Below are 56128 nucleotides of genomic sequence, written 5' to 3' on the forward strand. Positions count from 1 at the left end.
ACTTCAGTCATCTCCTCAGGAGTCACACCACCTCAACAACACCCACCAGCAAACGGACACGCCACTCACGAGTGAAGATGACCAAGCCCTACTAGCACCCGTCCGGCGGACGCCGACGGTCCGTTATGTGCCTTGTGTGCGACGGGAGTCGAAGTGATTTCGATTACAAGTCGTTTGTCTTGCGCTCGACGCGGGCAGCTCTCTCGATCTTGCCACTGTGGCGGAAATGTGAAGATCGAACGGGGGGAATGTGCGCGCATGTCCCCCTAGTCTCGGCACTCAGAAGAAATCTGTCATGTCACTTTGAACACGCAACGGCGCGCCTCCGTAAGGGATGTCGAGCGACCGGTCGGGGGAACCCCCGGACATCGGAGGTGGGCGTGCGCAAGGATTCCGTCGTGGCCAATGAACGTGGATCGAGGGCCCGACATCGCATGTCCCAGCCCTCGGAACCTGATGAGGAGCTCATGCGTGCTCTGTACAGAGAGCACGCCGGACCCCTTCTCGCGTATGTGCTCAGGCTGGTCGCCGGAGACCGGCAACGCGCCGAGGACGTCGTGCAGGAGACGCTGATCCGTGCCTGGAAGAACGCCGGACAGCTCAATCGAGCAACCGGATCTGTACGCCCCTGGCTGGTGACGGTCGCCCGGCGCATCGTCATCGACGGCCACCGAAGCCGGCAGGCCCGGCCGCAGGAGGTCGATCCGTCGCCGCTGGAGGTCATCCCCGCGGAGGACGAGATCGACAAGGCGCTGTGGTTGATGACGCTGTCGGACGCGCTCGACGACCTGACCCCCGCGCACCGGGAGGTCCTCGTGGAGACGTACTTCAAGGGGCGTACCGTCAATGAGGCGGCTGAGACGCTGGGGATACCCAGTGGCACCGTGCGCTCACGGGTGTTCTATGCCCTGAGGTCGATGAAGCTCGCACTGGAGGAGCGGGGGGTGACGGCGTGATGAGTGTTTACGGGGGAAACCAGGGATTCGGCACAGGTGGTTCGGGTATGTCTGGAGCCATGCAGGGATCTCCGGTGCCGAACGAGCACGAGACCGTCGGCGCCTACGCCCTCGGCATCCTCGACGACGCCGAGGCATCCGCCTTCGAGATGCACCTCGCGACCTGCGAGTGGTGCGCCCAGCAGCTCGACGAACTCGCGGGCATGGAACCGATGCTGGCCGCTCTCGCGGACCTGCCCGGTACCGGCACCCCGGCCATCGGTGAGTCGCTGTCCGCCCGGCCCAGCCCACGGCTGGTGAACAGCCTCGTCGACGAGGTCTCCGAGCGCCGCGCCCAGAAGCGCAGGCGTGGCTTCTATCTGGTGGCCGCGGCTGCCGCGCTGATCATCGGCGGGCCGCTGGTCGCGGTCGGAGCCACCGGCGAGGACTCCGGGGGCAACGTTTCTGCGCACACCACCGCCAGCCCCGCCAAGGAAGCCTTCGACGCCATCTCCGACAAGGTGACGGCCACCGACTCCTCGACGGACGTCAGTGCGACGGTCGCCGTGGAGAAGAAGGCCTGGGGCACCCACGCGGTCCTCCAGCTGACGAACGTCAAGGGGCCCGAGAAGTGCTCCCTGATCGCCGTCGGCAAGAACGGCGAGCGCGAGACGGTCACCTCGTGGGCCGTCCCCACCTGGGGCTACGGCCTTCCGACCGCCAAGACCGAAGAGGCCAAGAACCCTCTGTACGTCCACGGAGGCGCCGCCTTCACCCCGAACGAGATCGACCATTTCGAGGTCATGACGTTCGACGGAAAGCGACTCGTCGAGGTCGACGTGTAGCTCCCGTAGCTACACCGGGTCCCCTTCGCGTACGGTTGACGGCTGCCCAGCACGTCAGAAGGGGGCCCGGTGGCCGCTCAGGCTCAGCAGGAAACCGCGGTCGACCCGGATCACGACTCAGTTCGTGACCGGGAGATCAGCGTCGAACAGGAACATCTCGACCGGGTCTACCGGCGCCTTGAGGAGAAGATCGACGAGGCAGAGTTCCTCATGAACGACGCAGCCCAGCGGGGCCAGGTCGGCACGCCAGGCGCCCTCGCCGAGCGCGACGCGCAGGTCTTCCGGGCAGGCATCCATCTCAACCGGCTCAACAACGAGTTCGAGGACTTCCTCTTCGGACGGATCGACCTCCTGCTCGGCAAGGACGGCAAGAAGGGCCCCGACGGCGCCTACACCGCCGTCGAACCCGCCGAAGGGGCCGTACGCCCCGACAGCACCGCCGACATCGCCGAGACCCTGCACATCGGGCGCATCGGGGTCCTGGACTCCGACTACGCCCCGCTGGTCATCGACTGGCGCGCCCCGGCCGCCGCCCCGTTCTACCGCTCCACCCCCGTCGACCCGGGCCGCGTGGTGCGAAGAAGGGTCATCCGCTCCAAGGGCCGCCGTGTCCTCGGTGTCGAGGACGACCTGATGCGCCCCGAGCTCAAGGCCTTCCTCGACGGCCGTGAACTCCCCGCGATCGGCGACGGCGCCCTGATGGCCGCGCTCGGCCAGGCCCGCAGCCACACCATGCGCGACATCGTCGCCTCCATCCAGGCCGAACAGGACCTGGTCATCCGCGCCCCCGCCGCCTCGGTCACCTACGTCGAGGGCGGCCCCGGCACCGGCAAGACGGCCGTCGCCCTGCACCGCGCCGCCTACCTCCTCTACCAGGACCGCCGCCGCTACTCCGGCGGCATCCTCATCGTCTCCCCGACCCCGCTGCTCGTCGCCTACACCGAGGGCGTCCTGCCCTCCCTCGGCGAGGAGGGCCAGGTCGCCATCCGCGCCATCGGCTCCCTGGTCGACGGCGCCGAGGCCACCCTCTACGACAGCCCGTCCACGGCCCGCGCCAAGGGCTCGTACCGCATGCTCAGAGTCCTGCGCCGGGCCGCCCGGGGCGCCCTGGAACAGGGCCGGGCCCCCGCCGGTCCGGGCGCCTCCCGCCGGTCCGGCCCCGCCTCCGGGCAGCTCGCCTTCGGGGACGACGGCGCCGACGCTCCGCGCGGGCCCTCCGGTCCGCCCGCCCGGCTGCGGGTCGTCGCGTTCGGGCGGCGCCTGGAACTGGAGGCGCCGGAGCTGGACCGGATCCGCCGCGCCGCGCTCGGCGGCACCGCGCCGGTGAACCTGCTGCGCCCGCGCGCCCGCAAGCTCCTGCTGGACGCGCTGTGGGACAAGTCCGGCGGCGCCACCCGGCACAGCGACCCGGAGCTCGCGGCCGAACTGCGCTCCAGCTTCGACGAGGACGTCACCACCGAGGACAGCTTCATCGGCTTCCTCGACGCGTGGTGGCCCGAGCTGACCCCGAGGACCGTCCTCGCGGCGATGTCCGACGAACGGCGCCTGGGCCGCTGGGCCCGCCGCGTCCTGAACCCCGGCGAGGTCCGCCGCGTCGCCCGCTCGCTCCAGCGCGACGGGCTCACCGTGCACGACATCGCCATGCTGGACGAGCTCCAGGCGATCCTCGGCACCCCGGCCCGCCCCCGCAAGAAGCGCGACCTGGACCCGCTGGACCAGCTCAGCGGCCTGGAGGAGCTGATGCCGGTGCGCGAGGAGTCCCAGCGCGAACGCGCCGAACGGCTCGCCCAGGAACGCACCGAGTACGCGCACGTCATCGTCGACGAGGCCCAGGACCTCACCCCGATGCAGTGGCGCATGGTCGGCCGCCGCGGCCGGCACGCCACCTGGACGGTCGTCGGCGATCCGGCCCAGTCCTCCTGGTCCGACCCCGACGAGGCCGCCGAGGCCCGCGACGAGGCCCTCGGCACCCGCCCCCGCCGCCGCTTCGAACTCACGGTGAACTACCGCAACCCGGCCGAGATCGCGGAGCTCGCCGCCAAGGTCCTGGCCCTGGCCATGCCCGGCTCGACGTCCCCGTCCGCGGTCCGCTCCACCGGCGTACGGCCCCGCTTCGCGGTGGTGCGCCAGGGCCTCGCGCAGACCGTCCGCGCCGAGGCCGCCCGGCTCCTGGACCAGGTCGACGGCACCGTCGGCGTCGTCGTCGCCATGAACCGCCGCGAGGAGGCCCGCCGCTGGCTCGACGGCCTCGGCGACCGCGTGGTCGCGCTCGGCAGCCTGGAGGCCAAGGGCCTGGAGTACGACGCGACGGTCGTCGTCTCCCCGGCCGAGATCGCCGACGAGTCCCCGGCCGGCCTGCGGGTGCTGTACGTGGCGCTCACCCGGGCCACGCAGCAGCTCACGGTGGTGTCGGGGGAGCGGGACCAGCCGGACGGGGAAGGCGTCCCTGACCTGCTCCGGGATTGAAACTCGATGTTTGATCCAGGAACCTTCGGGACGGGAATGGCCTGACGGGATCCGTTTGTTAGCCTGGGTGTGACACCGGCCCGATCCAAGCCCCCGGGCCCAACCTTCGTCCCTCAGAGGGACCACTTGCCGCGAGGCGAGCATGGCGGGTCGGTGTCACTGAACGAACGAGAGGCCCACGTCCATGTGACGTGGGCCTCTTTCGTCATGAACAAAACGTTCGCAATCAGGGGCCGCTAACGCCTACTCATCAGTAGGTGCGACGATCGGACGGCATACCAGCGTCACACGTACGTGAGTGAAAGCAGAGGAAGTCGGCCATGGCAACGGCGCCCAGCGTCTCCTACTCGATGACGGTCCGGCTGGAGGTCCCCGCCAGCGGAACCGCGGTCTCCCAGCTCACCACGGCCGTGGAGTCCTCCGGCGGCTCGGTCACCGGTCTCGACGTCACCGCGTCCGGGCACGAGAAGCTCCGGATCGACGTCACCATCGCGGCCACCTCGACCGGCCACGCCGACGAGATCGTCGAGGAGCTGCGCGGCATCGAGGGCGTCACCCTCGGCAAGGTCTCCGACCGTACGTTCCTGATGCACCTCGGCGGCAAGATCGAGATGGCGTCGAAGCACCCGATCCGCAACCGTGACGACCTGTCCATGATCTACACGCCGGGCGTGGCCCGCGTGTGCATGGCGATCGCCGAGAACCCCGAGGACGCGCGCCGCCTCACCATCAAGCGCAACTCCGTTGCGGTCGTGACGGACGGTTCGGCCGTGCTGGGCCTGGGCAACATCGGCCCCAAGGCCGCGCTGCCGGTCATGGAGGGCAAGGCGGCCCTGTTCAAGCGGTTCGCCGGCATCGACGCCTGGCCGCTGTGCCTGGACACCCAGGACACCGACCAGATCGTCGAGATCGTCAAGGCGATCGCCCCCGGGTTCGCGGGCATCAACCTGGAGGACATCTCCGCCCCCCGCTGCTTCGAGATCGAGGCGCGGCTGCGCGAGGCCCTGGACATCCCGGTCTTCCACGACGACCAGCACGGCACCGCCATCGTCGTGCTCGCCGCCCTGAAGAACGCGCTGCGCGTCGCGGGCAAGGAGATCGAGAACATCCGCGTCGTCATGTCCGGTGCGGGCGCGGCCGGCACGGCGATCCTGAAGCTGCTCCTCGCGGCGGGCGTGAAGAACGCCGTCGTCGCCGACATCCACGGTGTCGTCCACGCGGGCCGCGCGGACCTGGTGGACGCCGCCGCGGACTCGCCGCTGCGCTGGATCGCCGACAACACCAACCCCGAGGCCCTGACCGGCACGTTGAAGGAAGCCGTTCGCGGTGCCGACGTGTTCATCGGTGTCTCCGCCCCGAACGTGCTGGACGGCACGGATGTGGCGGCCATGGCCGAGGGAGCGATCGTGTTCGCGCTCGCGAACCCGGATCCCGAGGTCGACCCGGCGGTGGCCCGTGAGACGGCGGCCGTCGTGGCCACCGGCCGTTCGGACTTCCCCAACCAGATCAACAACGTGCTGGTCTTCCCGGGTGTCTTCCGCGGTCTGCTGGACGCCCAGTCCCGCACGGTGAACACCGAGATGATGCTGGCCGCCGCGACCGCGCTGGCCGACGTGGTGAGCCAGGACGAGCTCAACCCGAACTACATCATCCCGAGCGTCTTCAACGACAAGGTCGCCGGCGCCGTCGCGGGCGCGGTGCGCGACGCGGCGAAGGCGGCGGCGTCCGTCTAGGACGGATCCGGCGCGGGTGCGGGGCCGCTGTGAGGATCACCACGGCAAGGCCTTGCACCGGCGCGTCGCGGAACCCCGGGCCGCGGAACGACGTTTATCGTGTCGGCCAGGCTCGGGGCCGCTCTTCGTGTGACACCCAAGGGTGTTCTCATGACTCCAGCGGGTGCCGGATTGGCTTTCCCGCAGCAGGTAGGGGCAGGATGCGTCTCTGGGCGCGAGCGCATCGGCTTCGCTGTGCCTCGTGCGGCCTGGCCGCGAGGCACACCCCAACGGCAAGAAGAACACGGGAGTAAGAACATGAACCGCAGTGAGCTGGTGGCCGCGCTGGCCGACCGTGCCGAGGTGACTCGCAAGGACGCCGACGCCGTTCTGGCCGCGTTCGCCGAGACCGTTGGCGAGATCGTCGCCAAGGGCGACGAGAAGGTCACCATCCCCGGCTTCCTGACCTTCGAGCGCACCCACCGTGCCGCTCGCACCGCCCGCAACCCGCAGACCGGCGACCCGATCCAGATCCCGGCCGGCTACAGCGTGAAGGTTTCGGCGGGCAGCAAGCTCAAGGAAGCCGCCAAGGGCAAGTGACCTTGCCGTCTACCCCTCACGGGAGCGTGCGGGGGGCGTAGACAACGCGAAGGGGCGGTCACCCGATTTCGGGTGACCGCCCCTTCGCCGTGCGCACGAGCGACTGTTCGCCTTCGCCGTGCGCACGAGCGATCGTCAGCCGTGCGTACGAGCGATCGTCAGCCGAGGGCCTTGCCCGGGAGTTCGACCTTCGCGCCGAGTTCCACGAGCTTCTCCATGAAGTTCTCGTAGCCGCGGTTGATGAGGTCGATGCCGTGGACGCGGGACGTGCCCTGGGCGGCGAGGGCCGCGATCAGGTACGAGAAGCCGCCGCGCAGGTCGGGGATGACCAGGTCGGCGCCCTGGAGCCGGGTGGGGCCCGAGACGACCGCGCTGTGCAGGAAGTTGCGCTGGCCGAAGCGGCAGTCGGAGCCGCCCAGGCACTCGCGGTAGAGCTGGATGTGAGCGCCCATCTGGTTGAGCGCGGAGGTGAACCCGAGCCGGGACTCGTACACCGTCTCGTGGATGATCGACAGGCCCGTCGCCTGGGTGAGGGCGACGACCAGCGGCTGCTGCCAGTCCGTCTGGAAGCCCGGGTGCACGTCCGTTTCGAGCGCGATGGACTTCAACTGGCCGCCGGGGTGCCAGAACCGGATGCCCTCGTCGTCGATCTCGAAGGCGCCGCCGACCTTGCGGTAGGTGTTCAGGAACGTCATCATCGAGCGCTGCTGGGCGCCGCGGACGTAGATGTTGCCCTCGGTGGCGAGCGCGGCGGACGCCCAGGAGGCGGCCTCCAGCCGGTCCGGGAGCGCCGCGTGGTTGTAGCCGCCGAGCGAGTCCACGCCGGTGACGCGGATCGTGCGGTCGGTGTCCATCGCGATGATGGCGCCCATCTTCTGCAGGACGCAGATGAGGTCCTCGATCTCGGGCTCCACCGCGGCGTTGGAGAGCTCGGTGACGCCCTCGGCCAGGACGGCCGTCAGCAGCACCTGCTCGGTCGCGCCGACGGACGGGTAGGGCAGCCGGATCTTCGTGCCGCGCAGGCGCCGCGGCGCCTCCAGGAACTGACCGTCGGCCCGCTTCTCGATGGTGGCGCCGAACTGCCGCAGCACCTCGAAGTGGAAGTCGATCGGCCGGCCGCCGATGTCGCAGCCGCCGAGGCCGGGGATGAAGGCGTGCCCGAGGCGGTGCAGCAGCGGGCCGCACAGCAGGATCGGGATACGGCTCGATCCCGCGTGGGCATCGATGTCAGCGACGTTGGCGCTCTCCACGTGCGTGGGGTCCATGACCAGCTCGCCCGGCTCCTCACCCGGACGGACCGTGACGCCGTGCAGTTGCAGCAGACCGCGTACGACCCGCACGTCACGGATGTCCGGAACGTTGCGCAGTCGACTCGGCCCGCTGCCCAGCAGGGCGGCGACCATGGCCTTCGGTACGAGGTTCTTCGCACCGCGGACCCGGATCTCGCCCTCCAGCGGGGTGCCGCCGTGGACAAGCAGTACGTCGTCAGAGCCGTTGACGGTCATGTATCTCGCGTTCCGATTGGTGGGGCAGGGGGCCAGAAGGGAAAGGGTAATCGCCGTCCACCCCCCTTCCGTAAGCCCAAGTGCCGCCCAGCCACGTCATAGCTGTGTCACAACACGAACCGTCGGCGACCGGGCACATGGGGTCACCGTGGCCGCCGTGCGCCGTTCGTGCCCCATTCAGCTCTGAGCTGCATTCACCGGCGTAGCGGCATTGGCTCCCCGCGCGAAGGGAAGATGCGGGATCATGTCAGGCATGACCGAGGTGTCCTCGCTCACAGGGCGGTTGCTCGTGGCAACGCCCGCCCTGGCGGACCCGAACTTCGACCGTGCGGTGGTGCTCCTTCTCGACCACGACGAGGAGGGCTCCCTCGGTGTCGTCCTCAACCGGCCCACCCCGGTGGACGTCGGAGACATCCTGGAGGGCTGGGCGGATCTGGCCGGGGAGCCCGGTGTCGTGTTCCAGGGCGGTCCCGTCTCGCTGGACTCCGCGCTCGGCGTCGCCGTCATCCCGGGCGGCACCGGGGGCGGGAGCGCCCCGCTGGGGTGGCGGCGGGTGCACGGCGCGATCGGGCTGGTGGACCTGGAGGCCCCGCCGGAGCTGCTCGCCTCGGCGCTCGGCTCGCTGCGGATCTTCGCCGGGTACGCGGGCTGGGGACCGGGCCAGCTGGAGGACGAGCTGGTGGACGGCGCCTGGTACGTCGTGGAGTCCGAACCGGGCGACGTCTCCTCCCCGGAACCGGAGCGGCTGTGGCGCGAGGTCCTGCGGCGTCAGCGCAACGAACTGGCGATGGTGGCCACGTATCCGGACGACCCTTCGCTCAACTGATGCGTGTGACCTTCAGTACCCTTGGCGTCCATGAGCACTCTTGAGCCCGAGCGCGGGACTGGTACCGGGACCCTCGTAGAGCCGACGCCACAGGTGTCCCACGGCGACGGCGACCACGAGCGCTTCGCCCACTACGTCCAGAAGGACAAGATCATGGCCAGCGCCCTCGACGGGACCCCCGTCGTGGCGCTCTGCGGCAAGGTGTGGGTGCCCGGCCGCGACCCGAAGAAGTACCCCGTGTGTCCCATGTGCAAGGAGATCTACGAGTCCATGGGCGCCGGCGGCGACAAGGGCAAGGGCGGCGACAAGAACTGACTCGCTCCCCGGGCTGAAGCCCGGGGATTCCGGCCTTCCCCGCCCGGTTGCCGTGCCGCTGCGCGGCACGGTTTCCGGTCGGGAGCCCGTGGCTTCCTGTTTCTTCGCGCTGTGCCGGGACGAGTCCTGGTCCTGCCGGCGCTCCGCGGGCTGACACCGGCGGTCCGGCGGCCGTCTCGATGCCGGTCGCGACGGTACGGTCCCGGTCGTGGACGGAAAGCCGTCGGCTCCGTCGTCGCCGCATTCGAGTCCGGCGAGCCCCGGCCGTGGACGCTTTCGCCCTCCCTGGATTCCTTCCGAAGGGTGTTCGAGCAACAGGATTTTGGTCGGTATTTCGTCAACGGCCTTGCGGTGGCGGGCCGTGTGGTGATCGCCTCCGCGCCCATCGCGTTTCTTGCCGCGACCGCCGTCACACGATTCCGGTTCCGCTTCCGGAGAACCCTGCCGATCATGTTCCTGACGGCCCGGACGGGGGAGTCCGTGAAAGCGGTGCCGGAGGCGCTGGAGGAGGCCGCGTACATCGTCGGGGGGAGCCGGTCGCGATTCCCGCGGCAGCTCCTTTTCCCGCTCGTGTTCCCGGCCTCGCGGCCACGAGCGTGTTCTCCTCCATCCCCGCCAGGAACGGCTTCCTCTTCGCCAAGTCGTTCCTCATCGGCGACACTTCCCAGTCGACGCCGCCCATGGCGCCGCAGGTCTTCTTCAAGCCGGACGAACCCGACCGGGGCGGGGTCATGGCGGCCTCCACGGTGATGACCGTCCCGGTACCGGTGTTCTTCGTACTCGTGCAGCGACGTCCGGTCTCCGGCCCGGGCGGAGCGGTAAAGGACTGACGTGACGGAATTGATTCCCGCGCCCCGCGACCTCGTGACGGGCACCGGCGCGGTACGGCTGACGGAGCGTTCGCGGATCCACGCGGGCCGCGGTACGGAGGGTGTCGGCCGCTGGCTGCGCACCGCCCTGTGGCCGGCCACCGGGCTGCCGCTGGGCGAGGCGCGCGAGCCGCAGGAGACGGACGGCGACGGCATCCGCCTGCGGCTCGACCCGGAGCTCGGCCCCGAGGAGTACCGCCTCGTCAGCGACGCGGCCGGGGTGCTCGTCGAGGGCGGGGACGGCGCCGGGGTCTTCCGGGGCGCCCAGACCCTGCGTCAGCTGCTCGGCCCCGACGCGTACCGCAGGGCACCGCTCGCCCCCGGCCGCGACTGGAGCGTGCCCCACCTCACCGTGCGGGACGCCCCCCGCTTCGGCTGGCGCGGTCTGATGCTCGACGTGGCCCGGCACTTCCTGCCCAAGGACGACGTCCTGCGCTACCTGGATCTGATGGCGGCCTACAAACTCAACGTCCTCCACTTCCACTTGACGGACGACCAGGGCTGGCGGATCGAGATCCGGCGCCACCCCCGGCTCACCGCGATCGGCTCCTGGCGGGCGCGCACGAAATTCGGCCACCGCGCCTCACCGCTGTGGGAGGAGAAGCCGCACGGTGGCTTCTACACCCAGGACGACATCCGCGAGATCGTCGCCTACGCCGCCGAGCGGCATATCACCGTCGTCCCCGAAATCGACGTACCGGGCCACTCGCAGGCCGCGATCGCCGCGTACCCGGAACTCGGCAACACCGACGTCATTGACACCACCGCCCTTTCCGTCTGGGACAACTGGGGGATCTCTCCCAACGTACTGGCCCCCACCGACAACACCCTGCGGTTCTACGAGGGAGTGTTCGAGGAGCTCCTGGAACTCTTCCCCTCACCGTTCATTCACATCGGCGGCGACGAATGCCTCAAGGACCAGTGGCGGGCGTCGGCCACCGCGCAGGCCCGCGTCGCGGAACTCGGCGCCGGTGACGAGGACGGCCTCCAGGCGTGGTTCATCGCCCACTTCGACCAGTGGCTCACCGCGCGCGGGCGCCGCCTCATCGGCTGGGACGAGATCCTCGAAGGCGGCCTCGCGAAAGGCGCCGCGGTGTCGTCCTGGCGCGGATACGGCGGTGGCGTGGCCGCCGCGCGCGCGGGCCACGACGTCGTCATGTGCCCCGAGCAGCACGTGTACCTCGACCACCGGCAGGACGCGGGCCCCGACGAACCCGTCCCCATCGGGTATGTCCGCACTCTGGAGGACGTGTTCCGGTTCGAGCCCGTTCCCGCGGAGCTGACACCCGAGGAGGCGGAGCACGTGCTGGGCACCCAGGCCAACCTGTGGACCGAGGTCATGGAGGACCGCGCCCGCGTCGACTACCAGGCGTTTCCCCGGCTGTTGGCGTTCGCCGAGGTCGCGTGGAGCCGGCTGCCCGCGCCGGGGGAACGGGACTTCGGCGAGTTCGGGGCCCGGGTGGAGGCCCACTACGCGCACCTCACGGCCCTCGGCGTCGGCTACCGGCCGCCCGCCGGACCGCTGCCGTGGCAACGGCGTCCCGGAGTGCCGGGTCGCCCGATCGAGGGGCGACCCCCGAACAAGTAGGGGAAAAACCCCGGCAGGATCACCGAAGAGAGGCAATTCGTGCGGACCGTCGATGCCGTACGAAAACGGGCCATCTCGCCGGTGAGGTGGGCGAATGCCTCCTAGCGGACCCCCGTCTTCGGTTGTCGGGAAGATGTGCCAGAGTTGCCACGTCCGCCCTGTGAGCACGTACCGTACGGCCACACAGGTGGGACCAGGTGGGGCAGCGGGAAGGGGCAGCCGGTTTGACCACGCACGCACCGCAGGCGGCGCAGGCCGTCACGCTGCCCACGACACTCGACGAGGCCGTGGCGGCGCTCGCCGCGACGCCCACCGCCGTGCCCGTCGCGGGCGGCACCGACCTCATGGCGGCCGTCAACTCCGGCCAGCTCAGGCCCGCCGCGCTCGTCGGCCTCGGCCGCATCAGCGAGATCCGCGGCTGGCAGTACCAGGACGGACACGCCCTGCTCGGCGCCGGGCTCACGCACGCGCGCATGGGCCGCCCCGACTTCGCCGCCCTCATCCCCGCCCTCGCCGCCTCCGCGCGCGCGGCCGGACCCCCGCAGATCCGCAACGCGGGCACCCTCGGCGGCAACATCGCCACCGCGTCCCCGACCGGCGACGCGCTGCCCGTGCTGGCCGCCCTGGAGGCGACGCTGATCATCGCCGGGCAGAACGGCGCCCGGCGCGAGATCCCGGTGTCGCATCTGCTGGCCGGGGTGGACATGCTGCGCGGCGGCGAACTCATCGGCTTCGTCCGGGTGCCGCTGCTGCACGCGCCCCAGGTCTTCCTCAAGGCCACCGGGCGCACCGGACCCGGCCGCGCCCTCGCCTCCGTCGCGCTCGTCCTGGACCCCGCCCGGCGCGGCGTCAGGTGCGCCGTCGGAGCCATAGCGCCGATGCCGCTGCGGCCCCTGGACGCCGAGCAGTGGGTCGCCCGGCTCATCGACTGGGACAACAACCGCTCGATCGTCCCCGAGGCCCTCCAGGCCTTCGGCGAGTACGTCGCGGCGGCCTGCATCCCCGACCCGACCCCGGAACCCGACGGCTCCGTGCAGCCGCTTCCGCCCGCCGTACTGCACCTGCGGCGCACCGTCGCCGCGCTGGCCCGACGAGCACTGGGGAGGGCGCTGTCGTGACCGACGACCAGCACGGGGACGGCAGGCCCCCGGGCGGCAGCCGCTGGGACCCGCTGCCCCACGGCGACTACGACGACGGCGCCACCGCCTTCGTGAAGCTCCCCGAGGGCGGCATCGACGCCCTCCTCGCCGCCGACAGCCCCCTCGCGGCACCCGGCCACGGCTACGTCCCGCCGCAGATCACGGTCGCGCCGGGCACCGAGACCGACCCCGGAGCGTGGGGCGCGCCCGCCGAGGGCACCCAGTGGCCCGACCCGAACGCCGGGCCGCGGGACGCCCCCGACGACCGGTTCACCTACCAGCAGGGCTCGACCGGGCAGTGGGCCTTCGACGAGGTCACGGAGGCCGCGCCCGCGCCCGGCCACGACGTCACCGGCCAGTGGTCCATCCCGGTCGCCGGCGGCGACGCGCCCGACGAGTCCGGCGAGTTCACCACGTCCGCCCTCGTCGAGCAGTGGGGCGGCACCCCGCCCGCCACCCTGCCCGGCGGCGCCGCGGCACCCTGGGCGGCCCCGGAGGGCCCGCCGTGGAGCGAGGCACCGCAGGCCGAGCACGCCCAGCAGCCCGTGCGGGAGCACGCGCACGAACACCCGCGCGGCGACGGCCCCGTCGCAGGCGCCTCACAGCCCTCTCCCGGCCCGGACGAGGACCCGGCTGCCCCCGAGGTGTCCGAGGACGCCCAGGACGCCGTGGAGGCCGCTGACGGGGCCACCGGGCCCGCCGCCGAGGACGCGCCCGAGCAGGGCGCGGAGCAGTCGGCGCGGCAGGAGCCCGAACAGGCCGACGACGAGCCCGCCCCCGCGCTCCCCGGCGAGGAACACGCCCTCGCCTCCTACGTCCTGCGCGTCAACGGCGTCGACCGGCCCGTCACCGACGCCTGGATCGGCGAGTCGCTGCTCTACGTGCTGCGCGAGCGCCTCGGCCTCGCGGGCGCCAAGGACGGCTGCTCGCAGGGCGAGTGCGGCGCCTGCAACGTCCAGGTCGACGGCCGCCTCGTCGCCTCCTGCCTGGTCCCCGCGGTGACCGCCTCCGGCGCCGAGGTCCGCACCGTCGAGGGCCTCGCCGAGGACGGCCGCCCCTCCGACGTGCAGCGCGCCCTCGCCCGCTGCGGCGCCGTGCAGTGCGGCTTCTGCGTGCCCGGCATGGCGATGACCGTGCACGACCTGCTGGAGGGCAACCCGGCCCCCACCGAACTGGAGACCCGCCAGGCCCTGTGCGGCAACCTCTGCCGCTGCTCCGGCTACCGGGGTGTCGTCGACGCCGTCAAGGAGGTCGTCGCCGAACGCGAGGCACATGCCGCGGCCGACGCCGAGTCGGACGGCGACGAGGCACGTATTCCCCACCAGGCGGGTCCCGGAGGCGGCGGTGTGAACCCGTCGGCCTTCACCCCGCGGCACGACCAGGGTCACGGACCGGACGGAGGCCAGGCGTGAGCAACGAAGCCGCCACCGCGACCACCCCCGTGGAGGCCGCCCCCGCCCCCGAGCCGATCCCGCACGGCCTCGGCGCCTCCCTCCCGCCCTCCGACGCCCGCGCCAAGACCGAGGGCACCTTCCCCTACGCCGCCGACCTGTGGGCCGAGGGACTGCTGTGGGCCGCCGTGCTGCGCGCGCCCCACGCGCACGCGCGCATCGTGTCCATCGACACCTCCCACGCGCGCGACATGCCCGGCGTCCGCGCCGTCGTCACCCACGAGGACGTCCCGGGCGACGCCCTGTACGGCCGCGGCCGGGCCGACCGCCCGCTGTTCGCCTCCGAGGTCGTACGCCACCACGGCGAGCCCATCGCGGCCGTCGCCGCCGACCACCCCGACACCGCGCGGATGGCCGCCGCGGCCGTCATCGTCGAGTACGAGGTGCTCGACCCGGTCACCGACCCCGAGCAGGCCTTCGAGGCCGAACCGCTGCACGCCGACGGCAACCTGATCCGGCACATCCCGCTGCACCACGGCGACCCGGCCGCCACCGGCGAGATCGTCGTCGAGGGCCAGTACCGCATCGGCCGCCAGGACCCCGCCCCCATCGGCGCCGAGGCCGGCCTCGCCGTGCCCCGCCCCGACGGCGGCGTCGAGCTGTACCTGGCCTCCACCGACCCGCACACCGACCGGGACACCGCCGCCGCCTGCTACGGCCTGGAGCCCGAGCGCGTCAAGATCGTCGTCACCGGTGTCCCCGGCGCCACCGCCGACCGCGAGGACCAGGGCTTCCAGCTCCCGCTCGGCCTCCTCGCGCTCCGGACCGGCTGCCCGGTCAAGCTCACCGCCACGCGCGAGGAGTCCTTCCTCGGCCACGCGCACCGCCACCCCACCCTGCTGCGCTACCGCCACCACGCGGACGCCGAGGGCAGGCTCGTGAAGGTCGAGGCGCAGATCCTGCTCGACGCGGGCGCCTACGCCGACACCTCCGCTGAGGCGCTCGCCGCCGCCGTCGGCTTCGCCTGCGGCCCCTACGTCGTCCCGAACGCCTTCATCGAGGGCTGGGCCGTGCGCACCAACAACCCGCCCTCCGGCCATGTGCGCGGCGAGGGCGCCCTCCAGGTGTGCGCCGCCTACGAGGCGCAGATGGACAAGCTCGCGAAGAAACTGGGCCTGGACCCGGCCGAGGTGCGGCTGCGCAACGCCCTCGCGACCGGCGACGTCCTGCCCACCGGCCAGACGGTGACCTGCCCGGCCCCGGTCGCGGAACTCCTCCAGGCCGTACGGGACTACCCGCTCCCGGCCCTGCCCAAGGACACCCCCGAGGACGAGTGGCTGCTGCCCGGCGGTCCCGAGGGCGCGGGCGAACCGGGCGCGGTGCGCCGGGGCGTGGGCTACGGCCTCGGCATGGTCCACATGCTCGGCGCGGAGGGCGCGGACGAGGTCTCCACGGCGACCGTCAAGGTCCACGACGGCATCGCCACGGTGCTGTGCGCGGCGGTCGAGACCGGCCAGGGCTTCACCACCCTGGCCCGCCAGATCGTCCAGGAGACCCTCGGCATCGACGAGGTGCACGTCGCCCCCGTGGACACCGACCAGCCTCCGGCGGGCCCCGGCTGCCGCGGCCGGCACACCTGGGTGTCGGGCGGCGCGGTGGAGCGGGCGGCCAAGATGGTCCGCACGCAGCTCCTCCAGCCGCTGGCGCACAAGTTCGGCATGTCCACCGAACTCCTCCAGATCACCGACGGCAAGATCACCTCGTACGACGGCGTCCTGTCGACCACCGTCACCGAGGCGATGGACGGCAAGGAACTGTGGGCGACGGCCCAGTGCCGCCCCCACCCGACCGAGCCCCTCGACGAGGCCGGCCAGGGCGACGCGTTCGTCGGCATGGCCTTCTGCGCGATCCGCGCGGTGGTCGACGTCGACATCGAACTCGGCTCCGTGCGGGTCGTGGAACTCGCCGTCGCCCAGGACGTGGGCCGCATCCTCAACCCGGCGCAGCTGGAGGCCCGGATCGAGGCGGGCGTCACCCAGGGCGTGGGCGTCGCCCTCACGGAGAACCTCCGCACCGCCCGCGGCGTCATCCGTCACCCCGACCTCACCGGCTACGCCCTGCCGACCGCCCTGGACGCCCCGGACATCCGGATCGTCAAGCTCGTCGAGGAACGCGACGTGGTCGCCCCCTTCGGCGCCAAGGCGGTCAGCGCGGTCCCCGTGGTCACCTCCCCGGCGGCCATCGCCTCCGCGGTGCGCGCCGCCACCGGCCGTCCCGTGAACCGCCTCCCGATACGGCCCCAGGCCGCGGTGGTGACCGCCCAGTGACCCCCGAGGATCCCCCGCGCTACGAACCGGCCCCCGCGGTCGGCAAGTTGCTCCTGTGGATCCTCCTGTTCGCCCTAGCGGCGCTCGCGGTGATCGTGGGCGGCGTCTACCTCACCTGAGCGCCGGGGCCCCTGTCCGGGGCCTCTGTCCGGGGTGCCCCGGAAGTCCTCGTGGGCGATTCCCGTGGGGAGGGAACGCGCGAGGGGTGTTTGAGCGTCTGTCGGTACGGGGGCGTTGTCAGTGGGGCGGCGTAGTGTTCCGGTCGGTGGGGATCGGTGGGGACAGGACGGCGAGATCTTCCTGGGCTCGCCCTGCCCACCCCTTCCCGCCCTGCAGGGGAACCGCTCGGGGAGAGAACTCGTACGCACGGGGGAACGATGAGTACGACCTGCGCCGCGACCGCGGTGATCACCTTGACCGACGACGACCTGGCACGTCTCGTCACGCACGCCTCGACCCGCCGCTGGCTGACCGGCCCCGGACTGCCCGCCGAGATCGGCCTGTTGAGCTTCGCGGAGCTCGGCCGCGACGGCCTGCGGACCCTGGAGGACGTCACCGGTGACGCCGAGGAGCGGCTGACCGGCGACATGCGCGACCAGTTGGTCATAGGCGGGTTGCTCGACATCGAGGGCCGCGAGACGGAGCCGATCCTGCTCGACGGGATGACGGGCGAGGTCTCCACCACCGACCTCTGGTACGACCGCCCCGACCTCATGGAGCGCCGCCCGCTCGCCCCCTCCCTGGAGAAGCTGGTCCGCTTCGCCACGGCGACGGAGGAACTCGCCGATCTGCGCGGCCAGTTCGCCGCGTACGCCGACCGGCACGGCCCGCAGGTCGCCCAGGAGGCGTCCCGTCAGCTCCTGTCGATCTTCGAGGAGGGCACGGACGGCGAGGTGCCGCTGCTGTGGCGCATGGCGGCCCTGATCCGCCCGCTGTCCCTCACGGCGGGCCCCGGCCGGGTGTCGGGCCTCGCCCTGGACCTCCCGCCCCGGCTCCTGGACCAGGAGTTCGGGCACGGCGGGGTGTGGCGCTTCGAGGAGGTCGACTTCCCCTCGACCCTCACGCACGAGCCCACCCGCCGCTTCCTGCGCGAGCGGGGCCTGCCGGAGGACGGCGTCCTGTTCCACCTGGACACCGACGTCCCGCTGCCCACCCTCACCGAGCACCACGCCGACGAGCCGGACGCCGAACTCCCCGCCGACGCGGCCCACTTGATCCGCCTGGGCTACCTCGCCGAGGACAACAGCCTCCTGATCGACGGCCGCACGGGCCGGATCCTGCACTGGAGCGAGCCCGAGGGCCACCTCCACCCGCTCAACACGGACGTCTCGACCCTCGCCTTCACCCTCTGGCTCCTGCACCACGAGCGCGCCCTCGACGAGTCCCTGGACCACGCCCTCACCGACGGCCCCCACACCCAGCTGGCAGCCACCATGCTCCAGGTCCTCGCCACGGTCGACCCCACCCCGACCACGGACGACTGGCACTACTGGACGGAGTCCTTCCAGGACGAAGCAGGCGGAGTCCTCTGACACCGCGCCGCTCACGCGGAGGAGAAGAGAAACGAGGCGCAGGAGGGGCGCCGGAGAAGTGCCGAAGAAGCGCGGCAGGAAAGAAAAAGAGGCCGTGGCGGGAATCGAACCCACGTAACTCGCTTTGCAGGCGAGTCCCTAAACCACTCGGGCACACGGCCGTTCTCGATCGGGGTACGGAGGTCCGTGCCGTGATCGATGTGTAGACCGTAGGGCGGGGCCGGGGGGTGGCTCAAGGGGTTCGGGGGCGGTGCAACGCGACTGCCACACGGCGTTCATGAAACGGGGGAGAGGGCTGGTCGTAGGACCAATGGAGCAGGGCGGAGACCGTCTTCCGACAGGGGTCAACGGGGCGTTCGGAACTTACTCTGGCGGGCATGGCCTTGATCAGAGAGCGCGACGAGGATGTCGTAGAGGGTGCCGGGGCGGCCGGGAGCGTGTGGGGGCGGTCGTATCGGGCGCTGAGCGTCGGGATCGTCTCCGTGGTGTTCCTCGTCGCGTTCGAGGCGACCGCCGTCGGAACGGCGATGCCCGTCGCGGCGCGGGAGCTGGGCGGGGTCGGGCTGTACGCGTTCGCGTTCTCGGGGTACTTCACGACCTCCCTGTTCGGGATGGTGCTGTCCGGTCAGTGGTCCGACCGCAGGGGCCCGCTCGGGGCGCTGACGACCGGCATCGCGGCGTTCGCGGCCGGACTGCTCGTGTCCGGCACCGCCGGCGCGATGTGGGTGTTCATCGCCGGACGGGCCGTGCAGGGCCTCGGCGGCGGGCTGGTCATCGTCGCCCTGTACGTCGTCGTCGGGCGGGCGTACCCGGAGCGGCTGCGGCCGGCGATCATGGCGGCGTTCGCGGCCGGCTGGGTGGTGCCGTCGATCGTGGGGCCGCTCGCGGCCGGGGCCGTGACCGAGCGGCTCGGCTGGCGGTGGGTGTTCGTCGGCATCCCGGTCCTGGTCGTCCTGCCGCTGGCGCTCGCCCTGCCGCAGATACGGCGGCGCGCCGCCGGGCCCGTGGACAAGGGCGGCGCCGGGGCCGTCGACGGTCGCCGGGTCCGCCTCGCGCTCGGGATCTCGCTGGGCGCCGGGCTCCTCCAGTACGCCGCCCAGGACCTGCGTCCGCTCTCCCTGCTGCCCGGCATCGCGGGCGCCGCGCTCCTCGTGCCCGCCGTGCTCGCCCTGCTGCCCCGGGGCACCTACCGGGCCGTGCGCGGGCTGCCGTCCGTCGTGCTGCTGCGCGGGGTCGCGGCGGGGGCCTTCATCTCCGCCGAGTCGTTCGTGCCGCTGATGCTGGTCACCCAGCGGGGCCTGTCGCCCACCCTCGCCGGGTTCTCGCTCGCGGCGGGCGGGCTGACCTGGGCGTTCGGGTCGTGGATCCAGTCGAGGCCGCGCACCGAACCCCACCGGGAGCGGCTGATGACCTTCGGGATGGTGCTGGTGGCGCTGGCCGTCGCCGCCGTGCCGAGCGTGCTGATCGACTCCGTGCCGAGCTGGACCGTCGCCGTCGCCTGGGGCTTCGGCTGCCTCGGGATGGGGCTGGTGATCTCCTCCACCAGCGTGCTGCTCCTGCGGCTCTCCGCGCCCGAGGAGGCCGGCGCCAACTCCGCCTCCCTCCAGCTCTCCGACGCTCTGGCCAACGTGGTGCTGCTGGCCGCAGCCGGAGCCGTCTTCGCCTCCCTGGGCGGCGGAACCGCCGGACACACCGCCACGGACGCCTCCGGCGCCTCCGGCACGCACCCCGCAGCCTTCGCCGCGGTCTTCCTGCCGATGGCGGCGGTCGCGCTGGTGGGGGCCTGGGTGACGACACGGCTGCGGGCCGACGGACCGACCCCGCGTGCCGGGCGGCCGGTGTGACCTCGGTCCCACCGACGGGCGACCCGGCCCCGTCCGGACGTTGACGGGAGCGGCGCGCCGGTAGGGTGACCCGGTCGTCATACGCACCCGAGACACCCATCCACACGACGCAGCCGAGCCGCCCGACCCCCGTACGGAGACCGTGACTACCACCGCCGCCTCCACCTCCTCGCACCACCTCTCACCCGCCTTCCCCGGCCGTGCCCCCTGGGGCACCGCCAGCAAGCTGCGTGCCTGGCAGCAGGGGGCGATGGAGAAGTACCTCCAGGAGCAACCCCGTGACTTCCTCGCGGTCGCGACGCCCGGCGCCGGCAAGACGACCTTCGCGCTGACGCTCGCGTCCTGGCTGCTGCACCACCACGTCGTGCAGCAGGTGACCGTGGTCGCGCCCACCGAGCACCTGAAGAAGCAGTGGGCCGAGGCGGCGGCGCGGATAGGGATCAAGCTCGACCCGGAGTACAGCGCCGGACCGCTCGGCAAGGACTACCACGGTGTCGCGGTGACGTACGCGGGTGTCGGCGTCCGGCCGATGCTGCACCGCAACCGCGTGGAGCAGCGCAAGACGCTCGTCATCCTCGACGAGATCCACCACGCCGGTGACTCCAAGTCGTGGGGCGAGGCCTGCCTGGAGGCGTTCGAGCCGGCCACCCGCCGCCTCGCGCTCACCGGTACGCCCTTCCGGTCCGACACCAACCCCATCCCCTTCGTGACGTACGAGGAGGACAACGCGGGGATCCGCAGGTCGGCGGCCGACTACACCTACGGCTACGGGAACGCGCTGGCCGACCACGTCGTGCGGCCCGTCATCTTCCTCTCCTACAGCGGCAACATGCGCTGGCGCACCAAGGCCGGCGACGAGATCGCCGCGCGGCTCGGCGAGCCGATGACCAAGGACGCGATCAGCCAGGCCTGGCGTACGGCGCTGGACGCGCGCGGCGAGTGGATGCCGAGCGTGCTGCGCGCCGCCGACCAGCGGCTGACCGAGGTCAGGAAGGCCATCCCGGACGCGGGCGCCCTCGTCATCGCCTCCGACCAGGAGTCGGCCCGCGCCTACGCCAAGCTGATCCGGGAGATCACCGGCAGCAAGGCGACGCTCGTCCTGTCCGACGACACGGGCGCCTCGAAGCGGATCGACGACTTCAGCGCGAGCGACGACCGCTGGATGGTCGCGGTCCGGATGGTGTCCGAGGGCGTCGACGTGCCCCGCCTCGCGGTGGGCGTCTACGCGACGACCATCTCCACGCCGCTCTTCTTCGCCCAGGCCGTCGGCCGTTTCGTACGGTCCCGGCGGCGCGGCGAGACCGCCTCCGTCTTCCTGCCGACCGTCCCCGACCTGCTCACCTTCGCCAACGAGATGGAGGTGGAGCGGGACCACGCCCTCGACAAGCCGAAGAAGGAGGGCGAGGAGGACCCGTACGCCGAGTCCGAGAAGGAGATGGAGGAGGCGAACAAGGAGCAGGACGAGGACACCGGCGAGCAGGAGCAGTTCTCCTTCGAGGCGCTGGAGTCCGAGGCCGTCTTCGACCGGGTGCTGTACGACGGCGCCGAGTTCGGCATGCAGGCGCACCCGGGCAGCGAGGAGGAGCAGGACTACCTCGGCATCCCCGGGCTGCTGGAGCCCGACCAGGTGCAGATGCTGCTCCAGAAGCGGCAGGCCCGGCAGATCGCGCACAGCCGCAAGAAGCCGGACGGCGAGGCCGACCTGCTGGAACTGCCCGCCGAGCGGCGGCCGGTCGTCTCCCACAAGGAGATGATGGAGCTGCGCAAGCAGCTCAACACGATGGTCAGCGCGTACGTCCATCAGAGCGGCAAGCCGCATGGGGTCATCCACACCGAGCTGCGCCGGGTGTGCGGCGGGCCGCCGAGCGCGGAGGCGACGGCGGGCCAGCTCAAGCAGCGCATCGCCAAGGTGCAGGAGTGGGCCACGCGGATGCGGTGACGGCCGGGTGGCCGAGGCCGGGCGTGGGCGGTGCGCCGCCCCGCGCGGGTGGCGCCTGCAACAACCTGTGCGCTGTACGTATCAGGACAAAAGGAGTGGTCCGTACCGGCCAGTGACCGGATTCTGGACGGAGCCTTCCGCTCAGCGAACCGCCTTCGCTACTGTCCCGCTACGCACACGCCCCGTGGCAGCGCCGCCGCGGAGCGCAGCCGTGAAGCGACGCGGTCCGGAAAGCGTTCCGGACCGCCGGCCGATCGGAGGCCTCTGAAGCGCGTCACCGACGGGACTCGTTGACGCATCTCTCCCGAGGGGGCCGCCGACCTCACCACTTGGAGGAGTGGGCGTCGTGACCGCGGAGACCTCTCAGACGCTCGACCGGGGACTGCGTGTCCTCAAACTGCTGGCCGATACGGACCACGGGCTGACCGTCACCGAGCTATCCAACAAACTGGGCGTGAACCGGACCGTGGTGTACCGGTTGCTCGCCACGCTGGAGCAGCACGCCCTCGTACGGCGTGACCTGGGCGGCCGTGCCCGGGTCGGCCTCGGGGTACTGCGCCTGGGCCGTCAGGTGCATCCACTCGTGCGCGAGGCGGCCCTGCCCGCCCTGCGCTCGCTCGCCGAGGACATCGGGGCCACCGCCCATCTCACGCTGGTCGACGGGTCGGACGCGCTCGCCGTCGCCGTCGTCGAACCGACGTGGACGGACTACCACGTGGCCTACCGGGCGGGCTTCCGTCATCCGCTCGACCGTGGCGCCGCGGGGAGGGCCATCCTCTCCGCGCGCGTCCAGCCGGCCGTCGACCCCGGCTACACCCTCACCCACGGTGAACTGGAGGCGGGCGCGAGCGGCGCCGCGGCTCCCCTCCTCGGCGTCACGGGCGTCGAGGGAAGCGTGGGCGTGGTGATGCTGGCCGACGCCGTCCCCGAACGGGTCGGTCCGCGCGTCATGGACGCGGCAAGGGAGGTGGCGGAGGCCCTGCGCTGACGCACCGATGTGCAGAAGCGCAGAAGCGCAGAAGCGCAGAAGCGGCGAAGCACTGAAGCACCGAAGAACCGGCACCGGGCCGGCGCGACGGAACGCCACCCGGCGCCGGCCCTTGCCGAGCCATCGCCGGTCGGCCGCGGGGGACTGCCGGGGTGTCGGTGGCACGCGGCCGGTTTGTGACCGGGGCGCTGCCGGGCCTTCGGTCGAGCGCCGTCGGGCGCCGTCGGTCGCCGGCCGAACGGCGCGAGTGCGCCACCGGGCGATCACCCGTCCGTCGCCGGGCCGCCCTCGTCCGTCGCCGGGCCGGGGCCCGGGGGCGGGCGGGGGGCGCGTTAGATTGTGGGCGTGCTCTCACGCCTCACACGCCTCCAGGCCATCGCCGTCTGTGCCGTGCCCGCCGTCGCGCTGCTCGCCACGGCGGTCTTCGCGCCGCTGCCGTTCTCGCTGGCGCAGCCGGGCATGACGGCGAACGTCCTCGGCGAGAACAAGGGCACGCCGGTGATCACGATCTCGGGCGCGCCGACCCGTACGACGAGCGGCCAGCTGCGGATGACGACCATCGAGGCGACCGGCCCGGACGCCCGGGTCTCGCTCGGTGACGTGCTCGACGCCTGGTTCGCGACCGACCGGGCGGTCATGCCGCGCGACGCGGTGTACCCGAGCGGGCAGTCCACCAAGGAGATCGAGCAGCACAACACCGAGCAGATGGAGGAGTCCCAGGACGCGGCGACCGAGGCCGCCCTGAACTACCTCGGGCTCAAGGACGACGGCATCAAGGTCAGCCTGGAGCTCTCCGACGTGGGCGGTCCGAGCGCGGGCCTCCTCTTCTCCCTCGGCGTCATCGACAAGCTCGACGGCGACGGCTCCGGCGGCGACCTCACCGGCGGCCGGGTCATCGCCGGCACCGGCACGATCGACGCCGCCGGGACCGTGGGCGCGGTCGGCGGGGTCTCCCTCAAGACCCGCGCCGCCAGCCGCGACGGCGCCACCGTCTTCCTCGTCCCCAAGGCCGAGTGCGCCGACGCCCGGGCGGAACTCCCCAAGGGCCTGCGCCTCATCCCGGTGACCACCCTCAAGGGCACGGTCAGCGCCCTGAAGTCCCTGGAGACGGGGAAGGGAACCGTCCCCAGCTGCTAGGGACGGGAGGAGCCGGCTGCCGTCAGCCCTCCTTCACGAAGCCTTCCTTCACCAGCCAGTCCAGGGCCACCTGGTGCGGATCCTCGCCGTCGACGTCGACCTTGGCGTTGAGTTCCTGGGCCACCGTGTTGTCCAGCTTCTTCGTGATGGGGTCGAGGACCTCCGCGATCGCCGGCCACTCCTTGAGCGTCTTGGTGTTGATCTCGGGCGCCACGTTGTAGTTCGGGAAGAACTTCTTGTCGTCCTCCATCACCACCAGGTCCATGGACTTGATGCGGCCGTCGGTGGTGAAGACCTCGCCGTAGGTGCAGCTGCCCTTCGCGGCCTGGGTGTAGATGATCCCGGTGTCCATCTGGGTGATGTTCTTGGCGGGGACGTCCATCCCGTACGCCTTCTCCATGCCCGGCAGGCCGTCCGCGCGGTTGGCGAACTCGCTCTCCACGCACAGGGTCACCGCGCCCGGGTCCTTCTTGGCGAGCGCGGCCACGTCCGACAGGGTCTTCGTGCCGTACTTCTCGAAGTTCGACCGGTTCATGGCGAGGGCGTAGGTGTTGTTCAGCGCGGCCTTGGGCAGCCAGGTCAGCCCGTTCTCCAGGTCGGCCTTGCGCACCGCCTCCCACTGCTTCTGCGGGTCGGTGATCGGGTCGCTGTTGCCCTGGTAGGTGATCCAGGCGGTGCCGGTGTACTCGTACATCCCGTCCGCGTCCCCGGACTTGACCGCCTCCCGCGCCCCGATCGAGCCCTGGATGCCGGTGCGGTCCAGCACGTCCGCGCCGGCCGCCTCGAAGGCGATGCCCATGATCGCGCCGAGGATGAGCTGCTCGGTGAACTCCTTCGACGTCACCGTCAGGCTCGCGCCCTCCAGCGGGCGGCCCCGGCCGATCGAGCCGGGCTCGACGTCGTCGACCATGGGGGAGCCGCTGGTCAGTCCGCAGCCGGCGGCCAGGAGCAGCAGCGCCGCCGCCGGTACACACACGCGTCGCAGGTGTCTCATGCGCCCACCTCCAGGCCCCGGGGGCGCAGCACCAGTTCGGCCAGCGAGGCCAGCCAGTCCACCAGCAGGGCGAGGGCGACGGTGAGGATCGAGCCCAGCATCAGCACCGGCATGCGCTGGTTGGTGATACCGGTGGTGATCAGCACCCCGAGCCCGCCCCCGCCGCCGAACGTCGCCAGCGTCGCCGTACCGACGTTCAGGACCAGCGCCGTGCGGACGCCCGCGAGGATCAGGGGCACCGCCAGCGGCAGTTCCACCCGGGACAGCACGCCCAGCGGGGACATGCCGATGCCGCGGGCGGCCTCCAGGAGCGTCGGGTCGTTCGCCTTCAGACCCGCGATCGTGTTGGACAGGACCGGCAGCACCGCGTAGATGATGATGCCGATCAGCGCCGCCCTGGTGCCCGTGCCCAGCCAGATCACCAGCAGGGCGAGCAGGCCGATCGCCGGGGTCGCCTGGCCCATGTTGGCGAAGGCCATCGCCACCGGGGTCGCGCGGCGGAACGTCTTGCGGGTCAGCACGATGCCCAGCGGGATCGCGATGATCAGCACGAAGAACGTCGAGATCACCGTCAGCTGCACGTGCTGCCACAGCGCCTTGGAGACCTGCCCGTCGGACAGCGCGTTCTCGGAGATCGGGTCCAGGTCGGCCTGCGCGAACCACAGCCAGGTCGCCAGCAGCACCGCGACCAGCACCGTGGGCAGGATCGTCAGCTTCTGCCAGGTGATCCGCCGCTGCCGGGCGACCGGCGTCGGCGGGGCCTCCTGCTCGGCCTCGCCCTCGTCACGGAAGGCGAGCCCCTTGACGTCGTGCTCGCCCGCGGGCCGTCTCCCGCCCGAGGGCCGTTTCTCGTCGGCCGGGGTGTTCACGCCTTCGCCTCCCCTCCGTCGCCGCCCTCCTGCTCGGCGTGGGTCTGCGCGGCCCGCGTCGCCTCCAGCGTGTGCTGGTGCTCCATGGCCTCCAGCCGGTCGGCCTCCAGCAGTTCGTGCACCGAGTTCATCAGCGTCTCCATGTCGACGACGCCCGTGTACTCCCCGCGCCGCCCGGTCACCGCGACCCGGCCCGCGTTGTCGGTCAGCACCGCCTCCAGCGCGTCGCGCAGGGTCGCGTCCCGGGTCACCGTGTCGTGGACGAGGGTGCCCGCGCGCGCCAGGGAGCCCTTCGCGCGCATCAGGTCGCCGCGGCGCAGCCATTTGTAGGGGCGGCCCCGCTTGTCCAGCAGCAGGATCTCGTTGGTGCCGCTGCTGCGGAGCAGGTTGAAGATGCTCTGGAGCGGGTCGTCCACGGTCACCGTCGGGTAGTCGGTGATCTCCACGTCCCGTACCCGGGTCAGGTTCAGCCGCTTCAGCGCCGCGCCCGCGCCCACGAAACCGGAGACGAAGTCGTCCGCCGGGTTGGTGAGGATCGCCTCCGGGGTGTCGAACTGGGCGATGTGCGAGCGCTCGCGCAGGACGGCGATCCGGTCGCCCAGCTTGATCGCCTCGTCGAAGTCGTGGGTGACGAACACGATGGTCTTGTGCAGCTCGTGCTGGAGCCTGATCAGCTCGTCCTGGAGGTGGTCGCGGGTGATCGGGTCGACCGCGCCGAACGGCTCGTCCATCAGCAGCACCGGCGGGTCGGCCGCCAGCGCCCGGGCGACGCCCACCCGCTGCTGCTGGCCGCCGGAGAGCTGGCGCGGGTAGCGGCCGTGGAACTCGCCGGGGTCGAGCCCGACCAGGTCCAGCAGCTCCTCCACCCGGTTCTTGATCCGGGCCTTGCCCCAGCCGACCATCTTCGGCACCAGCGCGATGTTCTGGGCGACGGTCATGTGCGGGAAGAGCCCGGCGGACTGGATGGCGTAGCCGACCTTGCGGCGCAGCTTCACCGGGTCCATGTCGGTGACGTCCTCGCCGCCGATCCGGATGCGCCCGCCGGTCGGCTCGATCAGCCGGTTGATCATCTTGAGCGTCGTGGACTTGCCGCACCCGGAAGGGCCGACGAAGATGACGATCTCGCCCGCCTTGATCTCCATGCTGACGTTGTCGACGGACGGGTTGGGGTTGCCCGGGTAGCGCTTGGTGAGGTTCTCCAGCTCGATGGCGGCCCCGGACGTACTGGCGCTCCCCGACGTCTTCCCGGAGGCGGCCGCGGTCGTGGACGTGGTGTCGGCCTGGCTGGTCTCAGACACGGATCCCCCTGGGAATGGTCAGCCGTCCGAGCAGGACGTACGCGGCGTCGAAGAGCAGGGCGAGGACGATGATCCCGAGGGTGCCCGCGAGGACCTGGTTGAGCGCGTTCTTGCTGCCCAGCGAGGCGATCCCGCGGAAGATCTCGTTGCCGAGCCCGGGTCCGGAGGCGTAGGCGGCGATGGCCGCGATGCCCATCAGCATCTGGGTGGAGACCCGGATGCCGGTCAGGATCGGCGGCCAGGCCAGCGGCAGCTCGACCCGCATCAGCCGCATCGGCCGGGACATCCCGATGCCGGTCGCCGCGTCCACCAGGGAGGGGTCCACCCCGCGCAGGCCGACGATCGCGTTGCGGACGATCGGCAGCAGCCCGTACAGGGTCAGCGCGATCACCGTGGGCGGCACGCCGAGGCCCACGATCGGGATGAGCAGACCGATCATGGCGAGCGAGGGGATGGTCAGCAGCGTCGAGGTGGCGGTCGTGGCGAGGTTGCCCGCCCATTCGCTGCGGTAGGTGGCCACGGCGATCAGGACGCCCAGCGCGGTCGCCACGACCATGCACTGGAACACGGCGCTCGCGTGTTGATAGGCGTCGGTGAGCAACTGCTGGTGGCGGCTTCCCAGGTACTCCCAGAAGTTCACGCGGGTCACCCCCACAGATCGGTCAGTCGCTCGTACTGGCTTGCTCCACCAACGGGATGATCCGCAGCGGGACCGGGTTCTCCATCACGATCGCGGTGGCGGCCCGGACGATCCCATCGAAACCGACAACCAGGTCGATCACCCGCTGGAGATCGGCGTTGGAGCGGGCCACGAGGCGGCACAGCATGTCCCCGGAACCGGTCGTGGTGTGCAGCTCCAGGACCTCCGGCACGGTCGCCAAGTGCGCCCGGACGTCCGGGCCTTGCCCCTGCCGGATCTGGAGCGTGGCGAACGCCGTCACGGGGTAGCCGAGGGCCGCCGGATCGACCTGGGGACCGAATCCGCGGATGACGCCATTCGACTGAAGGCGGTCCAGCCGCGCCTGCGCCGTCCCCCGCGCCACACCCAGCCGCCGGGACATCTCCAGCACCCCGATCCGCGGCTCCCGCGCCAGCAGCACGATGATCCGCCCGTCCAGCCCGTCGATCGCCATCCGGCACCTCCCACGATGGTCATCCTGTACAGAAACGCCGCCTGTACGGTCGTATCACTGCACACATTGCCCAGCCGGATCGCAAACTATTGCGCACCTTGCCGCCACGGGATCAGGCTGCGGCTATGACGCAGACCACACACCACACTCCCGACACCGCCCGGCAGGCCGACCCCTTCCCGGTCAAGGGAATGGACGCGGTCGTCTTCGCCGTGGGCAACGCCAAGCAGGCGGCGCACTACTACTCCACGGCCTTCGGCATGAAGCTGGCCGCCTACTCCGGACCGGAGAACGGCAGCCGGGAGACCGCGAGCTACGTCCTCACCAACGGCTCCGCCCGCTTCGTGTTCACCTCGGTCATCCGGCCCGCCACCGCCTGGGGCGAGTTCCTCGCCCGGCACGTCGCCGAGCACGGCGACGGCGTCGTCGACCTCGCCATCGAGGTCCCGGACGCCCGCGCCGCCTACGCCTACGCCGTCGAGCACGGCGCCCGCCCGCTCACCGAGCCGTACGAGCTGAAGGACGAGCACGGCACCGTCGTCCTCGCCGCCATCGCCACCTACGGCGAGACCCGGCACACCCTCGTCGAGCGCACCGGCTACGACGGGCCCTACCTGCCCGGTTACGCCGCGGCCGAGCCGATCGTCGCGCCGCCCGCCCACCGCACCTTCCAGGCCGTCGACCACTGCGTCGGCAACGTGGAGCTCGGCCGGATGAACGAATGGGTCGGCTTCTACAACAAGGTCATGGGCTTCACGAACATGAAGGAGTTCGTGGGCGACGACATCGCCACCGAGTACAGCGCGCTGATGTCGAAGGTCGTCGCCGACGGCACCCTCAAGGTCAAGTTCCCGATCAACGAGCCGGCCGTCGCGAAGAAGAAGTCCCAGATCGACGAGTACCTGGAGTTCTACGGCGGCGCCGGCGTCCAGCACATCGCGCTGAACACCAACGACATCGTCGAGACCGTACGGACCATGCGGGCGGCCGGAGTCCAGTTCCTCGACACCCCGGACTCCTACTACGACACCCTCGGCGAGTGGGTCGGCGACACCCGCGTCCCCGTCGGCACCCTGCGCGAACTGAAGATCCTCGCCGACCGCGACGAGGACGGATACCTGCTCCAGATCTTCACCAAGCCGGTGCAGGACCGGCCTACCGTATTCTTCGAACTGATCGAACGCCACGGCTCGATGGGCTTCGGCAAGGGCAACTTCAAGGCCCTGTTCGAGGCGATCGAGCGGGAGCAGGCCAAGCGCGGCAACCTGTAACGCGCCGGACCCGGGAGGACCGTGACCCCACGCGTCGACCTCGCCGTGGCGGCCGTCCGCCGCGTGGCGCAGAAACGGCTGCACGAGGTCACGGTCCTCCAGTCCTTCGCCTTCGACGAGACACACGAGCGGCTCTATGCCCTCCAGGTCCGCCGGGGCGGCGGCGAGGAGGGCCACCTCTGCCTCAACCAGCTGACCCTGACAGGCGAGTTGCTCGGGCACATGCACCTCCGGGGCTTCGGGCACGGCGTCAGCATGGGCGTGCAGAACGCCGCCGACGGCACGGTGTGGATCTGGACCGAGGCCGACGCGCACGGCGGCTACGGCCAGGGCGTCACCCGCTTCCGGTTCGCCGACGGCGCGACCCGCACCGGCGCGGACGTCGCCCTGCGCAAGCCGATACCGGGCTCCCTCAACAACCAGCCCTCGGTCTGCATGGCGTCGAGCCGCATAGCCGTCCGCTACCGCCTCAAGGGCGTGCCCCGCTACCGCGTCTGGGACCTCGACGCCTTCGTCGCCCGCTCCTACGGCGACCCCCTCGCCGACATCGCCCAGCCCGCCGCCCACCCCGACCCCAAGATCCCCTTCCAGGGGTACGCGCTCCACGGCGACCACATCTACCAACTCGCCGGTACCGCCTACGACTCCACGGCCAACCCGGCGGCCAAGGGCGGCAACGCCCATGTCTCCTGCGTCGACGTCACCACCGGCGAACTGCTCCAGCGCACCCGCACCGAGGCGGGCCGCCGTCTCGCCTTCCGCGAGCCGGAGGGCGTCGCCGTCCGCCACCGGGCCGGCCAGGGCGTCTACCTGGGGTTCGCCTCGGGGGAGGCCGGGGCCCGCCGCTTCTCCCTCTTCGCCAAGCCGCAGCGGCAGTCGTAGCCGTAGCCGCAGCCGTAGCCGTAGCCGTAGCCGTAGCCGTAGCCGTAGCCGTAGCCGCAGCAGAGCAGTTGCCGCTACGGCATCGGCCATGGCCGCAGCGCCCCGGTCAGCGCTTGGCGTCCGCCACCGGCAGCTCCTCGCGGGGAGGTTCGGCACCCAGCTCGGCCAACGCGGCCCGCGCGTCCGGGACATGGAGCGGCGAGAAGTACGGGTTGATCAGCAGGGCCTCCTGGAGATGGCGCCGCGCGGGCCCGTCCTTCTCCAACTCCTTCTCGATCATGCCCCGGTGGTAGGCGTACAGGGCGCTGCGCACCCCGCCGCCGTGCGCCTTGTCCGTGGCCCGGGCCGCGTAGCGCAGCGCCTCCTCGTGCCGTCCGGCCCGGTGCAGCGCCCAGCCGAGGGCGTCGGCCACCGCGATGCCGGGCTGGCGCCGCCACTCGTCCCGCAGCCGCGCCACGGCCGCCCGCGGATCACCGTGGTCCGCCTCGAACCGGCCGAGGACCAGCGCCTCGTCGACCCCGCTCGCGGCGGCCAGCCGGACCCGCTCGCGCAGCAGGTCGTACTGGATCCGGGCCGGCTGCCGCAGCCCCAGCGACTCGTACAGCTCGCCCAGTTCCAGGGCGTACCGGGGGTCGGGCTGCTTGGCCAGGGCGACCCGGTAGGCGTTCAGCGCCTCGGTGGTGCGGCCCAGCGCCGCCAGCGCCCGGCCCTGCCCGGCCTGCGCGGCCCGCTGGTCGGGGTCGATCCGCACGGCCTCCTGGAAGTTCCGCAGCGCGACCTCCCGTTCGCCGCGCTCCCAGGCGAGCTGCCCGACCCGCTCCAGATACGCGGCCCGCTCCGCCGGGGCCTCGGCGCCCGCCGCCGCGTCGGAGAGCTGCGCCATCGCGTCCTCGCGCCAGCCCCGGTCCCGGTACACCGCACCCGCCCCGGCCATCACGGCCGGTCCCGAGCGCAGCTCCTGGAGCCGCTCCAGGGTCCGCCCGGCGGCCTTCCAGTCACCGAGCCCGGTGTAGGCGTCGATCAGCAGCGGATACGTCGTCCACCGTTTGCCGTCCAGCTTCAGCGCGGCCTCGCCCCACGTGCGCGCGGCCCGGAAGTCCCGCCGTGCGTTGGCGAGGGCGGCCAGACCGCCGAGGGCGGCGGCGGTGCGCTCCAGCCCGACCGAGGTCCGCAGTGCTTCGTCGGCCTTCGGGTAGTACGTGGTCTCGGCCGTCCGCCGCCCCTGCTCGACATAGGCCGCCCCGAGCACCGCCCACGACCCGGCGTCCTCGGGGTGGCGCCGCAGGTGCGCCTCCCGCTCGCCGATCAGCGCGGCCAGGTCCGCCAGCGCGGCCGGCGCCCCCGCGGTGACCGCCGTCAGCGCCTGCGCCCCAGGGGCCGGCGGCGCGGGGGCCCGCGTCTCGGGCCGCTCCCACGGCAGCATCAGCGTCCCGCCCAGCAGCAGGCATCCGGCGAGCGCGCCGACGAGCAGCCGCCGCCCGGTCCGCCCGGTCTCCCGCGGCTCTCGCGACCGCCCGGCCTCCCGCGGTTCCCGCGGCGTCTCCATGGCCTTGTCCATGGCGCTCACTGTGCGTCAGTACGACGACCACATCTCGGCATACGACCGCCCGCGCGGGCGGGGTTCACACCGATGGCCGTCGGTGCGACGCTGTGATCATGAGCCGTATCCAAGCGCCCAGCGACGAGGCCACCGGCAACCTGATCGACCGCCTCCGCGCCGGTCTGCCCGCCGACGCCGTCCTGACCGACCCGGACGTCACGGTCTCCTACGCCAACGACATGGCCAGCTTCTGTCCCGCCGAGGCCCCCGCCGCCGTCGTCCTGCCCCGCACCGTCGAGCAGGTCCGGCACGTCATGCGGGTCGCCACCGAACTGCGCGTCCCGGTCGTCCCGCAGGGCGCCCGCACCGGCCTGTCCGGCGGGGCCAACACCTCGGACGGCTGCATCGCGCTCTCCCTGACGAAGATGGACCGCATCCTGGAGATCAACCCGGTCGACCGCGTCGCCGTCGTCGAACCCGGTGTCATCAACGCGACGCTGTCCCGCGCGGTCAACGAACACGGCCTCTACTACCCGCCGGACCCCTCCAGCTGGGAGATGTGCACGATCGGCGGCAACATCGGCACCGCGTCCGGCGGCCTGTGCTGCGTGAAGTACGGGGTCACCGCCGAGTACGTCCTCGGGCTCGACGTCGTGCTCGCCGACGGGCGCCTGATGTCCACCGGCCGGCGCACCGCGAAGGGCGTCGCCGGATACGACCTGACCCGGCTGTTCGTCGGCTCGGAGGGCTCGCTCGGCATCGTCGTCGGGGCGACCCTCGCGCTCCGGCCGCAGCCGCCGCAGCAGCTCGTGCTGGCCGCCGAGTTCGCCTCGGCCGCCGCCGCGTGCGACGCGGTGTGCCGGATCATGGCGGGCGGCCACGTCCCGTCCCTCCTCGAACTGATGGACCGCACCACGGTGAAGGCCGTCAACGACCTCGCCCACATGGGTCTGCCGGAGACCACCGAGGCCCTCCTCCTCGCGGCCTTCGACACCGCGGACCCCGCCGAGGACCTCCGCGCCGTCGGCGCCCTGTGCGAGGAGGCCGGCGCCACCCAGGTCGTCCCCGCCGACGACGCCGCCGAGTCCGAACTCCTCCTCCAGGCCCGGCGGCTCTCGCTGACCGCGCTGGAGGCGGTCAAGGGCACGACGATGATCGACGACGTGTGCGTGCCCCGGTCCCGGCTCGGCGAGATGCTCGACGGCGTCGAGCGGATCGCCGCCAAGTACGACCTGACCATCGGGGTCTGCGCCCACGCGGGCGACGGCAACACCCACCCCACCGTCTGCTTCGACGCCCAGGACGCCGACGAGTCCCGGCGCGCCCGCGAGTCCTTCGACGAGATCATGGCCCTCGGCCTGGAGCTCGGCGGCACCATCACCGGCGAGCACGGGGTGGGCGTCCTGAAGAAGGAGTGGCTGGCGCGCGAGATCGGCCCCGTCGGCGTCGAGATGCAGCGGCAGATCAAGCAGGTCTTCGACCCGCTGGGCCTGCTCAACCCGGGCAAGCTCTTCTGACCCGGCCCGCACCGCCGTCAACGGGCGAGCAGCTGGTCGAGCGCGTCGTCGATCCCGAGCTGCTCGCCCTCGGTCCCCGGGGGCACCGCCCGCAGCGTCCGCTCCAGCCAGGCGGACACCTGCGCGGTCGGTGCCTCCAGCAGGGCGTCACCGTCGGGTGAACTGAGCGCCATCAGGACGACGCTGCGCCCCTGCGACTTCGTCGGCCACACCCGCACGTCCCCGTGCCCGCACGGCCGGAACACCCCCTCCACCAGCAGATCGCGGGAGAACGTCCAGTTCACCGGGTTCTCGGAGTTGATGTGGAAGATGACGTGCACGGCGTACGGGTCGTCGGTGTGGTAGCTCAGCCGGGCCGGGACGGGGATGCTCCGCTCCGGCGACAGGATGAGGTTCAGCTCCAGCTCGCGTTCCACCACGGTGTAGTGCATGGTCGAGGGTTCCTCTCCGGTACCGGGGCCCTGTCGTGGGCCCGCAGGAGTGGAGAGGGGGCAGCCCCCCGAAGCATTACGCGGGTTCGCGGAACTTTTTCGCGGAACTTTTCCGAGGCCGTCACACCGGCCGCGAAACCGGCCCTGACACCCGCCCTGACACCCGCCCTGATACCGGCTGTTCCCACGGCGGTTCCCGCCGGCCGGTTTTTGGTACGTCCCGAACGTGTGGGTCCGGTGGGAGTGGCGGTGGGGCACCGTGCCGGTCTGATAGATGTGGAGCCCCCTCCATTCACCTCCGAGCAGATACGGGACGACGGACATGAGCGCCCCAACCCCGGCCCCCGGTGACGACAGGCCCCGCGAGGGGTACTACCCGGACCCGTCCATCCCCGGCTACGTCCGGTACTGGAACGGCGTCTCGTGGGTACCGGGCACCAGCCGTCCCGCTCCGTCGGACGGGGCCTCGCCCGCGCCCCCGGCCGCCCCCGCCGCGCAGGTGGAGGAGACCGGCCCGCACTTCTTCGACGAGGACCCGCCCGGGGCCGGCCCCGAGCCGTCCTCCGCCTGGGGTGCCGACACGGCCCGGCAGACCGGGTTCGGCGGCGAGCAGGACCGCCGGATCTCCTGGGGCGCGGCCCCGGGCGCCGACCCCCGGGTCCCGTCAGGACCGGCCGACGGCGACGGCCCGCCGTCTGCTCCGCCCGCCGAGGGCGCCGCGGACGCGGGCGGCACGTTCGTGTTCCGCAGGCCGGTCTCCGGCGCCCCGGCCGCCCCCGCCGCTCCCACCGGACCCGGTCGTGACGAGGGGACCATGACCTTCCGGACGACGCCCCCGCGCACACCGCAGCAGGGCGGGGCGCAGGGCGGGGGCACGCCCGGCGCGCACCAGGCGCCGTCCGGCCCCGGTTTCGCGGCGGGCAAGGCGGCGGCCGAGCGTGCCGCCGCCCAGGCCCAGGCAGCCCAGGCGCAGGCAGCCCAGGTCCAGGCAGCGCAGGCAGCCCAGGACCGGCCCCAGGTTCCGCCCCAGGCCCAGGTCCAGGCGCCGCCGCAGGCCACCGCGGGTGCCGCGCCCGGCGTACCGCAGCAGCCGACGCCGCTGTCCAGCGGGGCCGGGGGCGGGCAGCCCTCGTGGGCGCAGCAGGTGCACCGGCTGGCCGGGGCCGAGGACCAGCCCGTCACGCCCTGGAAGCCGCCCGTGGAGGACTTCTTCCAGGCGGCGGCCCGGCGACAGGCGGAGGCCCGGCCCGCGGGGATCGGCAAGCGGCTGGCCGCCCGGCTGCTGGACACCGTCGTCGTCCTCGGCATCACCGCCGGGGCCGCCGTACCGCTCGGCACCAGGGCGGTCGACCACGTCTCCGCGAAGATCGACGCGGCGAAGCTCTCCGGCGAGACCGTCACGGTCTGGCTGCTGGACGGCACCACGGGCGGATACCTCGGCATCGTCCTCGCCGTCCTGCTGATCGCCGGCGTCCTGTACGAGGCGCTGCCGACCGCCCGGTGGGGGCGCACCCTCGGCAAGAAGCTGCTCGGCCTCCAGGTGCGGGACATCGAGGGACACGAACCGCCGTCGTTCGGGGCGGCCCTGCGCCGCTGGCTGGTGTACAGCGTCCCCGGGCTGCTCGTGATCGGTGTCGTGGGGGTCGTGTGGGGCCTGTTCGACAAGCCGTGGCGCCAGTGCTGGCACGACAAGGCCGCCCACACGTTCGTGGCCGGCTGACGCCGTAGCCCGTACGGCGGCTCGCCGGATGCGGAGCCGGGAGGTTCGCGGTCGACTCGGGCCATGAGCAGCGAACCGCCACCCGGCTCCGGTCAGCAGCCGCCGGAGGACGACCCGTTCAGGAAGCAGCCGCCGCCGGCCGACGGCGCCGGCTCCCCCTATGGCAGCCGGCCCCCGCCCTCCGGGAGCGACCCCTACGGCGGCAGTCCGTACGGCGGTGGCCCCTACGGCGGTGGCGATCCCTACGGCGGTGCCGGTCACCCCACCGGTCCCGCCGACCCGCTCGCCGGGATGCCGCCGCTCGCCGACAGCGGCCGGCGCACCCTCGCGCGGATCATCGACATGATCCTGGTCGGCATCGTGGTCGCCCTGCTGACCTGGGGGTTCGGGGTCAGCGAGTACGACGTGGACGCCGACAAGGTGAACTACGGCAAGTCCTTCGCGCAGTCGCTCGTCGCCGCCCTGCTCTACATCGGCTACGACACCTTCATGATCGCCAAGACGGGTCAGACGCTCGGCAAGAAGTGGCTGAAGATGCGGGTGGCGAACCTGGAGAACGGCGCCACGCCCTCCGTGCAGAACGCGCTGATCCGCTCCGCGGTGCTCTGGATCCCGTTCGCCTTCTGCTGCGCCTGCGTGTGGACGGCGATCTCGGGCGGCTGGAGCTTCTTCGACAAGCCCTACAAGCAGGGCCTGCACGACAAGCCGGCGAAGACGGTGGTGGTCAGCACCGCCTGATCCGTCGCCGCTGCCCGGCCCCTGGGCGCCGCCCGGGCACGGGCAGGGGCCTGTCCGGCGGACAGGCCCCAGGGGGAGAGGGAGTTCAGGAGGCGGCGCGCTCGTGCACCGGCTCGGACGCCACCGCGCCGACCGTGGCCGGTACCTGCGCGGGTACCGCCTGTGCGGTCCGTGCGGGCTTCCGCACGGCGACCACGCGCGTCTTGGGGATCGGTACCGTCATGGCGACGAGCAGCCCGAGGGCGAGCGCCGCGAAGGCGATGACCGCGATCCCCACGCCCGAACTCGTCTGTGACAGCAGCAGCATGGCGAGCGTCGAGAAGAGCACGGTGCAGGAACCGTAGGCGAGCTGTGCGGCAGTCGGACGAGGCATGGCAATCGTGTCCTCGGAAGTGGGGGTCCACGGGGGTGTCGGCCTGGCTTTCCGCCGTTTTCGAACGTTCGGCCAAGCGACTCTCATGGCTGTGTGCCCTTGCGGAACGAACAGTAAGCGTGACCTAACCAACAGTACCGGTGCATGGGGGGCGCACGGAGTCATGACGTCCACCAAGTGGACGTGCGCGAGCGCCGGTTGACCGCCGCGCGAGGCCCCGTCACGGCCGACGCAATGTTCTCGCAACGTGTTCGCAAAGCGAACGTCCGCTCCGCATAGCGCACTTGATTTGTTCAGGTCAAGGTCTGTCTTTTCTTCTGAACCTCTAGTCAAATGACGTCACTTGACTACACGCGTTGATCACGCGCGCGCGGACCGACCTCGACCAGGACCCCCTCCTGCCTCCGCGCGCCCGGACGCGGGGGAGGACCCTCAAGTGACCAGTAGATCCTGGACGTTCAGAGCGGCGGCGACCACCGTCGCACTCGCCGCGGCCACGGCCACGTTCTCGACGTTCGCGGTGGCGCAGGCAGCCACCGCGGCGGACCCGGCCGTCGCCAACCGCACCGACCCCCAGCCGGCGAAGGCCACGGAGCACGACTTCGACGGCCCGCTCTCCAAGACCCAGGAGGCGCAGCGGGAAGAGGCGCTCAAGCAGGTCATATCCGGCGACGCCAAGGTGAAGGACCGCGACGGCTCCAAGGTCGTCGCGCTCAAGAGCCGCAAGGGCGAGAGCAAGTACGTCGAGCTGGGCCGTGAGCGCACCGACAAGATCTTCACGATCCTCGTCGAGTTCGGCGACGAGATCGACAGCCGCTACGGCGGCACCGCGGGACCGGCGCACAACGAGATAGCCGAGCCCGACCGCGCCGAGGACAACTCCACGGCCTGGCAGGCGGACTACAACAAGGCGCACTACGAGGACCTCTACTTCGGCGAGGGCACCTCGTCGATGAAGACCTACTACGAGAAGCAGTCCTCGGGCCGCTACTCGGTCGAGGGCGAGGTCTCCGACTGGGTCAAGGTCCCCTACAACGAGGCCCGTTACGGCTCGAACTCGTGCGACACCTGCGCCTGGAACGCGGTCCAGGACGGGATCGACGCCTGGGTCGCGGACCAGGAGGCGGCTGGCCGCACCGACGCGGAGATCAAGGCCGACATCGCCGAGTACGACCAGTGGGACCGCTACGACTTCGACGGCGACGGCGACTTCAACGAGCCCGACGGCTACATCGACCACTTCCAGGTCGTGCACGCCGGTGAGGACGAGTCCGCGGGCGGCGGCGCGCAGGGCGAGGACGCCATCTGGGCGCACCGCTGGTACGCGTTCGGCACCGACGCCGGCAACACCGGCCCGTCCGGCAACCTCCTCGGCGGCACCCCGGTCGGTGACACCGGTGTCTGGATCGGCGACTACACCATCCAGCCCGAGAACGGCGGACTCGGCGTCTTCGCCCACGAGTACGGCCACGACCTCGGTCTGCCGGACCACTACGACACCACCGGCGCCGGCGAGAACTCCACCGGCTTCTGGACGCTGATGTCCTCCGGCTCCTGGCTGGGCACCGGCAAGGAGACCATCGGCGACCTGCCGGGCGACATGACCGCCTGGGACAAGCTGCAACTGGGCTGGCTGGACTACGAGGTGGCGCAGGCCGCGACCCGGTCGACGCACAAGATCGGCCTCTCGGAGTACAACACCAAGAACCCGCAGGCGCTGGTCGTCGAACTCCCGGAGAAGGAGGTCACGACCGAGATCGTGCCCCCGGCCCAGGGCGCCACGCAGTGGTGGAGCGGCAGCGGCAACGACCTGAAGAACACGCTGACCCGGTCCGTGGACCTGACCGGCAAGTCGGCGGCGACGCTGACCCTCGACGGCTGGTGGGCGATCGAGGCCGACTACGACTACCTCTACACCGAGGTGTCCACGGACGGCGGCACCACCTGGAAGCCGGTCGACGGCACCGCCGACGGCGCGGCCATCCCGCGTGACGCCAGCGGCGCCCCGGCGCTGACCGGCTTCTCGGACACGTACAAGAACCTGTCGTTCCCGCTGGACGCCTATGCCGGCCAGAAGATCGACCTGCGCTTCCGCTACACCTCCGACGGCGGTGTGGCCGAGAAGGGCTTCACGGCCGACCGGATCACCGTGACCGCCGACGGCACCGCCCTGTTCTCGGACGACGCCGAGACCGCGGACTCCGCGTGGACGGCCAAGGGCTTCACCCGCGTGGGCGCCACCATCACCGACGACTACGCGCAGTACTACATCGCCGAGAACCGTCAGTACGTGTCGTACGACAAGACGTTGAAGGTCGGACCGTACAACTTCGGCTTCTCGACGACCCGTCCGAGCTGGGTCGAGCACTTCCCGTACCAGAACGGTCTGTTGATCTGGAAGTGGGACACCTCGCAGGTCGACAACAACACCAGCCAGCACCCCGGTGTCGGTCTGGTCCTGCCCGTCGACGCCCACCCCACGGCGCTGAAGTGGTCGGACGGCACGGCGATGCGCAGCCGCATCCAGGCGTACGACTCGCCGTTCAGCCTGTACCGCACGGACGGCATCACGCTGCACAAGGCGGACGTCGCCACGCGCATCCCGTCGTCGAAGGGCGTCTCGGTCTTCAACGACCGGACCAGCACCTACTACGACGCCACGACCCCGTTCGCGGGCGTCAAGATCACTGACACCAACACCAAGATCAAGATCGTCCAGGAGGCCCTCAACGGCTCGACGATCACGGTCCAGGTCGGTGCCGCGGTGAAGTAGTCCACGTTTTCGCAGGTCAGAAGGTGATCGGCGGTGACCCTCTAGCGGGTCGCCGCCGATCGTGTTTAGGTGCGTGCTGTGCCTTTCTTATTGACAGTCCGACCGACACCGACTCGCACGGGGGTGTGACCTGTATGGCCGCAGGAGGTTTCTGCAAGCTGCCGACCGGCAGCGTCGTGGTGGCGCTGAACCTGCCCAGCCCCACCGCCCACGGCGCGGGCGTCCGCGTCCTCGTCCACGCCCACAACCGGGCCCGGGCCCTGACCAGGCTCCGCAATCTCGGCCTGCGCGCGGTCTACCTCCGCGGCAACGCGGCCCCGCCGACCCCGGACGAGATCACCGCCGTGCTGCACCATCCGGACGGCCTCATATGGCGCACGGTGCCTGACAACGCTGTCGGGCTCGGCCCGGAGCTCGTACAGGAGCTGTGGCACCCCATCCGGGCGCTGCTCAGACGCCCGGCGGCCCAGGTCTGAGCCACCGGACGCCTCCGGGGTACTTCCTAGGCGACGACCGGCTTGCCGGTGAGTTCGACGCCGGCCTCGCGCAGCTCCTCCAGCGCGCGGTCGGTGCTCTCCTCGGCCACCCCCGCGGTCAGCTCCAGCAGGACCTGGGTGCGGAAGCCCTCGCGGGCCGCGTCGAGCGCGGTGGCCCGTACGCAGTGGTCGGTGGCGATCCCGACGACGTCCACCTCGGTGACGTGGCGGGCGCGCAGCCAGTCGGCCAGCGGCACGCCGTTCTCGTCGGCGCCCTCGAAGCCGCTGTAGGCGGCGGAGTACGCCCCCTTGTCGAAGACGGCGTCGACCGCGCCGGAGGCGACGGCCGGGGCGAAGTTCGGGTGGAAGCCCACGCCCTCGGTGCCCGCGACGCAGTGCGCGGGCCAGGAGTGGGCGTAGTCGGGGTTGTCGGCGAAGTGCCCGCCGGGGGCGATGTGGTGGTCGCGGGTGGCCACGACATGCTGGTATCCGGAGCCGGCCGCCTGTCCGATCAGCTCGGTGACCGCGGCGGCCACATCGGCACCTCCGGCCACCGCGAGGCTGCCCCCCTCGCAGAAGTCGTTCTGTACGTCGACGACGATCAAGGCGCGGCGCATGGTGGATGTCCTTCGACTATGAGTGAACTTACGAGCCTAGAGACTTCGGGGGCACTACGGGAGGGCGCACCCGCATTAGCTACCCGAGCGCCCGTGGACGTACTCCGTCGGAAGGACCGGTTCCCCCCGGGAGAGCTGGGTCGCGGACAGCGGCAGTCCGGCCAGCGCGGCCGTGTGCCGCTCGCGTACGGCGCCCAGCGGCTCGCGGGAGACCACCTCGCCGCCCTTGAGCAGTTCCACGAGCAGCTGACGGTCCGCGTACTCGGCCGGGACCGGGCCGGTGCCGACGACCTCCGCCTCGGCGATCCCGTCCTCGTCCAGGCGCCGGGCGGCCCACTTGCGGCCGCCGACCGACGTCTTGCCGCCCGACGACTTCTTCGCGACCGCCACCAGCGGTGCCGCCGGATCGGCGGACTCGGCGCGGGCGACGAGCTTGTAGACCATCGAGCAGGTCGGGTGCCCCGAGCCCGTCACGAGCTGGGTGCCGACGCCGTACGCGTCCACGGGGGCCGCGGCGAGCGAGGCGATGGCGTACTCGTCGAGGTCCGAGGTGACGATGATGCGGGTGTCCCGGGCGCCCAGCTCGTCCAGCTGCTGGCGCACCCGGTGGGCGACCAGGAGCAGATCGCCCGAGTCGATCCGGACCGCCCCCAGCTCGGGGCCGGCGACCTCGACGGCCGTGCGGACGGCCTCGGTGACGTCGTAGGTGTCCACGAGGAGGGTGGTGCCCCGGCCCAGTGAGTCGACCTGGGCCTGGAAGGCGTCCCGCTCGCTGTCGTGGAGCAGGGTGAAGGCGTGGGCCGAGGTGCCGACGGTGGGGATGTGGTAACGGAACCCGGCCGCGAGGTCGGAGGTGGAGGCGAAGCCGCCGACGTACGCGGCGCGCGAGGCGGCGACGGCGGCCAGCTCGTGGGTGCGGCGGGCGCCCATCTCGATCAGCGGGCGGCCCCCGGCGGCCGAGGACATCCGGGAGGCGGCGGCGGCGATCGCCGAGTCGTGGTTGAGGATCGAGAGGATCACGGTCTCCAGGAGCACGCACTCGGCGAACGACCCCTCGACCCGCATGACCGGCGAGCCCGGGAAGTACACCTCGCCCTCCGGGTAGCCCCAGATGTCCCCGGAGAAGCGGTAGTCCGCGAGCCAGGCGAGCGTCTGCTCGTCGACGATGTCCTGTTCCCGCAGGAAGCGCAGGACGGCCGCGTCGAAACGGAAGTTCTCGACCGCGTCCAGGACGCGCCCGGTGCCCGCGAGGACCCCGTACCTGCGCCCGTTCGGCAGGCGCCGGGTGAAGACCTCGAAGACCGACCGCCGTTCGGCGGTGCCCGCCCGCAGGGCGGCTTGCAGCATCGTCAGCTCGTACTGGTCCGTGAAGAGCGCCGTCGAGGGAACGTCCACCGGCAGTCCAAGGTCCGCCACCATCACTGCACTCTCCTAGCCGTGACTCGCCGGGTCCCCCGCGTCGGCCGGGGGTCCGGGGGTCGTCCCCCGGTGTTTGCGGCATGGGGAGGATGCTACACCCCTTTGCGTCAGTGTGACGATTTGTGGGGTGCGTGGCAGCATGGGGCCTGTGACGTCACCCGCTCCCGTAGAGATCGAACGCACCGAGTCGGCGGAAGAGGTCTTCGCCGTACCCGAGCCCGACGTCCCCTGGGTCACCATCGTCCACAACGACCCGGTCAACCTCATGAGCTACGTGACCTACGTCTTCCAGACCTACTTCGGCTATCCGAAGGACAAGGCCACCAAGCTCATGCTCGACGTCCACCACAAGGGCCGCGCGGTCGTCTCCAGCGGAAGCCGCGAGGAGATGGAACGCGACGTGCAGGCCATGCACGGCTACGGTCTGTGGGCCACCCTCCAGCAGGACCGGAAGTAGCGAACCGACTTCATGCCAGGACACTTCGAACCGCTTCCCGGCGGCGGCGCGGCCGTCGCGCTCGACGACGTCGAGATCTCCATCATCCGGTCGCTGGCCGTCCAGCTCCTGGAGCTGATCGGCCCCGGACCGGGCGCGGACGCCCCCGACGACCCCCTCGCCGAGCTCTTCGCCGAGGGACCGAGCGAGCCCCCGGCCGACCCGGTGCTGCGCCGGCTGTTCCCCGACGCCTACGGCGACCCGCAGGGCACTCCCGGCCCCGAGGAGGCCGACGAGCAGAAGGCGTACTCCTCCGAGTTCCGCCGCTTCACCGAGAACGACCTGCGCGCCGGCAAGCGCGACACCGCCCTCGCGGTCATCCGCTGCCTGGACGCGCTGAGCCCCCTGGACGACGGGGGAGCGGTGCTCGAGCTGTCGGTGGAGGAGTCCCGGCAGTGGCTCGGCGCGCTCAACGACCTGCGGCTGGCGATCGGCTCCCGGCTCGACATCGCCGACGAGGACGACACCGATCTGCTGTACCGGCTGCCGGACGAGGACCCGCGCAAGCCGATGGTGATGGCGTACCTGTGGCTCGGAGGGCTCCAGGAGACCCTCGTCGTCACCCTTATGCCGTGACATGTGGGGATTCTGTGTTCGCTCAGCGGACGCTCAAATCCGAATAACGATCGCGTCACCACAGCGGTCCACTACCTCCGCCTGGTGAGCCTTTTGTCCGCTTCTTCCTGTGCTGTGCGCCACAATCCTCCAGGGCGATCATCGTTGCGGCCGTGATAGATCTTCACGACCGCCCGGCGACACCACCCATGTGTCCGTCCGGGTGCGCCACCGAGCCGACGACCGTCGGCCAGGCAGAACGCTCCATCAATCCGGGGGGATCGAAACCCGATCCGGCGGCCGACGAGAGGCCCCGGTTCGGCATGGAGAAAGGCGCACCACCTCTATGACCTCCGCTCAGGTCGACACAGGCTCGGACCCGGGGAACACCCCCGGGCACTCCTCCGAAGAGGGAGAGGGATACGAGCGCGGACTCGGCAGCCGCCAGGTCCAGATGATCGCGATCGGCGGCGCCATCGGCGTCGGACTGTTCCTGGGAGCCGGCGCGAACATCGCCAAGGCCGGACCCAGCCTGATCCTCATGTACGCCCTCGCGGGCATCGTCATCTTCTTCATCATGCGGGCCCTCGGCGAGCTCCTGCTCTACCGTCCCGTCTCGGGCTCCTTCGCCGAGTACTCCCGCGAATTCCTCGGCCCGTTCTTCGGCTACTTCACCGGCTGGACGTACTGGCTGATGTGGGTGGTCACCGGCATGGCCGAGCTGACGGCCGCCGCGATCTACGTCAACTACTGGTTCCCGGACATCCCGCAGTGGGTGACCGCCCTGTTCTTCCTGGTGATCCTGTTCGGGGTCAACCTGATCTCCGTGAAGCTCTTCGGCGAGCTGGAGTTCTGGTTCTCGATGGTCAAGGTCACCGCCCTGATCGGCATGATCGTCATCGGCCTGGGCGTCCTCACCTTCGGCTTCAGCAACGCCGGTGACACCGCCGCCGTCTCCAACCTGTGGGAGTTCGACGGCTTCTTCCCCAAGGGCGTCGGCTCGTCCCTGATGACCCTCCAGGGCGTCATGTTCGCCTACCTCGCCGTCGAGCTCGTCGGCGTCACCGCCGGTGAGTCGGAGGACCCGGAGAAGACGCTCCCCAAGGCGATCAACTCCCTGCCCTGGCGCATCGCCCTGTTCTACGTCGGCGCCCTCACCGTCATCCTGTGCGTGGTGAAGTGGACCGAGTTCGCCGAGGGCGTCAGCCCCTTCGTGAAGGCGTTCTCCGTGATCGGCATCCCGGCGGGCGCGGCCATCGTCAACTTCGTGGTGCTGACCGCCGCCCTGTCCTCCTGCAACTCCGGCATGTACTCCACCGGCCGCATGCTGCGGAACCTGGCCGACAGCGGCGAGGCCCCGGCAGTCTTCAGGCGGCTCTCCTCGACGAAGACGCCCGCCTTCGGCATCACGGTCTCGGTGCTCTTCATGGGCATCGGCGTGATCCTCAACTACGTCGTCCCCGAGAAGGCGTTCGGCTACGTCACCTCCGTCGCCACCGCCGCCGGCATCTGGACCTGGCTGATGATCCTGATCAGCCACGTCCTGTACCGCCGCGCGGTCGTCGCCGGCCGGCTGCCCGCCTCCCCCTTCCCGGCCCCCGGCGGCGCGGTGTGCTCCTACATCGCCATCGCCTTCCTCCTCTTCGTCACCTGCCTGATCGCCTACGACCCCGACTCCCGCGTCTGCCTGTACGTGATGGCGGGCTGGGCCGCCGCGCTCGGCGTCGGCTGGACCGTCCTCAAGGGCCGCGACCCGCGGATCACGGACCCCGGGCAGCGGGACTTCGAGAAGGTCGGCTGACCCCGGCCGCCTCCCGCGATCCGTCCGGCCCGTCCGGCATATGGGCCGCCCCGTACCGACCCTCGGTACGGGGCGGCCCCTCTGTCCACCCTCCCGTCGCCCACCACCACCCCGGACGAGCGCTTCGCGCACCGGCCTATTCTTGGCGCATGCTCACCATCACTCGGGACCTGTACGACCAGATCGTGGCGCACGCGCGCGAGGACCACCCCGACGAGGCCTGCGGCATCATCGCGGGCCCCGAGGAGTCGGACCGCCCCGAGCGCTTCGTGCGGATGACCAACGCGGCGGGCTCGCCCACCTTCTACGAGTTCGACAGCACCGAGCACAAGCGCCTCAGCGACGCGATGTGGGACAACGACGAGGAGGCCGTCGTCGTCTACCACTCCCACACCGCGACCGAGGCCTACCCCTCGCGCACCGACATCTCCTACGCCCACGAGCCCCAGGCCCACTACGTGATCGTCTCCACCGCGGACACCGACGGCTTCGGCGACTTCCAGTTCCGCTCCTACCGGATCCTGGAGGGCGAGGTCACCGAGGAGGAGGTCAAGGTCGTCGAGAGCTACTGATCTCGCGATCCGGTCTGAATCCGTCCATCAGGTGAGATCACACTCGGAGCCGGTGGCCGGGAATCGATACGATGAGCCCATGGTTCTGAACGACGTGAGCGACAAGACGCCGGGCACGCTGCTCGTGGCGCGGCTGCACGTCGACCTGTGCAGGCTCGCCAGCGCCATCTGTTGACGCACCCCTGCCGCCGTACGGCTGTGAGCCGGTGGGGGGACCTCCCGTGCGAGCGCAGCCGGGCGTGGGGGAGCAGCACCCACGCAGCACCTCCGCCGTATCTGCGCTGCCGCGCGCCCACCGATCCGAACACCATCCGACAGGAGCCCGCCACCATGGCCATCGAGGTCCGCATCCCGACCATCCTCCGCACCTACACCGACGGCCAGAAGGCGGTGGAGGGCACCGGGAACACCCTCGCCGAGCTCTTCGCCGACCTGGAGACCCGCCACCCCGGCGTACAGGCCCGGATCGTGGACGAGGGCCAGCTGCGCCGCTTCGTCAACGTCTACCTCAACGACGAGGACGTCCGCTTCGTCGACGGCATCAACAGCAAGCTCACCGACGGCGACACCGTGACGATCCTGCCGGCCGTGGCCGGCGGCATGGCCTGATCCCGGTGCGCTACGACTCCCCGCTCGCCGCGGTGGGCAACACCCCTCTGGTGCGCCTGCCGCGGCTGTCGCCGTCCCAGGACGTGCGGATCTGGGCCAAGCTGGAGGACCGCAACCCCACCGGCTCGGTCAAGGACCGCCCCGCCCTGCACATGATCGAGCAGGCGGAGAAGGACGGCCGGCTCACCCCCGGCTGCACGATCCTGGAGCCCACCAGCGGCAACACCGGCATCTCCCTCGCCATGGCGGCCAAGCTCAAGGGCTACCGCATGGTCTGCGTGATGCCGGAGAACACCTCCCAGGAACGCCGCGAACTGCTCGCGATGTGGGGCGCGGAGATCATCCCCTCCCCGGCCGCGGGCGGCTCCAACACCGCCGTACGGGTCGCCAAGGGACTCGCCGCCGAGCACCCGGACTGGGTGATGCTCTACCAGTACGGCAACCCCGACAACGCGGGCGCCCACTACGCCACGACCGGCCCGGAGATCCTCGCCGACCTCCCCTCGGTCACCCACTTCGTCGCGGGCCTCGGCACCACCGGCACCCTCATGGGCGTCGGCCGCTACCTGCGCGAGCACAAGCCGGACGTGAGGATCGTCGCCGCCGAACCGCGCTACGACGACCTCGTCTACGGCCTGCGCAACCTCGACGAGGGCTTCGTCCCCGAGCTGTACGACGCCTCCGTCCTCACCACCCGTTTCTCGGTGGGCTCGGCCGACGCGGTCACCCGCACCCGTGAACTCCTCCAGCAGGAGGGCATCTTCGCGGGCGTCTCCACCGGCGCCGCGCTGCACGCCGCGATCGGTGTCGGCAACAAGGCGGTGAAGGCGGGGGAGTCCGCCGACATCGTGTTCGTGGTCGCCGACGGTGGCTGGAAGTACCTGTCGACCGGCGTCTACACGGCCGCGACGACGGAGGAAGCGATCGAGACCCTCCAGGGCCAGCTCTGGGCGTAGCCCTGTCCGGGACGGGCGGCCGGCTCCGGCCGCGGGCCCGTCCGCGGCGGGGCCCGCCCGGCGGGCGGCGGACACACGCGCCGCCGGTCCACGCCGCCGGGGCAGGTCCACCACGCCGACCCGGCGCCTCGCGGTCGCGGCACGGTCCGTCGCCGGACCTGCGTCAAGGCCGGCCGGGTGCGGGCTCGGGGGTGCGGGCTCAGGGCGCGTAGCCGCCGGCTGCGGCAGGAGGCTCAGGTCGCCAGGTGACGGACCTGGTCCCACAAGGCCGGGTCCACCACCCCGACCCGGCGCCGGAAGTCCCACACCGGCACCTCGCGCAGCTCGTCCGTCTCCAGGAAGCTCGCCCGGCCCTGGGCGTCGCCCACCGAACCCGGCGGCAGCGGGATCACCCCGGGCCGCTCGTCGTGGTAGCGGCTGGTGATCTTCGCGACGAGCGCCCGCCGCCCGTGCACCGCCAGCACCAGACAGGGCCGGTCCTTCGACCCGGGCCCGTCCTCGTAGGGCACGTTCGCCCACCAGATCTCGGCCGCCCTCGGCTTCGCCGCCGCGGTCCGCGGCCCCGGCCGGCCCGGCGGACGGCTCCGGCGCCCGGACGGCCGACGGCCCCGCCCCCACCCGTCGACGAGCGTGGCGACCAGCGCGAGAAGCACCACCGCCGCGAGCGCCAGCCACCAGGACGTGTCCATAGGACGACGTTACCGGCGCGCGAACCCGGCCGCGCGCCTTCTCGTAAGCCCCATACGCCCCTGGTCCAGCCGAACCGGTGACACCACAGGTGAGTTCGCCCACAACAGCCCTTGGCGGAGGAGCGACAGGGGGTTTTGCGCCTTACGCTCGACGGACCGCACGACCCCCGTCCCCTTTCTCCGAAAGTTCCCGCCAGCGGAGGTTTCTGCTTTATGAAGCTCACCGTCGTCGGCTGCTCGGGGTCGTTCCCGTCCGCGGAATCGGCCTGTTCGAGCTACCTCGTCGAGGCCGACGGCTTCCGGCTGCTTCTCGACATGGGCAACGGTGCCCTGGGCGAGCTGCAGCGCCACTGCGGTCTCTACGACCTCGACGCGATCTTCCTCAGCCATCTGCACGCCGACCACTGCATCGACATGTGCGCGTACTTCGTCGCGCGCTACTACCGCCATGACGGCGGCCGCTGCGACCCCATTCCGGTCTACGGCCCCGAAGGCACCGAGCACCGCCTCACCACGGCCTACGCCGACACCCCCACCGCCTCCTCGATGAGCGAGGTCTTCGACTTCCACACGGTCAAGCCGTCCACCTTCGACGTCGGCCCCTTCACCGTCCACACCGAACGGGTGGCACACCCCGTGGAGGCGTACGGCATCCGGGTCGAGCACGGTGGCCGGTCCCTGGCCTACTCCGGGGACACGGGAGTGACCCCGGCGCTGGACGAACTCGCCCGCGACAGTGACCTGTTCCTGTGCGAGGCCGCGTTCACGCACGGCAAGGAGAACATCCCCGACCTGCACCTCAACGGCCGCGAGGCGGGTGAGACCGCGGCCCGCGCCGGAGCCCGCCGCCTGGTCCTCACCCACATCCCCCCGTGGACCGACCCCCAGGTCAACCTCGCCGACGCCCGCGCCGTCTACGACGGTCCCGTGGACCTCGCGACGCCGAGAAAGGCGTACGAGATCTAGCCGCAGCGCATGCGCGAAGGCCCCGGTACCGCTGCGGTACCGGGGCCTTCGTCAGTCGCGGGGGCTCACGCCTTGGTGAGGTCCTCGACCTCCTCGTCGGGCTCGCGGCCCGGGGTGGGGATGTTCCACTTGACGATGGCGAAGCGGAAGACGACGTAGTAGACCGCGGCGAAGACCAGGCCGATCGGGATGATCATCCAGGGCTTGGTCGCCAGGTTCCAGTTGAGGAAGTAGTCGATCGCGCCCGCCGAGAAGCTGAAGCCGTGGTGCACGCCCAGGGCCCAGGTGACGGCCATGGACAGGGCGGTCAGCACCGCGTGGATGACGTACAGGGCCGGGGCGATGAACATGAACGCGAACTCGATGGGCTCGGTGATGCCGGTGACGAACGAGGTCAGTGCGAGCGAGATCATCATGCCGCCGACGGCCTTGCGGCGCTCGGGACGGGCGGTGTGCGTGATCGCGAGCGCGGCGGCCGGCAGGGCGAACATCATGATCGGGAAGAAGCCGGTCATGAACTGACCCGCGGTCGGGTCGCCGTGGAAGAAGCGGGGCAGGTCGCCGTGCCAGACGGCACCGGTGGAGTCCTTGAAGGAGCCGATCTCCTGCCAGGCCACGGTGTTGACGAACTGGTGCATGCCGACCGGGAGCAGCGCGCGGTTGATCGCGCCGAAGATGCCCGCGCCGACCGCGCCGAGACCGGTCATCCACTCGCCGAAGTTGGTGATGACGTCACCGATCGGCTCCCAGACCAGACCGAAGACGACACCGACGGCGGTGCCGATGAAGGCCATCAGGATCGGGACCAGACGGCGGCCGTTGAAGAAGCCCAGCCAGTCGGGGAGCTTGGTGCGGTGGAACCGCTGCCAGACGACGGCGGCTATGAGGCCCATGATGATGCCGCCGAAGACCTTGGGGTCGTTGTAGGTGGCGGCCACGTCGGCGCCGTCCTGGACCTTGGCCTCGGTGATGGGGAACGCGGTGAGGACGTTCTTGTAGACGAGGAAGCCCACCAGCGCGGCGAGCGCGGTGGAGCCGTCGGCCTTCTTGGCGAAGCCGATGGCGATGCCGACACAGAACAGCAGCGGCAGGTTGGCGAAGACGGCGTCACCGGCGGTGGCGAACACGTCGGCCACCTTGCCCCAGCCGAGGCCGTCCGCGCCGAAGACGTCGGGCTGTCCCAGACGCAGCAGAATGCCGGCCGCCGGCAGGACGGCGATGGGCAGCTGGAGGCTGCGGCCGATCTTCTGCAGGCCCTGGAACAGGCCGGATCCCCACTTCTTCGTGGGGGCCGCCGATGCGGTGGCGGTGCTCATAGACTTCCTCCATCGGGTGGTGGTCTACACCACTCAGTGGTGTAGACCTGTTGTAGCACGGTGAAGGCCGTATAAGGAACCCGCGAATTCCGCAACCGGAGCGCTACCTTCAGTGGTCCTCCTTTGACATGACAAAGGGCCCTCGGACCAGTGGTCCAAGGGCCCTGAAACGGGGCGAACTCCCGTGCCGCGTCAGGCTTTCGTGACGTCCTCGCGCTCCTCGTCCGGCTCCCGTCCCGGCGTCTTCAGATCGAACTTCGTGATCGCGAACCGGAAGATCGCGTAATAGACGACCGCGAAGCACAGCCCGATCGGGATGATCGCCCACGGTTTCGTCGCCAGGTTCCAGTTGATGATGTAGTCGATGAGGCCGGCGGAGAAGCTGAACCCGTCGTGCACCCCCAGCCCCCAGGTCACCGCCATCGACACACCCGTCAGCACCGCGTGCACCGCGTACAGCAGCGGCGCGATGAACAGGAACGAGTACTCGATCGGCTCGGTGATGCCGGTGACGAACGACGTGAGCGCGACGGACAGCATCAGACCGCCGACCTCCTTGCGGCGGTGCGGCTTCGCGCAGTGCGTGATCGCCAGCGCCGCGGCCGGCAGCGCGAACATCATGATCGGGAAGAAGCCCGAGGTGAACTGACCCGCGTTCGGGTCGCCCGCCAGGAACATGTTGATGTCACCGTGCACCTCGGTCCCGTCCGGCTTGGTGTACGTGCCGAACTGGAACCAGATGGGCACGTTCAGGAACTGGTGCAGCCCGATCACCAGCAGCGCCCGGTTCGCGAGACCGAACACGCCCGCGCCCCACGCGCCCGCGTCGCTCAGCCAGTCGCTGAAGCTCTCCAGCGCGTCACCGATCGGCGGCCACACCCACAGGCACAGCGCCGCGAACACGATCGCGACGAACGCCATGATGATCGGCACCAGGCGGCGGCCGTTGAAGAAGCCGAGCCAGTCCACCAGCTTCGTCCGGTGGTAGCGCGCCCAGAAGAACGCCGCCAGCAGGCCCATCACGATCCCGCCGAAGACACCCGGGTTCTGGTACGTGAAGGCGGAGACCGAGGTGTCCGTCGCCTGGCAGCCGATGCCCGCGACCGCCTTCGCCCCGTCGACGCAGTCCTCCGGGAACTGCCGCAGCACCGCGTAGTAGACGAGGAACCCCGCCACCGCCGCCAGCGCGGTGGAACCGTCCGACTTCTTCGCCATGCCGATCGCCACACCGACGCAGAACAGCAGCGGCAGTCCCAGCGTGCTGTCCAGCAGCGCCCCGCCCGCGCCCGCCATCACCTTGGCGACGTTCGTCCAGCCGAGGCCGTCGTCGCCGAACACGTCCGGCTGGCCGAGCCGGTTCAGGATGCCCGCGGCCGGCAGGACGGCGATGGGCAGCTGAAGACTGCGGCCCATCTTCTGCAACCCCTGGAACAGGGCGTTCCAGCGGGCGCGCCCGGGACTTACGGCGGTGCTGTCGGCACTCATGGACGCCCCTCGGTAATGTGGTGTAGACCAGTCGGCGGACGGTTCGCCGACGGTCATGACGTCATCGCGTCGACGTGAACGCCATCATTCGTGACGTACGGCATGACCGCTCGCGAAGATGGGCCAACTGTGGGTTACTGCGACAAAGCGGTCGCAACAGGTCTGATCAGGGAGAAGCAACATGGCCAGCAAGGCTGAGAAGATCGTCGCCGGGCTCGGTGGCCTCGACAACATCGAAGAGGTCGAAGGCTGCATCACGCGCCTCCGCGTCGAGGTCAAGGACGCCTCGACCGTCGACGACAGCGCCCTGAAGGCGGCCGGCGCCCACGGCGTCGTCAAGATGGGCACCGCCATCCAGGTCGTCATCGGCACCGACGCCGACCCCATCGCGGCCGACATCGAAGACATGATGTGAGACCCGCTCAGGCGGCCTGAACAGGCTTGAGCCCGCGAGGGTTCCGGGTTCCGAGGGGCTCCTTCCCGCAGGGGGAGGGGCCCCTTCCGTCACGGGGCGCGGCCCCCCGCGCCACTGCCACTAGGCTCAGGCCCATGTCTCGCATCGACGGCCGAACCCCCGAACAGCTCCGCCCCGTCACCATCGAACGCGGCTGGAGCAAGCACGCCGAGGGCTCCGTCCTCGTCTCCTTCGGTGACACGAAGGTCTTCTGCACCGCCTCGGTCACCGAAGGCGTCCCCCGCTGGCGCAAGGGCAGCGGCGAAGGCTGGGTCACCGCCGAGTACTCCATGCTGCCCCGCTCCACCAACACCCGCGGCGACCGCGAGTCCGTCCGCGGCAAGATCGGCGGACGCACCCACGAGATCTCCCGCCTCATCGGCCGCAGCCTGCGCGCCGTCATCGACTACAAGGCGCTCGGCGAGAACACCATCGTCCTCGACTGCGACGTCCTCCAGGCCGACGGCGGCACCCGCACCGCCGCCATCACCGGCGCCTACGTCGCCCTCGCCGACGCCGTCGCCTGGGCCCAGGGCAGGAAGCTCATCAAGGCCGGCCGCCGCCCCCTGACCGACACCGTCGGCGCCGTCTCCGTCGGCATCGTCGGCGGCGTCCCCCTCCTCGACCTCTGCTACGAGGAGGACGTGCGCGCCGAGACCGACATGAACGTCGTCTGCACCGGCGACGGCCGCTTCGTCGAGATCCAGGGCACCGCCGAGGCCGAGCCCTTCGCCCGTGACGAGCTCAACTCCCTTCTGGACCTGGCCGTCGCGGGCTGCGCCGAACTCACTGTCCTCCAGCGCAAGGCCCTTGATACCGTCCTCGAAAAGTAAAGGGCGCACCAAGAAAAGGCGGCCGGAAGGGCAACCCGGCCGCCTTCGCTCGCGTCAGTACGGGTACGGGCGTACGGCACACCACCGTGCGCCCGGCCAGTACACGGGGGCCCTTGGGGCTGAAACAAGGGAGGGACCATCACCATGGCCGAGAGCCGACGCCGCCGAGGTACCGCCATCGCCGCAGCGATGGTGGCCGTCGGACTGACGGTGGGACTCACGACCGGCTGCGACGCCGTCAACAAGGCCCTGGACTGCGTCCAGACGGCCGAGGCCATCGCCGACAGCGTGGTCGACCTCCAGCAGGCGGTGGAGAACGCCTCCAACGACCCCACGCAGATCGACGAGGCGCTCACCTCCATCGACCAGAACCTCGACGACATCGGCGACAAGACCGACAACGCCGACGTCAACCAGGCCGTCGAGGACCTCAACAAGGCCGTGGACAACGTCCGTACGGCCGTCGACAACGGTGACGAGACGCCCGACCTCAGCCCCATCACGGACGCGGCCGGCGAACTGACGAAGGTCTGCACCTCGTAACCGGCCCGCCGGTGGCCCAGGGATACTGACGGGCATGACCCGCCTGATCCTCGCCACCCGCAACGCCGGAAAGATCACCGAACTCCGCGCGATCCTCGCCGACGCAGGACTGCCCCACGACCTCGTCGGCGCGGACGCCTACCCGGAGATTCCCGACGTCAAGGAAACCGGGGTGACGTTCGCCGAGAACGCTCTCCTCAAGGCCCACGCCCTGGCGCAGGCCACCGGCCTCCCGGCCGTCGCCGACGACTCCGGCCTCTGCGTCGACGTCCTCAACGGCGCCCCCGGCATCTTCTCCGCCCGCTGGGCCGGCCGCCACGGCGACGACCGGGCCAACCTCGACCTGCTCCTGGCCCAGCTCTCCGACATCGCCGACGAACACCGCGCCGCCCACTTCGCCTGCGCTGCGGCCCTGGCCCTCCCGGACGGCACGGAACGCGTCGTCGAGGGCCGCCTCCTCGGCACGCTCCGCCACACCCCGTCCGGCACGAACGGCTTCGGCTACGACCCGATCCTCCAGCCGGAGAACGAGACCCGTACCTGCGCGGAACTCACCCCGGCGGAAAAGAACGCGATCAGCCACCGGGGCAAGGCGTTCCGGGGACTGGTACCGGTGGTACGGGAGCTGCTCGGCTGAGAAGGCCGAGGCAAAGGTGCGGCCGGAGGGACTCGAACCCTCACGGGAGTTACCCCACTGGGACCTAAACCCAGCGTGACTGCCAATTCCACCACGGCCGCCGGACACTGCCCGGCCATGCTACCGGCCGCCATGGTCACCACAGCCACCGATATTCTGCCGATCACACGTGAAGCCTCCCGGGATTGGACCTCGGTCCGCCCAGGAGGCTTTTCCATGACCGCAGACCGCTCGCAAGAGCTCATCGTCCGTGCGGTTCTGGCGACGGGCCGCCGAGGAGGTCGCGCCGGGTGGGTGGAACGAGGAGCGCAGGCCGGTGCCGGGGGAGCCCGGCCTGGCTCCCGATGTGTGGATCTCGTTCGGATACCGGGGACAGGGGCGGAGCTAGATGCCCAGGTCCTTGATGATCTTCGCTACGTGGCCCGTCGCGCGGACGTTGTAGAGGGCGCGTTCGACCTTGCCCTCCTCGTCCACGACGATCGTGGAGCGGATGACGCCCATGTAGGTCTTGCCGTAGTTCTTCTTCTCGCCGTAGGCGCCGTACGCCTCGGTGACCGTCTTCTCGGGGTCCGCGAGGAGGGTGATCCCCAGGTTCTCCTTCTCGCGGAACTTCGCCAGCTTCTCGGGCTGGTCGGGGGAGATGCCGATGACGTCGTAGCCGGCGCCGGTCAGCAGTTCCAGGTTGTCCGTGAAGTCGCAGGCCTGCTTCGTGCAGCCGGGTGTCAGGGCGGCCGGGTAGAAGTAGACGATGACCTTGCGGCCCTTGTGGTCCGACAGGGAGACGTCCGAACCGTCGGCGTCGGGGAGGGTGAAGGCGGGGGCTACGTCCCCGGTCTGGAGTCGCTCGCTCATCCGGCAAGCCTAACCGGGGGTCCTGACCGTGCAGTCGCGCGGTGAACTGACAGACTGTCCAGAACAGTGCAGAACCCCACTTCCCGGAGGCCCCACCGTGGCGGACACGTCGGACACCAGAAACCCGGCGCAGATCGAGGCGGACATCAGGCGCCGCCGCGAGACCCTGGCCGAGACGCTCGACGAGATCGGGGTGCGGGTGCATCCGAAGACGATCGTCGGCGACGCCAAGGCGAAGGTCGTCTCGAACATCGACCACACCCTCGGCCGTGCCTATGTCGGCGTCAACCAGGCCGTCAGCCAGGTCAGGGCGCAGTTCGTCGACGAGGAGGGCTCGCCCCGGCTGGAGCGGATCGTGCCCGTCGCGCTCGTCGCCGTGGGCCTGGTCGGGCTGCTGGCCTTCGGTGCCCGGCGCCGCAAGGACTGACCCGGACGCGTACGGAATCCCGTCAGACAGGTAGGTTCTCAGCCGTGAGCGCCAACACGAACGAGCCCAGCACCCAGCACGACAAGCTGCCCATCCGGATGTTGCACGACCGCGTCCTCGTGCGGCAGGACGCCGGTGAGGGCGAGCGGCGTTCCGGGGGTGGCATCCTCATTCCCGCGACCGCGGCCGTCGGCCGGCGTCTGGCGTGGGCCGATGTCGTCGCGGTGGGGCAGAACGTCCGGACCGTCGAGCCGGGGGACCGGGTGCTGTACGACCCGGAGGACCGTGCCGAGGTGGAGGTGCGGGGCGTGGCCTATGTGCTCATGCGCGAGCGTGACCTGCACGCCGTGGCGGCCGACCGGTTCGAGGGGTCCGAGGACTCGACCGGGCTGTACCTCTGAATCAAGGGTTCCGAAGGGCTGGTGACCATCGTCACCAGCCCTTTTTGCTGTGCCTTTGCTACTTTTGAAGGGTCAGCCCGACGAGACGCGCCGTACCGGGCCGCATGACAAGACGACGCACCCCGTACCGGAAGTCCTGTCTCGGAGGTGCCTGTCATGGCCTGGGTTCTGCTCGTCGTCGCCGGTCTGCTCGAAGTGGGCTGGTCGATCGGGATGAAGTACACCGACGGATTCACCCGCCCCCTGCCCAGCGTGCTCACGGGCGCCGGGATCGTCGCCAGCATGCTGCTGCTGTCGCACGCCGCGAAGACTCTCCCCATCGGTACCGCCTACGGCGTGTGGGTGGGGATCGGTGCGGCCGGTGCGGCGGTGCTCGGCATGGTGGTGCTCGGGGAGCCGGCCACCGCCGCCCGGATCTTCTTCGTCTGTCTGCTGCTGGTCGCCGTGGTCGGGCTCAAGGCGACCAGCGGTCACTGAGACGCCGGGTCACCCGAGCCCCGGCAGGCCTCCGCCCGCCGAGGTGTCGC

Annotated in this window: 55 protein-coding genes, 2 tRNA genes, 1 pseudogene and 1 riboswitch (1 of these 59 cut by a window edge); of the genes and pseudogenes, 40 read left to right on the plus strand and 18 right to left on the minus strand. The window is 71.0% G+C overall.

The window, feature by feature from the left end; translation table 11 throughout:
* Nucleotides 1-434 precede the first annotated feature (434 nt).
* The 5 genes from ACIPSE_RS05435 (at nt 435) to ACIPSE_RS05455 (ending at nt 6558) form a co-directional block, all read left to right on the plus strand.
* Complete coding sequence (locus ACIPSE_RS05435; protein WP_010039908.1) at nt 435-956, plus strand: sigma-70 family RNA polymerase sigma factor; 522 nt, start codon at nt 435-437, stop codon at nt 954-956.
* Nucleotides 956-1780, plus strand: a complete 825-nt coding sequence (locus tag ACIPSE_RS05440; RefSeq protein ID WP_401657706.1) for an anti-sigma factor family protein — start codon at nt 956-958, stop codon at nt 1778-1780. The genes ACIPSE_RS05435 and ACIPSE_RS05440 overlap by 1 nt, the downstream gene beginning before the upstream one ends.
* A gap of 69 nt (nt 1781-1849) precedes the next feature.
* Nucleotides 1850-4246, plus strand: a complete 2397-nt coding sequence (locus ACIPSE_RS05445) for a HelD family protein (RefSeq protein ID WP_401657708.1) — start codon at nt 1850-1852, stop codon at nt 4244-4246.
* Nucleotides 4247-4566: 320 nt separating this feature from the next.
* A complete protein-coding gene (locus ACIPSE_RS05450; protein WP_401657710.1) occupies nt 4567-5979 on the plus strand; it encodes an NAD-dependent malic enzyme in 1413 nt (470 codons plus the stop codon).
* 297 nt (nt 5980-6276) lie between these two features.
* Nucleotides 6277-6558 carry an HU family DNA-binding protein gene (locus tag ACIPSE_RS05455; protein WP_007382399.1) on the plus strand — a complete coding sequence of 94 codons (282 nt, stop codon included), beginning with the start codon at nt 6277-6279 and terminating at the stop codon, nt 6556-6558.
* A gap of 158 nt (nt 6559-6716) precedes the next feature.
* Here the strand turns inward: ACIPSE_RS05455 and murA are convergent, their stop codons facing one another.
* The gene (gene murA / locus ACIPSE_RS05460) at nt 6717-8063 is read right to left on the minus strand and encodes a UDP-N-acetylglucosamine 1-carboxyvinyltransferase (protein WP_401657712.1); all 1347 of its coding nucleotides are present in this window, start codon (nt 8061-8063) and stop codon (nt 6717-6719) included.
* A gap of 253 nt (nt 8064-8316) precedes the next feature.
* Here murA and ACIPSE_RS05465 point away from each other — a divergent pair, with 253 nt between their 5' ends.
* From ACIPSE_RS05465 to ACIPSE_RS05505, 9 genes and pseudogenes are all read left to right on the plus strand, one after another.
* Entirely contained in the window at nt 8317-8889 is a 573-nt protein-coding gene (locus ACIPSE_RS05465; protein WP_401657713.1) for a YqgE/AlgH family protein, read from the plus strand.
* A gap of 30 nt (nt 8890-8919) precedes the next feature.
* Nucleotides 8920-9204 carry a DUF3039 domain-containing protein gene (locus ACIPSE_RS05470; protein WP_401657715.1) on the plus strand — a complete coding sequence of 95 codons (285 nt, stop codon included), beginning with the start codon at nt 8920-8922 and terminating at the stop codon, nt 9202-9204.
* 111 nt (nt 9205-9315) lie between these two features.
* A pseudogene (locus tag ACIPSE_RS05475) lies at nt 9316-10034 on the plus strand (carbohydrate ABC transporter permease).
* 1 nt (nt 10035) lies between these two features.
* Nucleotides 10036-11661, plus strand: coding sequence for a beta-N-acetylhexosaminidase (locus ACIPSE_RS05480; protein ID WP_401657717.1), 1626 nt, complete (start codon nt 10036-10038; stop codon nt 11659-11661).
* Between the two features lie 224 nt (nt 11662-11885).
* On the plus strand, nt 11886-12779 hold the full coding sequence (locus ACIPSE_RS05485; RefSeq protein ID WP_401657719.1) for an FAD binding domain-containing protein: 894 nt from the start codon (nt 11886-11888) through the stop codon (nt 12777-12779).
* Nucleotides 12776-14212, plus strand: a complete 1437-nt coding sequence (locus ACIPSE_RS05490) for a 2Fe-2S iron-sulfur cluster-binding protein (RefSeq protein WP_401657721.1) — start codon at nt 12776-12778, stop codon at nt 14210-14212. Before ACIPSE_RS05485 ends, ACIPSE_RS05490 begins: the two co-directional genes overlap by 4 nt.
* Entirely contained in the window at nt 14209-16518 is a 2310-nt protein-coding gene (locus tag ACIPSE_RS05495; RefSeq protein ID WP_401657723.1) for a xanthine dehydrogenase family protein molybdopterin-binding subunit, read from the plus strand. The genes ACIPSE_RS05490 and ACIPSE_RS05495 overlap by 4 nt, the downstream gene beginning before the upstream one ends.
* Nucleotides 16515-16637, plus strand: coding sequence for a hypothetical protein (locus tag ACIPSE_RS05500; protein WP_401657725.1), 123 nt, complete (start codon nt 16515-16517; stop codon nt 16635-16637). The genes ACIPSE_RS05495 and ACIPSE_RS05500 overlap by 4 nt, the downstream gene beginning before the upstream one ends.
* Nucleotides 16638-16895: 258 nt before the next feature.
* Nucleotides 16896-18050: an SUKH-4 family immunity protein gene (locus tag ACIPSE_RS05505; protein ID WP_401657727.1), complete on the plus strand. Its 1155-nt coding sequence runs from the start codon at nt 16896-16898 to the stop codon at nt 18048-18050.
* An 89-nt stretch (nt 18051-18139) separates the two neighbouring features.
* Here ACIPSE_RS05505 and ACIPSE_RS05510 read toward each other — a convergent pair.
* Nucleotides 18140-18211: transfer RNA gene (locus ACIPSE_RS05510), tRNA-Cys, on the minus strand.
* 216 nt (nt 18212-18427) lie between these two features.
* Between ACIPSE_RS05510 and ACIPSE_RS05515 the strand changes: the two genes are divergently transcribed.
* The 4 genes from ACIPSE_RS05515 to ACIPSE_RS05530 all read left to right on the plus strand — a co-directional run bounded on the left by ACIPSE_RS05515 (nt 18428) and on the right by ACIPSE_RS05530 (nt 23958).
* Entirely contained in the window at nt 18428-19894 is a 1467-nt protein-coding gene (locus ACIPSE_RS05515) for an MFS transporter (RefSeq protein ID WP_401657729.1), read from the plus strand.
* A gap of 142 nt (nt 19895-20036) precedes the next feature.
* Nucleotides 20037-21833 (plus strand): DEAD/DEAH box helicase, encoded by a 1797-nt coding sequence (locus ACIPSE_RS05520; RefSeq protein WP_401657731.1) that lies wholly within the window; start codon nt 20037-20039, stop codon nt 21831-21833.
* Nucleotides 21834-22179: 346 nt separating this feature from the next.
* Nucleotides 22180-22821, plus strand: coding sequence for an IclR family transcriptional regulator (locus tag ACIPSE_RS05525; RefSeq protein ID WP_401657733.1), 642 nt, complete (start codon nt 22180-22182; stop codon nt 22819-22821).
* Nucleotides 22822-23166: 345 nt separating this feature from the next.
* Nucleotides 23167-23958 carry a S16 family serine protease gene (locus ACIPSE_RS05530; protein ID WP_401657735.1) on the plus strand — a complete coding sequence of 264 codons (792 nt, stop codon included), beginning with the start codon at nt 23167-23169 and terminating at the stop codon, nt 23956-23958.
* A gap of 22 nt (nt 23959-23980) precedes the next feature.
* On the opposite strand, the gene ACIPSE_RS05535 is transcribed toward ACIPSE_RS05530, so the two are convergent.
* From ACIPSE_RS05535 to ACIPSE_RS05555, 5 genes are all read right to left on the minus strand, one after another.
* The gene (locus ACIPSE_RS05535) at nt 23981-24952 is read right to left on the minus strand and encodes a glycine betaine ABC transporter substrate-binding protein (protein WP_401657737.1); all 972 of its coding nucleotides are present in this window, start codon (nt 24950-24952) and stop codon (nt 23981-23983) included.
* Nucleotides 24949-25821: an ABC transporter permease gene (locus ACIPSE_RS05540; protein ID WP_401657739.1), complete on the minus strand. Its 873-nt coding sequence runs from the start codon at nt 25819-25821 to the stop codon at nt 24949-24951. The genes ACIPSE_RS05535 and ACIPSE_RS05540 overlap by 4 nt, the downstream gene beginning before the upstream one ends.
* Nucleotides 25818-27029, minus strand: coding sequence for a betaine/proline/choline family ABC transporter ATP-binding protein (locus ACIPSE_RS05545; RefSeq protein ID WP_401659695.1), 1212 nt, complete (start codon nt 27027-27029; stop codon nt 25818-25820). The genes ACIPSE_RS05540 and ACIPSE_RS05545 overlap by 4 nt, the downstream gene beginning before the upstream one ends.
* A gap of 82 nt (nt 27030-27111) precedes the next feature.
* On the minus strand, nt 27112-27759 hold the full coding sequence (locus tag ACIPSE_RS05550; protein ID WP_401657741.1) for an ABC transporter permease: 648 nt from the start codon (nt 27757-27759) through the stop codon (nt 27112-27114).
* Between the two features lie 22 nt (nt 27760-27781).
* The gene (locus ACIPSE_RS05555) at nt 27782-28252 is read right to left on the minus strand and encodes an Lrp/AsnC family transcriptional regulator (RefSeq protein WP_401657743.1); all 471 of its coding nucleotides are present in this window, start codon (nt 28250-28252) and stop codon (nt 27782-27784) included.
* 125 nt (nt 28253-28377) lie between these two features.
* Between ACIPSE_RS05555 and hppD the strand changes: the two genes are divergently transcribed.
* Both hppD and ACIPSE_RS05565 read left to right on the plus strand, forming a co-directional pair.
* Nucleotides 28378-29523, plus strand: a complete 1146-nt coding sequence (gene hppD, locus ACIPSE_RS05560) for a 4-hydroxyphenylpyruvate dioxygenase (protein WP_401657745.1) — start codon at nt 28378-28380, stop codon at nt 29521-29523.
* Between the two features lie 21 nt (nt 29524-29544).
* Complete coding sequence (locus ACIPSE_RS05565) at nt 29545-30405, plus strand: Teichoic acid biosynthesis protein C (Precursor) (protein ID WP_401657747.1); 861 nt, start codon at nt 29545-29547, stop codon at nt 30403-30405.
* A gap of 106 nt (nt 30406-30511) precedes the next feature.
* Here the strand turns inward: ACIPSE_RS05565 and ACIPSE_RS05570 are convergent, their stop codons facing one another.
* Nucleotides 30512-31963 (minus strand): tetratricopeptide repeat protein, encoded by a 1452-nt coding sequence (locus tag ACIPSE_RS05570; protein WP_401657749.1) that lies wholly within the window; start codon nt 31961-31963, stop codon nt 30512-30514.
* Between the two features lie 92 nt (nt 31964-32055).
* On the opposite strand from ACIPSE_RS05570, the gene ACIPSE_RS05575 reads away from it, so the two are divergent.
* Nucleotides 32056-33462, plus strand: a complete 1407-nt coding sequence (locus ACIPSE_RS05575; RefSeq protein ID WP_401657751.1) for an FAD-binding oxidoreductase — start codon at nt 32056-32058, stop codon at nt 33460-33462.
* A 17-nt stretch (nt 33463-33479) separates the two neighbouring features.
* On the opposite strand, the gene ACIPSE_RS05580 is transcribed toward ACIPSE_RS05575, so the two are convergent.
* Nucleotides 33480-33893 carry an SsgA family sporulation/cell division regulator gene (locus ACIPSE_RS05580; protein ID WP_401657753.1) on the minus strand — a complete coding sequence of 138 codons (414 nt, stop codon included), beginning with the start codon at nt 33891-33893 and terminating at the stop codon, nt 33480-33482.
* A gap of 322 nt (nt 33894-34215) precedes the next feature.
* On the opposite strand from ACIPSE_RS05580, the gene ACIPSE_RS05585 reads away from it, so the two are divergent.
* Both ACIPSE_RS05585 and ACIPSE_RS05590 read left to right on the plus strand, forming a co-directional pair.
* On the plus strand, nt 34216-35613 hold the full coding sequence (locus ACIPSE_RS05585) for an RDD family protein (protein WP_401657755.1): 1398 nt from the start codon (nt 34216-34218) through the stop codon (nt 35611-35613).
* A 63-nt stretch (nt 35614-35676) separates the two neighbouring features.
* Nucleotides 35677-36351 carry an RDD family protein gene (locus ACIPSE_RS05590; protein WP_401657757.1) on the plus strand — a complete coding sequence of 225 codons (675 nt, stop codon included), beginning with the start codon at nt 35677-35679 and terminating at the stop codon, nt 36349-36351.
* Nucleotides 36352-36436: 85 nt separating this feature from the next.
* Here the strand turns inward: ACIPSE_RS05590 and ACIPSE_RS05595 are convergent, their stop codons facing one another.
* Nucleotides 36437-36724 carry a hypothetical protein gene (locus ACIPSE_RS05595; RefSeq protein ID WP_401657759.1) on the minus strand — a complete coding sequence of 96 codons (288 nt, stop codon included), beginning with the start codon at nt 36722-36724 and terminating at the stop codon, nt 36437-36439.
* Nucleotides 36725-37160: 436 nt separating this feature from the next.
* On the opposite strand from ACIPSE_RS05595, the gene ACIPSE_RS05600 reads away from it, so the two are divergent.
* Together ACIPSE_RS05600 and ACIPSE_RS05605 are read left to right on the plus strand one after the other, a co-directional pair.
* Nucleotides 37161-39497 carry an immune inhibitor A domain-containing protein gene (locus ACIPSE_RS05600; RefSeq protein WP_401657761.1) on the plus strand — a complete coding sequence of 779 codons (2337 nt, stop codon included), beginning with the start codon at nt 37161-37163 and terminating at the stop codon, nt 39495-39497.
* A 134-nt stretch (nt 39498-39631) separates the two neighbouring features.
* Entirely contained in the window at nt 39632-39973 is a 342-nt protein-coding gene (locus tag ACIPSE_RS05605) for a hypothetical protein (protein ID WP_401657763.1), read from the plus strand.
* 26 nt (nt 39974-39999) lie between these two features.
* Here ACIPSE_RS05605 and ACIPSE_RS05610 read toward each other — a convergent pair whose 3' ends face one another.
* Nucleotides 40000-40590, minus strand: a complete 591-nt coding sequence (locus ACIPSE_RS05610; RefSeq protein WP_401657765.1) for an isochorismatase family protein — start codon at nt 40588-40590, stop codon at nt 40000-40002.
* A 75-nt stretch (nt 40591-40665) separates the two neighbouring features.
* Nucleotides 40666-42012, minus strand: a complete 1347-nt coding sequence (locus ACIPSE_RS05615; protein ID WP_401657767.1) for a nicotinate phosphoribosyltransferase — start codon at nt 42010-42012, stop codon at nt 40666-40668.
* Between the two features lie 136 nt (nt 42013-42148).
* Between ACIPSE_RS05615 and clpS the strand changes: the two genes are divergently transcribed.
* From clpS to ACIPSE_RS05650, 7 genes are all read left to right on the plus strand, one after another.
* Nucleotides 42149-42466 (plus strand): ATP-dependent Clp protease adapter ClpS, encoded by a 318-nt coding sequence (clpS, locus tag ACIPSE_RS05620; RefSeq protein ID WP_401657769.1) that lies wholly within the window; start codon nt 42149-42151, stop codon nt 42464-42466.
* Between the two features lie 12 nt (nt 42467-42478).
* Complete coding sequence (locus tag ACIPSE_RS05625; RefSeq protein WP_401657771.1) at nt 42479-43081, plus strand: DUF2017 domain-containing protein; 603 nt, start codon at nt 42479-42481, stop codon at nt 43079-43081.
* A 325-nt stretch (nt 43082-43406) separates the two neighbouring features.
* Nucleotides 43407-44861 (plus strand): amino acid permease, encoded by a 1455-nt coding sequence (locus ACIPSE_RS05630; RefSeq protein WP_401657773.1) that lies wholly within the window; start codon nt 43407-43409, stop codon nt 44859-44861.
* A 149-nt stretch (nt 44862-45010) separates the two neighbouring features.
* A complete protein-coding gene (locus ACIPSE_RS05635; RefSeq protein WP_401657775.1) occupies nt 45011-45433 on the plus strand; it encodes a Mov34/MPN/PAD-1 family protein in 423 nt (140 codons plus the stop codon).
* 79 nt (nt 45434-45512) lie between these two features.
* On the plus strand, nt 45513-45608 hold the full coding sequence (locus tag ACIPSE_RS05640; RefSeq protein ID WP_319168103.1) for a putative leader peptide: 96 nt from the start codon (nt 45513-45515) through the stop codon (nt 45606-45608).
* 155 nt (nt 45609-45763) lie between these two features.
* The gene (locus tag ACIPSE_RS05645) at nt 45764-46042 is read left to right on the plus strand and encodes a MoaD/ThiS family protein (RefSeq protein WP_401657777.1); all 279 of its coding nucleotides are present in this window, start codon (nt 45764-45766) and stop codon (nt 46040-46042) included.
* 5 nt (nt 46043-46047) lie between these two features.
* Nucleotides 46048-46998: a PLP-dependent cysteine synthase family protein gene (locus ACIPSE_RS05650; RefSeq protein ID WP_401657779.1), complete on the plus strand. Its 951-nt coding sequence runs from the start codon at nt 46048-46050 to the stop codon at nt 46996-46998.
* Between the two features lie 233 nt (nt 46999-47231).
* Here ACIPSE_RS05650 and ACIPSE_RS05655 read toward each other — a convergent pair whose 3' ends face one another.
* On the minus strand, nt 47232-47687 hold the full coding sequence (locus tag ACIPSE_RS05655) for a type II toxin-antitoxin system PemK/MazF family toxin (protein WP_401657781.1): 456 nt from the start codon (nt 47685-47687) through the stop codon (nt 47232-47234).
* 213 nt (nt 47688-47900) lie between these two features.
* On the opposite strand from ACIPSE_RS05655, the gene ACIPSE_RS05660 reads away from it, so the two are divergent.
* Complete coding sequence (locus tag ACIPSE_RS05660) at nt 47901-48653, plus strand: MBL fold metallo-hydrolase (protein ID WP_401657783.1); 753 nt, start codon at nt 47901-47903, stop codon at nt 48651-48653.
* A gap of 65 nt (nt 48654-48718) precedes the next feature.
* On the opposite strand, the gene ACIPSE_RS05665 is transcribed toward ACIPSE_RS05660, so the two are convergent.
* Both ACIPSE_RS05665 and ACIPSE_RS05670 read right to left on the minus strand, forming a co-directional pair.
* Nucleotides 48719-49969: a PTS transporter subunit EIIC gene (locus ACIPSE_RS05665; protein WP_401657785.1), complete on the minus strand. Its 1251-nt coding sequence runs from the start codon at nt 49967-49969 to the stop codon at nt 48719-48721.
* Between the two features lie 192 nt (nt 49970-50161).
* A complete protein-coding gene (locus tag ACIPSE_RS05670) occupies nt 50162-51454 on the minus strand; it encodes a PTS transporter subunit EIIC (protein WP_401657787.1) in 1293 nt (430 codons plus the stop codon).
* Between the two features lie 181 nt (nt 51455-51635).
* On the opposite strand from ACIPSE_RS05670, the gene ACIPSE_RS05675 reads away from it, so the two are divergent.
* From ACIPSE_RS05675 to rdgB, 4 genes are all read left to right on the plus strand, one after another.
* Nucleotides 51636-51869: a glucose PTS transporter subunit EIIB gene (locus tag ACIPSE_RS05675; RefSeq protein WP_401657789.1), complete on the plus strand. Its 234-nt coding sequence runs from the start codon at nt 51636-51638 to the stop codon at nt 51867-51869.
* Between the two features lie 134 nt (nt 51870-52003).
* Nucleotides 52004-52741, plus strand: coding sequence for a ribonuclease PH (rph, locus tag ACIPSE_RS05680; RefSeq protein WP_401657791.1), 738 nt, complete (start codon nt 52004-52006; stop codon nt 52739-52741).
* Nucleotides 52742-52885: 144 nt separating this feature from the next.
* The gene (locus ACIPSE_RS05685; RefSeq protein ID WP_401657793.1) at nt 52886-53284 is read left to right on the plus strand and encodes a hypothetical protein; all 399 of its coding nucleotides are present in this window, start codon (nt 52886-52888) and stop codon (nt 53282-53284) included.
* A gap of 34 nt (nt 53285-53318) precedes the next feature.
* Entirely contained in the window at nt 53319-53921 is a 603-nt protein-coding gene (rdgB, locus tag ACIPSE_RS05690; RefSeq protein WP_401657795.1) for an RdgB/HAM1 family non-canonical purine NTP pyrophosphatase, read from the plus strand.
* A gap of 17 nt (nt 53922-53938) precedes the next feature.
* Here rdgB and ACIPSE_RS05695 read toward each other — a convergent pair.
* Together ACIPSE_RS05695 and bcp are read right to left on the minus strand one after the other, a co-directional pair.
* A tRNA-Leu gene (locus ACIPSE_RS05695) sits at nt 53939-54022 on the minus strand.
* Between the two features lie 283 nt (nt 54023-54305).
* Nucleotides 54306-54773: a thioredoxin-dependent thiol peroxidase gene (gene bcp / locus ACIPSE_RS05700; RefSeq protein WP_401657797.1), complete on the minus strand. Its 468-nt coding sequence runs from the start codon at nt 54771-54773 to the stop codon at nt 54306-54308.
* 97 nt (nt 54774-54870) lie between these two features.
* On the opposite strand from bcp, the gene ACIPSE_RS05705 reads away from it, so the two are divergent.
* The 3 genes from ACIPSE_RS05705 (at nt 54871) to ACIPSE_RS05715 (ending at nt 56078) form a co-directional block, all read left to right on the plus strand.
* Nucleotides 54871-55200, plus strand: a complete 330-nt coding sequence (locus ACIPSE_RS05705) for a DUF3618 domain-containing protein (protein WP_401657799.1) — start codon at nt 54871-54873, stop codon at nt 55198-55200.
* 98 nt (nt 55201-55298) lie between these two features.
* The gene (locus ACIPSE_RS05710) at nt 55299-55601 is read left to right on the plus strand and encodes a co-chaperone GroES (protein WP_266899574.1); all 303 of its coding nucleotides are present in this window, start codon (nt 55299-55301) and stop codon (nt 55599-55601) included.
* A gap of 46 nt (nt 55602-55647) precedes the next feature.
* Nucleotides 55648-55723: riboswitch (guanidine-III (ykkC-III) riboswitch) on the plus strand.
* Nucleotides 55724-55757: 34 nt separating this feature from the next.
* Nucleotides 55758-56078: a DMT family transporter gene (locus ACIPSE_RS05715; protein WP_401657801.1), complete on the plus strand. Its 321-nt coding sequence runs from the start codon at nt 55758-55760 to the stop codon at nt 56076-56078.
* Between the two features lie 9 nt (nt 56079-56087).
* Here the strand turns inward: ACIPSE_RS05715 and ACIPSE_RS05720 are convergent, their stop codons facing one another.
* On the minus strand, nt 56088-56128 hold the end of the coding sequence (locus ACIPSE_RS05720; RefSeq protein WP_401657803.1) for a transglycosylase domain-containing protein. It continues 2302 nt past the right edge of the window; the window shows 41 of its 2343 coding nt (coding positions 2303-2343); the start codon falls outside the window, past its right edge; its stop codon occupies nt 56088-56090.

It is taken from the genome of Streptomyces sp. NPDC090106 (genome assembly GCF_044747265.1).
GTDB lineage: Bacteria > Actinomycetota > Actinomycetes > Streptomycetales > Streptomycetaceae > Streptomyces.

Bases quoted from the DNA above. Each gene is read 5' to 3' on its own strand.
- ACIPSE_RS05435 (WP_010039908.1), top strand. From the start codon at position 435: ATGTCCCAGCCCTCGGAACCTGATGAGGAGCTCATGCGTGCTCTGTAC.
- ACIPSE_RS05440 (WP_401657706.1), top strand. From the start codon at position 956: ATGAGTGTTTACGGGGGAAACCAGGGATTCGGCACAGGTGGTTCGGGT.
- ACIPSE_RS05450 (WP_401657710.1), top strand. From the start codon at position 4,567: ATGGCAACGGCGCCCAGCGTCTCCTACTCGATGACGGTCCGGCTGGAG.
- ACIPSE_RS05455 (WP_007382399.1), top strand. From the start codon at position 6,277: ATGAACCGCAGTGAGCTGGTGGCCGCGCTGGCCGACCGTGCCGAGGTG.
- murA (WP_401657712.1), bottom strand. From the start codon at position 8,063: ATGACCGTCAACGGCTCTGACGACGTACTGCTTGTCCACGGCGGCACC.
- ACIPSE_RS05465 (WP_401657713.1), top strand. From the start codon at position 8,317: ATGACCGAGGTGTCCTCGCTCACAGGGCGGTTGCTCGTGGCAACGCCC.
- ACIPSE_RS05470 (WP_401657715.1), top strand. From the start codon at position 8,920: ATGAGCACTCTTGAGCCCGAGCGCGGGACTGGTACCGGGACCCTCGTA.
- ACIPSE_RS05505 (WP_401657727.1), top strand. From the start codon at position 16,896: ATGAGTACGACCTGCGCCGCGACCGCGGTGATCACCTTGACCGACGAC.
- ACIPSE_RS05515 (WP_401657729.1), top strand. From the start codon at position 18,428: ATGGCCTTGATCAGAGAGCGCGACGAGGATGTCGTAGAGGGTGCCGGG.
- ACIPSE_RS05535 (WP_401657737.1), bottom strand. From the start codon at position 24,952: ATGAGACACCTGCGACGCGTGTGTGTACCGGCGGCGGCGCTGCTGCTC.
- ACIPSE_RS05555 (WP_401657743.1), bottom strand. From the start codon at position 28,252: ATGGCGATCGACGGGCTGGACGGGCGGATCATCGTGCTGCTGGCGCGG.
- hppD (WP_401657745.1), top strand. From the start codon at position 28,378: ATGACGCAGACCACACACCACACTCCCGACACCGCCCGGCAGGCCGAC.
- ACIPSE_RS05570 (WP_401657749.1), bottom strand. From the start codon at position 31,963: ATGGACAAGGCCATGGAGACGCCGCGGGAACCGCGGGAGGCCGGGCGG.
- ACIPSE_RS05580 (WP_401657753.1), bottom strand. From the start codon at position 33,893: ATGCACTACACCGTGGTGGAACGCGAGCTGGAGCTGAACCTCATCCTG.
- ACIPSE_RS05585 (WP_401657755.1), top strand. From the start codon at position 34,216: ATGAGCGCCCCAACCCCGGCCCCCGGTGACGACAGGCCCCGCGAGGGG.
- ACIPSE_RS05590 (WP_401657757.1), top strand. From the start codon at position 35,677: ATGAGCAGCGAACCGCCACCCGGCTCCGGTCAGCAGCCGCCGGAGGAC.
- ACIPSE_RS05595 (WP_401657759.1), bottom strand. From the start codon at position 36,724: ATGCCTCGTCCGACTGCCGCACAGCTCGCCTACGGTTCCTGCACCGTG.
- ACIPSE_RS05605 (WP_401657763.1), top strand. From the start codon at position 39,632: ATGGCCGCAGGAGGTTTCTGCAAGCTGCCGACCGGCAGCGTCGTGGTG.
- ACIPSE_RS05610 (WP_401657765.1), bottom strand. From the start codon at position 40,590: ATGCGCCGCGCCTTGATCGTCGTCGACGTACAGAACGACTTCTGCGAG.
- clpS (WP_401657769.1), top strand. From the start codon at position 42,149: ATGGGGCCTGTGACGTCACCCGCTCCCGTAGAGATCGAACGCACCGAG.
- ACIPSE_RS05625 (WP_401657771.1), top strand. From the start codon at position 42,479: ATGCCAGGACACTTCGAACCGCTTCCCGGCGGCGGCGCGGCCGTCGCG.
- ACIPSE_RS05630 (WP_401657773.1), top strand. From the start codon at position 43,407: ATGACCTCCGCTCAGGTCGACACAGGCTCGGACCCGGGGAACACCCCC.
- ACIPSE_RS05635 (WP_401657775.1), top strand. From the start codon at position 45,011: ATGCTCACCATCACTCGGGACCTGTACGACCAGATCGTGGCGCACGCG.
- ACIPSE_RS05640 (WP_319168103.1), top strand. From the start codon at position 45,513: ATGGTTCTGAACGACGTGAGCGACAAGACGCCGGGCACGCTGCTCGTG.
- ACIPSE_RS05645 (WP_401657777.1), top strand. From the start codon at position 45,764: ATGGCCATCGAGGTCCGCATCCCGACCATCCTCCGCACCTACACCGAC.
- ACIPSE_RS05655 (WP_401657781.1), bottom strand. From the start codon at position 47,687: ATGGACACGTCCTGGTGGCTGGCGCTCGCGGCGGTGGTGCTTCTCGCG.
- ACIPSE_RS05660 (WP_401657783.1), top strand. From the start codon at position 47,901: ATGAAGCTCACCGTCGTCGGCTGCTCGGGGTCGTTCCCGTCCGCGGAA.
- ACIPSE_RS05665 (WP_401657785.1), bottom strand. From the start codon at position 49,969: ATGAGCACCGCCACCGCATCGGCGGCCCCCACGAAGAAGTGGGGATCC.
- ACIPSE_RS05670 (WP_401657787.1), bottom strand. From the start codon at position 51,454: ATGAGTGCCGACAGCACCGCCGTAAGTCCCGGGCGCGCCCGCTGGAAC.
- ACIPSE_RS05675 (WP_401657789.1), top strand. From the start codon at position 51,636: ATGGCCAGCAAGGCTGAGAAGATCGTCGCCGGGCTCGGTGGCCTCGAC.
- rph (WP_401657791.1), top strand. From the start codon at position 52,004: ATGTCTCGCATCGACGGCCGAACCCCCGAACAGCTCCGCCCCGTCACC.
- ACIPSE_RS05685 (WP_401657793.1), top strand. From the start codon at position 52,886: ATGGCCGAGAGCCGACGCCGCCGAGGTACCGCCATCGCCGCAGCGATG.
- rdgB (WP_401657795.1), top strand. From the start codon at position 53,319: ATGACCCGCCTGATCCTCGCCACCCGCAACGCCGGAAAGATCACCGAA.
- bcp (WP_401657797.1), bottom strand. From the start codon at position 54,773: ATGAGCGAGCGACTCCAGACCGGGGACGTAGCCCCCGCCTTCACCCTC.
- ACIPSE_RS05710 (WP_266899574.1), top strand. From the start codon at position 55,299: ATGTTGCACGACCGCGTCCTCGTGCGGCAGGACGCCGGTGAGGGCGAG.
- ACIPSE_RS05715 (WP_401657801.1), top strand. From the start codon at position 55,758: ATGGCCTGGGTTCTGCTCGTCGTCGCCGGTCTGCTCGAAGTGGGCTGG.